Source organism: Priestia filamentosa, assembly GCF_900177535.1.
In the GTDB taxonomy this organism is placed as follows: Bacteria; Bacillota; Bacilli; order Bacillales; family Bacillaceae_H; genus Bacillus_I; species Bacillus_I filamentosa.
This window is the reverse complement of sequence record NZ_FXAJ01000007.1, coordinates 115,344-173,014: the sequence shown is the minus strand read 5'-3', so window position 1 is coordinate 173,014 and position 57,671 is coordinate 115,344. Positions and strand designations below refer to the sequence as shown.

Genomic DNA, 57,671 nt, shown 5'->3' with positions numbered 1-57,671 from the left:
CAATGATTTCTTTACACGGCTTTTCAAGTGAGGAAAGAGTTATATATGTAGGAGGAAGGAATGAGCTATATAAATATGAAATAAAGAAAGCGCTTACCAAATATGGCTTCCGTACTGAAGAACCTAGAGCAGATCTAAGAGGAGAAGAACCTAAAAATATCGTAAATGATACGCTATTAAAACAAGGTGTTCAGCTTGAGATTTCTTCTTCTATCAGACGTTCTTTTTTTGAAAATAACGATTGGTCGAGAGGAAATATTGAAAATAAAAGTACTGTTTATTATAGATTCATTAATGCACTAGAAGAAGCAACTTCTAAATACGGAAATAACCTTTAAAAGGTATATATGTATATTTAAACCATATAAAACGCTTTCTTAAGAGGAAATTTGCGAAAAACTATTGCAACATGTTTAAAAACCTGATACATTAGAGATAATTATTTTTGTTCGCTATATGTATGGATAGAATAAACATTTCGAAAAAGGTTTTTGTCTTGAAGTATTATATGTGGCAAGAATAGTAATATATTTGTACACATATGTTGTGCAGTAGGAGGAAATAACATGTTACAAGGTAAAGTAAAATGGTTTAATGCAGAAAAAGGTTTCGGTTTCATCGAAGTTGAAGGTCAAGACGATGTATTCGTTCACTTCTCTGCTATTCAAGGCGAAGGCTTCAAAACTTTAGAAGAAGGTCAAGAAGTTTCTTTCGAAATCGTTGAAGGTAACCGTGGACCACAAGCAGCTAACGTTCAAAAGTAAGCTGTTTTAATGATATAAAAGCTGTCGAGAAATTTTCTCGGCAGCTTTTTCGCGTTTTAAAGGGGATAAACTTTCTTGGCTGTTCATATAGTAGATAAAAAGCGGACAGGCAGGAGCTGAAGAGCGGTTGGAAACTTTGTTAACACTCGTTGAGATTGTGTTTATAAACCTTATTTTAAGCGGGGATAATGCTCTTATTATTGGAATGGCAAGCCGCCATTTAACAGACGTGCAGCGGCGCAAAGTGTTTATTTACGGAACGTGCGGAATTATCATCATTTACGTTGTTTTAGCAAGCTTAGCAAGCGTACTGCTTCATTTTCCTTTTGTGAAGTTAGTAGGGGGGATTTTACTTATTGTTACAGCGGTGAAATTGTTAACGTCAGCAGAACAGATGGATGATGGAGAAGATAAAAAAAGTAAGACAGTCAGAAAAGCACTTTTTGTGATTTTGCTTTCTAACGTTGTTATTGGGTTAGATAACGTATTGTCTATTACAATGCTTGCAAAAGGTAATTTTCCTCTTATGATTGGTTCTATTATGATTAGCATTGTTTTTCTTGTATGGGGAAGCACTCACATTGCTCAGCTTATGGGAAGCTATCCATTGCTCATTACAGCAGGATCTCTTATTTTAACGTACAGTGCAACAATGATGATGGTAAGTGATCCTTTCTTGATTACCTTTTTTATTCAGCTCCCGTTCTTAAAAACAATGCTTCCGACCGTTTTTACCATTGGTGTGCTTTGTTTTAATATCTTGTATGTGTTAAAGAAGAAGTTTATTTACTTTCGTACATAAAAAAGCTTGTAGCACAGTGCTACAAGCTTTTTTATTTATTGCTGTTGAGCTAATTTCTTTTGTACATCAGGATCCGCTAAATATTCATCATATGTCATTTCTTTATCAACAAGACCGTTTGGCGTTAATTCAATAATGCGATTTGCAATTGTTTGAATAAACTGATGGTCATGTGAAGCAAAAATAAGCGATCCTTTGAAGTTAATAAGTCCGTTATTTAATGATGTAATAGATTCAAGGTCTAAGTGGTTTGTTGGTTCATCAAGCAGTAGAACATTCGCATTGCTTAGCATCATTTTAGAAAGCATACAGCGAACTTTTTCTCCTCCTGAAAGAACGCTAGCTTTCTTCATCGCTTCTTCACCGGAGAAGAGCATACGACCTAAGAATCCGCGTAGGAATGTTTCTGTTTGGTCATCTGGTGAGTATTGACGAAGCCAGTCAACAAGCGTTAAATCATTTCCTTCAAAATAAGGAGCATTGTCTTTTGGGAAGTAAGATTGAGAAGTTGTAATTCCCCATTTGAACGTTCCTTCATCAGCTTCCATTTCACCTGTTAGAATTTTGAAAAGCGTTGTTTTAGCAAGTTCATTATGGCCAACAAGTGCAATTTTATCGTCTTTGTTCATAATAAAGCTTACGTTGTTTAACACTTTCACACCATCAATTGTTTTAGATAGACCTTCTACACGTAAAAGGTCATTTCCGATTTCACGCTCTGGCGTAAATTGAACGTAAGGATAGCGGCGAGAAGATGGCTGAATATCATCAAGCGTAATTTTCTCAAGCATTTTCTTACGAGATGTTGCTTGTTTCGATTTCGATGCATTAGCGCTAAAACGAGCAACGAAATTTTGAAGCTCTTTAATTTTTTCTTCTTTTTTCTTATTTGCTTCTTGCGTTAATTTTGCTGCAAGCTGACTTGATTCATACCAGAAGTCGTAGTTTCCAACATAGATTTGAATTTTTGCAAAGTCAAGATCTGCGATATGTGTACAAACTTGGTTTAAGAAGTGACGGTCATGGGAAACAACGATAACGGTATTTTCAAAGTTAATAAGAAAGTCTTCAAGCCATTGAATAGCCTTAATGTCAAGATGGTTTGTAGGCTCATCAAGAAGAAGAACGTCAGGTTTGCCAAATAGAGCTTGAGCTAATAATACTTTTACTTTTTCAGCTCCTGTAAGGTCTTCCATTTTCTTTGTATGAAGATCTTCAGAAATGCCAAGTCCTTTTAAAAGGATTGCTGCTTCTGATTCTGCTTCCCAACCGTTAAGTTCAGCAAATTCACCTTCAAGTTCAGCTGCTTTAATGCCGTCTTCATCAGAGAAGTCTTCTTTCATATAAATAGCGTCTTTTTCTTTCATAATTTGATACAGACGCTCATGTCCCATAATAACAACTTGAAGAACTTCATGTTCTTCATATTCAAAGTGGTTCTGCTTAAGAACAGCTAAGCGTTCACCTGGATTCATATGAACATCGCCAGTTTGAGCTTCAAGTTCACCAGATAAAATCTTCAAGAAAGTCGATTTTCCAGCTCCGTTTGCTCCAATTAGCCCGTAGCAGTTTCCTGGCGTAAATTTAATCGTAACATCTTCAAATAACTTGCGATCACCAAAGCGCAAGCCAATATTATTTACTGATAACATAGGATTCCTCCAATTTTAATCTCTACTATGCACAAAGGAAGTATAGCACAAGAAAGGGCATTGAAGCTAGTAGCATTGAACGATAAGAAGGGAATGTATGAAGGAAGAAAAGAAAGGTACCTCATTTTTTTCTCTTTTAAGCATCATTGCACAGCATAAGAAGGAGATGAGGAAACATTTTATAGGATGTTAAATAAGTTGAAAGAACGATTAATCTTTCAAGAGAAAGGGAAAAATCAACGACTTCAATGTCTAATGTTATTGAATAAGTAACAAAAATACATATTTAATTAAACTATGTTCTAAAAGAATAATGTAAAATAAAAATAAAAGCTGGACAAATTGCCCAGCTTTTATTAGCTTGTAACAGAATATTTTGCTATGTTCTCTTCTAAACGTTCACCTTTACGCGCAATTTGGAAAAATGAAAAGAGCGCAATGATAGTAGAAATGAAAATAATCGCTCCCATTGGGATTGCAGTACTTTCATCAAGACCAACGAGCGGAGCAACGCAAGCTCCAATAAATAAAGGCATCATCCCCAGAAGGGCACTAGCACTTCCTGCACGATGTCCTTGTTTATTAATAGCAAGTGAAAAGGACGTTGTTGTAATCATCCCCATTGTAATCATATACACAAAGATAGACCCAACAATCATAAACAATGGACCTTTTACAATGGTCATAATCAGTAGTACGGTTGTTGCGACAGATGCAATAAGCAAAGCAGTGCGAAGAATCGTTTGTTCACGAATCTTTCCGGCACAGCGTCCAACAATAAATGTACCCATAATAATGGCTATACCATTCACGCCAAAAAGTAAGCTAAATGTTTGTGGAGAAACGTTATAAATGCCTTGATATACAAAAGGAGTTCCTGATACATAAGCAAAGCTTCCTCCGTGAGCAAAACCAAGCGTTAGAGCATATCCGATAAACGAACGCTCTCTTGATAAACTGCCAAACGTTTGGAAAGTTTTCTTTAGCGATGTTTTTGTGCGTTTTTCAACAGGTAAACTTTCTTTTAATCTCCAAGATGTGAAGCTTACAATAATTAATCCAAGTAAACTTAAAAAGAAGAAAATAAAATTCCAGTGAGCGTTAGGGAGTAATAAAATAGCTCCACCTGCAACAGGAGCAAGCATTGGCGCCATTGCATTCATTACCATTAAAAGGGCAAAGAATTTTGTTAAATCAGGACCGCTAAATACATCACGAACAACGGCACGAGACGCAACAATTCCACCTGCAGCTGTAAAACCTTGAAGAAAACGTCCAATGATTAACACAACAATGTTTGGAGCGAAGGCGCAAAGAAGAGAAGCTAAAATAAATAAGATAATAGAAACAACCATGGGTCTTTTGCGCCCAAGCGCATCGCTAATTGGTCCAACAACGAGCTGTCCGACTGCAAGCCCGATCAGACAGGTTGTTAGGCTCAATTGAACAAGAGATGCATTTGTATCCAAGTCCTTCACAATGTCAGGAAAGCTTGGAAGATACATATCGATGTTAAGAGGGCCGAGTATTGCTAATAAGCTAAGTAAAGCCGCTAATGCAAAGCGTTCTTTACCTGTAGGGTTTTGTGTCATTGCGTAAACAACCTTTCTAATAGACTATTAATTTGTTTTCCGCTAAAAAACAGATAATCCAATTCTACATGACAGATGCCTCACTGTCTAATGGATATGACCCATTTTGAAAACTAGAAATGATGTTTTGCAGATGATGCGAATAAGTTGATTTTTTGAAATGGATAAGTTACACTAATGGAGTTAAATCGTAATGATTACGCTTTAAGTAGAGTATTTTATTTTTGAAAGGAGAATATTATGGCTAAAAAATCAAAAGTAGTAAAAGAACTAAAGCGTCAAGAAATGGTTGAGAAATACGCAGAGCTTCGCAAAGAACTAAAAGAAAAAGGGGATTATGAGGCTCTTAAGAAGCTTCCTCGTGATTCTTCGCCAACTCGTCTGAACAATCGATGCCAAGTAACAGGAAGACCTCGTGGATACTTGCGCAAATTTAAAATGTCACGCATTGCATTTAGAGAGCTTGCTTATAAAGGTCAGGTTCCTGGTGTTAAGAAATCAAGCTGGTAAAAGAGAGCTATTAAAGCTCTCTTTTATTTTAATTGAAAAATAGATTACGTTAAGATAATAAAGGGAAAGAAAAAGAAAAGAAATACATAGGAGGAATAAAAAGATGAATTTACAAGGAAAAGTAGCGATTATTACAGGCGCAAGCAGTGGTATTGGAGAAGCAATTGCTCTACAGCTTGCTGAACAAGGAGTTCAAGTTGTTTTATCCGCTCGTCGTGTAGAACGGTTAGAGAATTTAGCTCGTAAAATTGAAGAAAAAAGCAATGCTCTTGTTGTGCAAGCTGATGTAACGAAAAAAGAAGAAGTCGAAAATGTGGTGACAAAAGCTCAAGAAGCGTTTGGGCGAATTGACTTTCTCATTAATAACGCAGGGGTTATGTATCGTTCATTCTTAAAAAACGATCAGGTGGAAGAATGGGAGAAAATGATTGATGTTAATATTAAAGGTGTCCTATATGGGATTCATGCTGTGCTTCCGAAGTTGATTGAACAAGGAAGCGGTCATATTGTTAACGTTTCTTCTGTAGCAGGGCATGAAATATCACGTTCAAACGTTGTGTACGGGGCAACAAAATATGCCGTGCGGGCGCTATCAATGGGGATGGAGAAAGAACTAGCAAAAACAGGCGTACGCGTTACAAACGTTTCGCCAGGCATGGTTGAAACGGAACTATCAGGCCATACAACAGATGAAGAAGTATTAGAAATAAGTAGAAACCATCAAAGTGCTGTCAATCCATTAGAACCAGGGGACATTGCAAGAGCCGTTACTTTCGCTTTATCACAGCCAGAAAATGTGAATGTAAACGAAGTAACTGTTCGACCAATGCATCATAAACAATAGTTACCTTCTCCTAGTCCAAGCGACTAGGAGTTTTTTTGTGGTAAACTGATTTCAAGAAAATGAGCAAAGGAGTTAGACAATGATTACAGGCGCAAACTTAGATGAAACAAGAGTGTACCGTTATTCCCTTTGGCGTATTTGGGACGAAACGAAGCCAAGGGTTGTCTTTATTATGCTTAATCCAATTACAGAAGGAGAAACAAAAGATAATCCCACTGTTAGAAGATGTATTGCATTTGCAAAGGAATGGGGATATGGCTCTCTTGAAGTTGTCAACTTATTCTCCTACCGAGCAAGCACACCTGAAATGCTGAAAAAAGCAAAGGAACCTGTTGGGGCAAGTAACGAACAATTTTTGCTGCAAGCTGCTAATCGAGCAGAGCGTATTGTTCTTGCATGGGGAATACATGGGGCTTTTTTGAAGCAAAATGAAAAAGTCCTAACCCTTTTAAAATCTTATCCTCTTTACGCGCTTGGGGTTACAAAAGAGCGCCATCCAAGACATCCGCTTTTCATGAAGAAGTCCGCTAAACCTTTCCTATATAATTCATAGAAAAAAAGCACGAGAAATTCGTGCTTTTTAAGAGAGAAATTCAGCTTCAATTGACTTTGTAAAAGCATCAAATGCTTTTGTGATTAATCCGTCTTTTCGATAAATAAAAATGGTTTGAAAGGAAGAAGCAGAAAGCTCATGATAGTGAAGATATCCATCATTTCGATGATAGTCTGCAAGAGATTTAGTTAATACAGAGAACCCGAGCCCTGCTTTTACACAGCTAATAATTGCTTCTAATGTGTTAAATTCCATCGTTCTTGCAGGTCTAATTCCATTTCCATTTAGCCATTCATGAATACGAGCGTGGTGAACATAGTTTGGGCGAGTTAAAAGAGTTTGATGACTTGGATTTGTTTCATTAAAAGGTTCTTCACTGTTTGTAATGATAACGAGCTTTTCATTTAATACAGGAAGAGTTTCAACTTCAATATGATGCACAGGACCTACAACAAAAGAGCCGTCAAGTTCGTGAGAAAGAACGCTTTCAACTAAGTTTTCGGTTGAATCAACTTGCAGAGAAAGATGAACATCAGGATATTGCATGCTAAACGTTGTCAAAAGTGGGGGAAGGTGCACAAGAGCCGTTGTTTCATTAGCTCCAATTGTTAAATGACCTGCTGGACTGTCTCCTTCTTTTAATAACGTTTCCGTTTCTTCTACAAGCCGCAAAATTTCTTCTCCTTTTTTTAGAAGAAGTCTTCCTTTTGAAGTGAGCGTAATTCCTTTTGAGTGACGATAAAATAGTGTAGCCCCTAGAGACTGTTCTAATTTCTTCATCCGAGTAGTAATATTCGACTGAACGTAACAAAGCTTTTCAGCTGTTTTTGTGACGTTACCTTCTTCAGCAAGCGTTTTAAAAATAAGTAAGTCTTTAAATTCCATTTGTTGTTGGACTCCCATCAAAAAAAATGATGACTTTTTTTAATTTTAATCATTTTATTTTATTACATATTTATAATAAGATAAAGATGTCAAACAAAACAAGCAAAAAAGTCAAATTACAACTCTTTTTTACAATGTAACAAAGCGGTAGCAAGACTTTCCCTTATTTTGTTTAACCCTCTTTACTCTTGTAAAGAATTTCCCCTTATAGAAAAAGGCATTCACGGCGGTGAATGCCTTTTTCTTTATGTTCTTTTATACATTTGACGGAGTTTGTTGATATGTGCTTGATGATAACGATTATGATCTGCCATATGCCAAAGTCCCCATCTAATGGTGGCTTTTTCTCCTTTTTCATATGAAACAACCTTTGTTAAATTTTCATCTTTTAACGTAACACAAACTTCCTTTAATTTTTGGTGAACAGCGTCTAGTTGTTGAAGAAGAAAGGAGAGAGAAGATCCTTCAGCAGAGGGGAGATTCCCTTTTTCATCTAACTCAGGTCCGTACTCTTTCTCTAGCTCTGGAGGAATAGAAGTACATTTCAATCTATACACCCACCTTAAATCAACATATGCAATATGTTTTAAAAGCTCTGCAATACTATTTTCATTATGCTCTTTTCCTTTGAAATGAATTTCAACTTCGCTTGCATCTTCGATACTTTCTTTAAGACGGCAGACATTTTCTGAGACTGTGCTATAGAGGATGCCTGTAATGATATCCATATTAGGTGTTGATAAATCCTTCACTTTGCGTGCTCCTTTCTTTTCGCAGTTCTAGAGAGAATTTTACCCATTCGACAAAAAAAGCAGGACTTTCATTTTTTATTAGAAGATTATTATAATTTAAATTTACAAAGGTGAGAACCTTTATAAAATACAAAATTCTTGTTAAATCCTATTCACCATTATGAGTAAAACCGACTATCGTTTTCAAAAGGGGATAGAGTTTGTTAAAATAATATGTATGCAGTTCTTTATTTAACCGAATAAAGGTGGGGAGAAAATATGTACACCGTTCACTCAACAGTAGTAGTGCCAGAAGATAAAATAGATGAAGTTATTCATATCTATCAAAATCGCTCCAAATTAGTTGATGAGTTTGAGGGGTTTGTTTCCTTCCAACTGTTACAAAATGAACAGCACCCAGCAGAATTAACGGTTGAAATATGTTGGGAATCTAAAGAAGATTACCTTCAATATATAACAAGCAAAGAGTATAAAAAAGTGCATGAACTTGAAAAAAACTATCCAGATCAAAATCTTGCTTCTATCCGCCCAAAAGTAAGCAGATATAGACAGGTAGCAACATGAATAGTGCTATAGCAAACAAGATCGTTACGGAAGTTACAGAAGAGATTTATACTGAGTATCCAGAACTTCTTCAAAAGTTTGGAGAAGCGGGCAAACAGAAATGCCAAGAGGACAATGAACATCATTTGAACCAGCTTCGCGCTGCCATTCATCACGATAACGTGAAAATGTTTATTGACTACGCAGAATGGCTGAACGGTATTTTAACATCTCGAGGGATGAAAACCGATCATTTAATCGATAATTTTGAACGACTTATTAAACAGTTTAAAAAGCAGAAAAATGAAGGGGTACAAAAGCATATTGCCTTTTTGCAAAAGGCAATAGAAAGGCTAGAAAATAAATGAGGTGATGTTTCTTGCCTGAAAAATATATTGAGCTTTCTTCATTGTTGCTATCAGGAAGTCAAGAAGAAGCATGGAAGCTTCTTTCTGAGATAAAGAATTCCGGGCAGGATAGTCTATACATTTATGAAGAGCTTGTGGCAAAAGCGATGGCACACATTGGATACTTGTGGGAAAAAAATGAAGTAACCGTTGCAGATGAGCACCTAGCTACGTCAACGTGTGAATTTATTTTAGCAAGATATCAGTGGGAAAAGCTTAGGGAACAAGAGGTTCCGCCTAAAAACCAAAAAGCCATGTTTTTATGTCTCCAGCATGAACAACATCATCTTGGCTTAAAAATGGCCTGTAATCTCTTTGAAGAAAGTGGCTGGGAAACTCGTTTTATGGGCCCAAATCTTCCGCTTGAGTATGCAACAACAGCAGCAAAAGAATGGAAACCAGATGTGATTTCCCTTTCATTTTCAATTATTTATCATGCAGAACAGCTAAGAGAATATATTGAAGAACTTGAAAGTCTGCCAAATAGTCCAATCGTTATTGTCGGGGGACGGCTTATTTCACAGTATTCTTTTGCTTCACATACGTCTGAGCGAACTGTACTTATCAGTAGTCTAGCAGAAACTCAGAATTGGATAAATCACTATCCACAAGGAGTGGAAACAAGTGTCAGTTAGTCAATATTTACCGCATCCGTATTTCCATGTGAAGCATGATTTCACAATTTTATCTCAATCAGCACAAAGCAACGATGTTTTTCCACATGCAGATAACTTTTTGGAACTTGTGGACTCGGGAAGTAAAAGTAAGGCATTGTCTATTCTAAGCGAGTTTAATAGAATGGCAACATGTGAGCTTACAATGCGCACGCTTTATTCACCATACGCTCTCATGGATGTATCCATTCATTGGCACGCTGGAGAAGGGCATGTGCTTTGTATTGAAAAAGATACACGCCTTACTGAATTAGAACGTTTAGTCTCACAGCACAGAGCTCGACTTGCTGAAACAAATATGGAGCTTTTAGATAAAAAAGAAGAACTTGAGCAAGCTCTAACAAAAGTGAAAAAGCTAAGCTCCCCGCTCATTGAAATTACGAAAAAAGAAGCGCTTGTGCCTCTTTTTGGTGATTTGGATAACGAGCTTATCGAACATAATGAAACACCACTACTTGCTAAGATTTTTGAGAAAGAGTATGATGTTATTTACTTTGATTTTAGCGGCGTTGGAGGGATTACAGACGACGGTGTGTCCAAGTTTGTTGACCTCCTTCACGAACTAGATTTGATGGGTGTTGTACCTAGCGTCGTAGCTATTAAGCCTAAGCATGCCATGCATTTAAACAAAACATCCATTAATATGAAAATTGAATTCCAAAACAGTTTAAGTAAAGTGTTAAAAAAGTCGAACTGTGCCACATAAACCAAAAAGCAGGAAGCATATTTAAAGCTTCCTGCTTTTTGGTTTATGTGAATTTTTCTTGGCTTTCTTTATCATTAAACCACCCATGATGGTGAACAGAAGGGAAACAATCACACCGTTTTTACTCTGCTGTGCTATAAGGAAGTAAAGGGCGGAGATTGCCATAATAATGGTAAAAAGAATTGACATAATAAGTTCGTTTTTCGAAGGCTTGTTTTTCATTATAAATCCGTCCTTTTTTTGTATGATCATTTGTCCTTACATTAGTCTTTTCCCTATTTTATAGGGGGATGAAACATTAGCAAGAAAAGAACGTTAAAAGGTGACTGGAAATAATGGTTATTATTGTATGGAAAGAAGGGAAAAGTTTGTTATCGTAGAATAAAGAAGGAGATATACATGAAAGAACCTTTCAACGATGTTGAAGATCATTTGGATAAAGTGACAGGAAATCCATACAAAGGAAGTCATAAAAACACTCCAAAAAGCATTAAAATGATTGGGTACGTTATAATTGCCTTTTTTGTTGTGTTATTTATTACAACGATTATTGGCATCTTTTTAAATTAGTAAGAAAGCTAGGGAGAACTCCTTACTGCTAGGGAAAATGGAAAAGGTTTGAAACCTTTTTAGAAGTTGTTCGTATAAAAAAGTAAAGGAGGGATAAAGGAAAAGTTAGATTGCATGTTATTAAAAAATAGTAAACTAAAAACATGTTAATTAAAAAAGAGAGGTGCAAATATGACGTTAGTAGTTGAAGGATTAAGCAAACGCTTTGGGTCTAATCAGGCAGTAAACAATCTTTCCTTTACATTACCACGCGGTGAGATTCTTGGTTTGCTTGGTCGTAATGGAGCAGGAAAAACAACGACATTAAAAATGATGCTTGATCTTATTCCAAAAAACGGAGGAAGCGTACATTGGGAAGGGAAAACCTTTTCTAAACGGAACGTAACCTTTGGATATCTTCCAGAAGAACGAGGACTGTATCCAAAAGCAAAAGTGAGCGAGCAGCTACTATATTTTGCAGAGCTTGAAGGGATGAAACGAAAGCAGGCAAAAGAAAAGATTAAAGAATGGCTTGAACGCTTTGAAATTTCTCACTATCACAACAGTACAGCAGGGGAGCTTTCAAAAGGAAATCAGCAAAAAGTTCAGATTATCGCAACCGTCCTACATAATCCAGATATTATCATTTTAGACGAACCATTTAGCGGTCTTGATCCTGTAAACGCTGATTTACTATCACGCATCATTCAAGAAGAGGTACATAAAGGTAAAACATTTATTTTGTCTTCTCACCGGATGGATAAGGTTGAACAGTTTTGTCAGCATATTATTATGATGAAAGCTGGAAATCCAGTTGTACAAGGAACAGTAAAAGAAATTAAAGAAAGTTATGGCTATCGTTATCTTCGTGTCTTGCCAGAGATTGATCAACCTCTTTCTAGTGAGTGGGAGAAAAATGGCTTGTATTATGAGCAAAAAGTAAAAAGTGATGAAGAAGGATTAGCACTACTGCAAGAGGTAAAAGCAAGTGGGACCGCTATTCGAGAATTTACACTTCTTGAGCCAACCCTTCATGAAGTGTTTGTGGAGAAGGTGAGATAATGGGGAATTTCGGGAAAGTACTTGGCTTTCATTTAAAAGAGCAGTTTGGGAAAAAAGGGTTTTGGATTGGAATTATTATTCCTTTTATAGCGATAATTGGTTTTTTTGGGTTTACACATTTTAAAAGTGATGGAGAGAAAGACACAATTGCCATCGTAAATAAAGGTACAAACTATCAAGTATCAGATAATGCAATGTTAGGTAGCTTAAAAGAAGATTACAAGTTTAAATTTTTAGAAGGTAATCAAGTTAGTAAAGCAGAGCAAGGTGTAAAAGATGGAGATTATGAAGCTCTTTATATTATTGAAGAACAATCAGGAAAGCCCGTTCTTGAACAGCGCTACGAATTCACACCACCAGCTTCAGTTACAACGGTGTTACAAGGCACTCTTCAACAGCAGTACAGTGCAAAGGTTTCAACTGAACAAGGCATTTCTGGCGATGTGTTAAAAGAGCTGCAGACGCCAATTACTATTAAAGACACGGTATTAGATTCAGATACAGATGATAAACCAACAGGGGTTGTCTGGGTATTTGTTTTCACAATGTATATGTTTATCCTTTTGTATGGAATAGGTATTGCGAATGGAATTGTTGGTGAAAAAAGCAGCCGCGTAATGGAAATTATGATTACAAAAGTAAAACCTATTACAATGATGTACGGAAAAATTATCTCCAATATGCTTATAGGTCTGGCGAATATTCTCGTTATCCTAGGTTCGTTCCTAATTGTTAAGTCACTGGGATGGGCAGATACTTTAGCCTTAGATTTTATTGATGTAAGCGGCTTTACTGTTTCGATTACTCTTCTGTTTATCTTGTTCTTCTTAATTGGATTTATGTTAAATGGAATGATTTATGCAGCATTAGGGTCACTTGCATCACGTTCAGAAGACATTGGAAACTTCACTTCTCCCCTAATGATGATTTCATTTGCAAACTTCTTTTTAGGAATGATGACAATGGGAGATCCGACGGCTAGTTATATTACAATTTGTTCATACATTCCTGTTCTTACACCAACCCTTATGTTTAGTCGTTATTTAATGGGAAGTGCAGCTGGATGGGAACTTGCTTTAGGAATTGTCATTATTATCGTCACAACACTTCTTATAAGTATTGTTGCGAATCGTTTATACAAACGAGGCGTTATGAAATATAGTGAGAAGATGTCTTGGAAGCAAGTATTTGGGATGATGAAAAAAGAAAGTGTTAAAGGATAAAAGGTTTTAAAAAAAGCCGGAAGATAGCTTAGCTATCTTCCGGCTTTTTTATATTTAGCATGTTGTATTTGTGCTCTCTGTTTCGGCCTTTTGTTTAATATCCTTTACAACATCTTCAATGGTTACATTTTCGAGCGATTTTTCAAGTGCTAACTGTGCAGCTGTGAAGATCGGCATCACTGTTTCTTGAATATTTTTTCCAACAGGGCATTCTGGATTTGGATTGCCATGTATGCTAAATAGCTCATTTTCTTGCACAACGTTTACCGCCTTATACACATCAAGAAGCGTAATAGCAGATAGCTCTTTGGCAAGCTCTGCTCCAGCAACTCCAGGGCGAACATTCACTAATCCTGCATTTTTTAACATCCCCATAATCTTACGAATAACAACTGAGTTTGTATTGACACTTTTGGCAATCCATTCAGAGGAATTAACGTTTTCTTTGTTTAGTTCTAAAAGAGATAATATATGAATTCCGACAGAGAATCGGCTGCTTATAGACATGTCAGTCACCTTCCTTGCACATATTCTAGCCATTTGATAGAAGTTACAAGCATTATTATACACGAAAAGAAAGAAAGGATAGAAGGGAGTGACTTTTCTATTGACAAAAACCCCACTTGTAATTATTATTGTTACATGTAATTTAAATAGTTACAAGTTTATTTTTTTAGGAGGAATAAAGATGAGAATTGGTATTATTGGAGCAAGCGGTAAAGCAGGGAACTTAATTTTGAAAGAAGCGGTAGATCGAGATCATGAAGTAACAGCGATTGTAAGAAATGCAGGAAAGATAGAAAATAAAGAAGTAGACGTTCTAGAAAAAAATATTTTCGACTTAAAGAAAGAAGATCTTCAAAAATTTAATGTTGTAGTAAATGCTTTCAACGCACCACATGGAGAAGAACAGCAGCATATTGAAGCAGGCCGAGTATTAATAGAAGCCCTAAAAGGAACAGATACAAGAGTACTTGTGGTTGGGGGAGCAGGCAGTCTTTATGTTGATAAGGAAGAAAAAACGCGCTTATTTGACACTCCTGATTTTCCTGAAGCATATCTTCCAACAGCTACAAATATGGGGAAAAGCTTAGAGGAATTTAAAAAGACTGAAGATGTAAAATGGACACACCTTAGTCCAGCTGCTTTTTTTGATCCAGCAGGAAAGAGAACTGGTGAGTACAAAACAGGTGGAGAGCAGCTTATCCTAAACAATAAAGGAGAAAGCTATATCAGCTATGAGGACTATGCCATTGCAGTTGTTGATGAAATTGAAAATCCAAAACATATAAAGCAACGCTTCTCTGTTGTAGGAGAAGCTCAATAAAAAAAGAAAAAGCACCCTTTGTTAGCAAGGGTGCTTTTTCATAAATCTCTAGCTAAAGTATCTTTCTTGCGCCATTTTGATTAAAAAGCAACAGGAAGGGAGGATAATCCTTGTGAACTTAAAGTGAACTCCCAGTTAACGTTTCCTCGAGGAACGCTGAGTCGTAGATTAGGCATACGTTTTAAAAGAGTAGAAAATGCAACGTCTCCTTCTATACGAGCTAATGGTGCACCTAAGCATGAATGAATGCCATGTCCAAAAGCAAGATGTTGTTTAATTTCACGTGTAATATCGAGGTCTTCTGAATCTGCAAATTTGAGTTCATCCCGGTTTGCTGATTTTAATATCGGAATAACCATGTCTCCTTTAGACATCTGCTGGCCAGCAAATTCAATATCTTCAGTAGCAAAGCGAGGTCCTGCTATTGTGGCAGGTCCGTTAAAACGAAGCAATTCCTCTACAGCTGAGGGAACTAAATCAGCATTCTCTTTAAGTTTTTCAAGCTGCTCTGGACGATCTAATAATATTAACGTCCCGTTTGCGATTAGGTTTGAAGTTGTTTCATGTCCAGCAAAAATTAATAGAGAAATCATTGAAAGAAGTTCTTCTATGCTAAGTTTATCTCCCTCTTCTTCAATTGCAATCAGCTGGCTAATGAGATCATCGCTAGGATGGTGACGCTTGTCTTCCACAAGCTTTGCGATGTATTCACCAAAAGCTTTTATTTGTTCTGCAACTCCTGGTTCTTTTCTTCCTAGTCCTAAACCATGCGCAATGGCTGAAGACCATTTGTGAATTTTTCCTTGATCTGATTGAGGTACGCCAAGCATGTCAGAAATCACGTTAATTGGTAACGGATAAGCATAGTCTTTCACAATATCCATTTCACCCTTATTTATAACTTGATCAAGCAACTCATCAGCAATTTTCTGAACGCGGGGACGCAAACTTTCCATATAACGTGGTGTAAAAGCTTTTGATACAAGTCTACGCAATCGTTTATGATCAGGGTTATCAACGGAAAGCATTGATTTTCCGGTTAAAAAGGTAGGTGGAGCAGAGGCATCACTGTTACCTTTCCGAATATCTACTTGGCCTTCGATTGTACTTTGATCTACAGTGAAGTGAGTGTGATCTTTTAATAGCTGCATAGCTTCTTCCATACGCGTAACCAACCATGCTTGCTGATTTGTGCCAGGCAGTGGAGATGAAATAGAGATAACAGGTCCTATTTCTCGAAGTTGTGCGAATAAAGGAAATGGATCTTCACCATTCTTGCCACTAAGTAAGCCTAATACTTCTTTTTCAGGTAAACGTTGATTTGAATTCTCCATCATAATCTTCCTTTCATAGAGCATCCTCTAGCAGTGCTCCTTGTTTTTCTACATGCTTTTTTGTAATCTCTTTATAATAAAAACTAAAAATTTTTAATTTTAATTATACCATTAGTTCATTTTTGTACTACTGGTATATTTATTGTACTACAAGTATATAATTATTTTTATCCATTCATCAAGAGATAAGAAAAATTCTATAATGTAAAAGCTACATGAGATATATTAAATAGAAGAGCAAGTATGAATAAAGGAGTTATAAGATGAACAAGAAACAACAAGACATTTTAGAAGAAGCGCACAAGCTTTTTATAGAAAAAGGATATCTTGATACTTCCATCCAAGATATTCTAGAACGAAGTGATATTTCAAAAGGAACATTTTATAAATATTTTTCATCTAAAAGTGAACTTTTATTATCATTGCTGTCTACTTTACAAGAAACAATGATTGTACAACGTGAAAAATTAGCGGATGAATATACCGATAGTGATTGTCATATGTTTGAGAAGCAAATGATTTTTATGATGGATTTTATAGCGGAAAATAACATATCTAAGATTATTGAAACAACATTAGTCTTGAACGAAAAAAAGATTTTTCATTATATAGAAGAACTGAAAATCTCAACTTTAAATTGGATATATAAACGATTTCAACAAATCTTCCCCCAAGGAAAACATTCCGAATTATTTGATGGAGCTGTGTTATTTGATGGGATGCTTAACAATGTTCTTAGAACAAATAAAATCTTAAACACTTCTTTAACAATTGAACATGCTGTTCGTTATTGCATGGAACATACTAAAAAAATGATAGAAACAGGAATTGGGAATAGGGAACCCCTGTTTAGTGAAAAGGTAATCACTTCTTTATTTGAAGAGCGAAGGGATGAGCATTCTTCAACTGAATTTATCCGTGTAACATCAGCATTGAAACGTTTTGTGAAGAACAATGTTGGGGATGAAACGAAACAAAAAGAGTGTTTGGAGATTATTACCTTTATTTATGATGAAGTATTGGAGGATAACGCTTCTCCTCGTAAATTTATCATTAGCAGTTCTCTTTCCTCATTGGAACAGATTGAGCCTGTTACAGGTAGTCGTGAGCTGGAAGAATATAAGAGAGGATTAAATCGATTCATCGGAAATTCAGCAACTAAAGAGGAGCATTAGAGAATTGAATGTAGCGTTTTTTTATGAAATTAATATGGCCAAAACTTCTCTAAACAGGAGAAGTTTTTGGCTTCATTTGTATATAGTTTAATTAGAGTCCTTATTAAAGAACGTCCCTAACAATCTAACTCTTTCTTTACATTAGTACGGTTCGATTGAAACAAAAAGTGAGAAAATCCGTATATAACAGATGCTAATAACAAGATACCTGCTACTATATACACGAAACGGATACTAAACATTTCAGAGATTAGACCTGTTCCTATAATAGCTAAGAGAAAAATGAACTGTACGAGTGTTGATCGTGCTGCCATTATTTTTGTTAAAGTATGCCCATCAGCAGCATTTTGAAAAATTGTTTCTTGGCATAAATCTCTGAGAATATAGGAGGGATCCATAGAGAGAACTAGGATAAGGGCGAGAGTGGGGCTAGATACAACCCCGTACGAAAGGGTGAGAAATCCAAATGAACTAGCTCCTAATAGCATGAGAAGCATCAAGTTCTTATTTAGCTTAATAGACATGCGATATATAAGGAATCCACCAATCATACTTCCTAGATAGTACGCTCCATTAATATATCCCCACCATGTTTCTCCTTTATGCAAAGCTTCTTGTACAAATGCTAAGGATATAGCCCCTATCCATATCACCCCTGCCCAAGACTCTATTAAGTCCATAATAATGAGCACTCTTATCTTTTTATCGGTAAAAAGATATTGCCATCCATTAAATAAACTAGAAGTGAATGACTCCTGTTTAAGGGTATAAGGACTTTTATAGACGGTTCCTATACATAAGAGGGAGATCATCGAAATAAGGATTAAAGATAATGTAAACACTAATGTAGATTCTTTTCCTAAAAAGGCTAATAGAAATCCACCAAATGACCAGCCAATGAATTGAAATGTTTGATCAACTGTAGATAATAAGCTATTAGCTTTTATTCTACTTTCAGATGGTACAATAACTCTAATCATCGTTGTTTTCAAGGGGGAGAACCAGCCATTAAAGAATGAAACAACCCCAATGATTGAAAAGGTTAGGAAAATTAGAGCTGGTGAATCCTTTTCAGTCAATAAAAACAATAAAATTAGTAAGAAAGTAAACTGCATAATTTGTGACAGCAAAAGAAGAGGCTGAAAGTGAAGTTTAGTAGAAAATAGAGGAAGCATAGTGCTTCCTAACATACGAGCAAGTATACTCACTAGTGTAACGAGAGATGTGAGAAATGTGGAATCGGTTAGATGATGAAGAAATAAGATAACTGTCATTGTATATAAAGAAAAGCCTAAGTTAGTTGTTACTTGACTAATTAAAACGGAATAATATGATTTGTTCATAACAGGAATCTCCTATTCTAGTATATAACCAATGGTCCCATTCTATTTTACTTCATGTGGTATTATTTTCTATATAATAGCTTGATGAAGGGGGAGTGTTTAATGAAAGAGATAGAACTAAAAGAACATCTTTATATTCTTGAAGAAAAATTGCTACAACCAGACGTGCGCAAATCTGTTGTAGAGTTAGAGGAGTTTTTAGCACATGATTTTGTGGAATTCGGAAGTTCTGGTCGTATTTTTAATAAAGAAATAACGATAGATAGACTTCCTAATGAAGAGACTGTAGGCGAAATGACAATAACAGACTTTGAGATTAAACTATTAGCACCCCACATTGTTTTAACTACCTTTAGATTACTTAAACATAGGTCTATGGAATATTCCCTACGCAGTTCTATTTGGAAGTTAACAGGTGAACAGTGGCAAATGCTCTTTCATCAAGGCACTTCTACAAAGGCACCTTAAGTTTTGATTAGCCATCACTATATAAATTCGTTTTGTATAAATATATTAGGATGCTCGATGATATTGAACTTTTCAATATCGAATGTACTTCAACTTTTCTAAGGGGGAAAAACATATGGTTGGCGCGGCTCGAAATATTGAACCACCTTATTTTGCAGTGATTTTTACTTCACAGCGGACTGAAGGAGATAAAGGATATGAAGTAATGTCTAATAAAATGGTCGAACTGGCTTCTAAGCAGAAAGGCTTCTTAGGGATAGAAAGCGCTAGAGATCGAGAGTTAGGGATTACAATCTCCTATTGGGATTCCCTAGAATCAATAAAATCTTGGAAAGAAAACTCCGCACATAAGGTAGCGCAAGATAAAGGGAAAAGGGAATGGTACAAAAATTTCTCGATTAGAGTTTGTAAAGTTGAAAGACATCGTTTTTTTGAGATGTAATGCTTTCTATATGAATCTATTATATATTTCAAAAATATCTTGCTCAATGGGCTTTGAAAGGGTTAAGTGAGTATTTGCATCCCCAATTTAATTCATAATTGCTCTAGAAGTGGCAACAGAAAGAGAGGAAAGAAAATTACGTATAATAGCTGATGTGTTTAATTATGGTTAAACACATCGGTAGATAAATGCTTATTATATATATCTTATATACCAAATGTTCATTGCATGAATTATAGAAATATAAGCAAGAATTATATTTTTCTAGAAGTATACTTAGAGGGCGTATCTTTTACGTTTATATGCTCTTTTCTCCAAAGAACAAGGGCTGTAGCAGCCATCCATAAATAAACGGATCCATATAGTATTCGCTGTAATAGTCCCCCAGGAAGCTCAGGAAATAAAGGAAGCAAAAGGATTAGAAGAAGTGAAATCGTGGTGACAGACGAACAGAAAAAAGTCCACAGTGCTAATTTCGGTCTTGCTTTCCGAATAGATATACCAATTATTAAGAGGGCGGGGATTTGAACAATCATTCCTGGAAAAGAAGAGAGTGTATGCCAAAGAAAATGAAGATCAGCGGGGACAATTCCGGAAATGCTATAGCTTATTCCAAAGGTGATAAGCAATGCAGTGGCAATCTTAGTTTTTTGCTTATGAGGCCAAAATTGATGTAGCCCAATGCTCCCTGTTAAAATGACAAGACCCGTAATGGTAAATGTCCAATTCATTAGCAAATGATAAGGAGAGCAGATTTCATAAGAAGCAAGAATGTACGTGTTCTTTCCACACGTTGTTACTCCAAGATCACTCATTGGTTGTTGAAAAAAACTGTAGGAAACAGTACTTGCCCTAATAACGATATATTCGGTGAGAAAATAAAAGACGAGAGATATCCAACATATAAACCCTACTTTTTTCAATACAACGTGTTGTTTTCGTGCAAAGAAAATCGTGCAGATTATAAGAATAAAGATTCCGGCCATTAAAAAATACGGTGCATAACTGTTCATTTCCTTCCTCCTTTAATGAAACTATTTACATAAATTGTATGAAGGTCAAGCGGTGTATATTTATTATATGGGGGATGTGTGAGAGAAGTAAGTGGTTTCAGACCGATAAAATAGTAAGACTGGGGTTGTATGTAGAATATAAAAAAAGATAATTTGTCTTCCCTTTATAGACATACTTACAAGCTTGCGTAATAAGAGGTGAAAGTTTCAATTGTAAAAAGGCCAGCCATAACTATATTTATAGCTTGTTTCGTGTTTATGGATGTAAGGATGATTATTCAATCCTCATATGTTTGAGAAGAGTCATGAATTACTGAGTTTTAATATTGTTTAAACGAAATAACACCAATTACTATAAAATGATGTTATATATAGTAATAGGGCTCGTTAATACCAAATAAACTTACAAATCGAAAAGGAGAAGTCCATGATTAAAGGAGAAAATATACATCTACGCCCATTTACCACTGATGATGCTCAATCATTGCTAGATTTGCAAAAAGAGAACCGCAATTTTTTTGAACAGTTTGCCATGACCCGCAGTGGTGACTTCTATACAATTGAAGGTCAAGTGAAAAGAATTAAAGAAGCTGCTGAACATGTAAAACAAGATCAAGACTATTATTTTGGTATCTTTGAAAATGGTGAGGACAAACTAGTAGGGACGATTAATCTTTTTCATATTATCCGAGGGTCATCTCAAAGTGCTGTTATTGGCTATTTTTTAGACGAAAAATATAACGGCAGAGGACTTACGACTGAGGCTACAAAGTTAATTGTAAATTATGCATTTGGCGAATTGAAGTTACATCGAATAGAAGCTGGAGTACAACCTCATAATATTGGTTCTATACGTGTACTAGAAAAAGCAGGCTTTCATAAAGAAGGAATTGCTAGACAAAACCTTAAGGTAAATGGAAAGTGGAGAGATCATCAAGTGTTAGCTATGATTAATCCAAAAGACTGATATCAATACATAAACGTACGCGATTGTTTACTGTTCTTATTTGCCTTTGTCTTATGGTAACTATTTCTTGGTTTTCTATGAATAGAGTTGTTGTTTCCGAGTCAAGATTGGAGACAACAACTTTATTAGTTTAATGGTAACTATTTATAAGACGTCTATTAAAATTCTTAATTATAATAAATAAATGTTAAGGTTATATTACATAAATGAAATTAACAGGCTCTATATAAATTTTTTAGACTATAGCTTATGTACTAAAGAAATCTTGATACCCCTTATTTCTTCGAGTGTACATTCACTTTCTCTTCTCAGTAAAAAATTCTGTAGTAATCAATACCCTATTGTTTATTAACAACAATTGATAATTTGTAGTTAACATGTTTGTTTAATTCGATAAGAAACTGATCTAATGATTCATTGGATGAGAATTTACATTCGAGAAGATAACAACCATCTCCGCTAATCTTATAATTATTAATCACATATTTTTCTTGCTTCTTTACAAAAGAGAGATATGGCTGATGATGAGTATCTTTAGTATAAATATTAATTAATGCATGAACAGAGTATCCCATTTTCACATCATTTACTTTGATGGTATATCCTTCAATCACACCGCTATCTTCTAATTTAGCTACTCTAGAAGCGGCTGCTTGTCCTGTCAAATGAACTTTCTCACCTAACTCTTTCATCTTGATGCGGCTGTTCTTAGATAGTTCTTCTAATATATGCATATCTGTATGATCTAACATGTATTCAAATCCTTTCAAAAATCAAGTGAAACGGCCAAAAGACTTGATTTTATCCCTGTATTCGCTATGTGTTCCTAGTATAAACTATCCGTATATTAAAAAAAAGGAGTTAGTAACCATGAATATTAAACACATTCGAAATGCAACATTAGTTGTAGAATATGCAAATAAAAAATTCTTAATTGATCCAATGTTAGCTGAGAAAGGAACATACCCTCCTTTCCCAAATTCTCCAAGACAAGACGAAAAGAATCCTTTAGTGAGCTTACCCACATCTGTTGACGATATTATAAATGGAATTGATGCCGTTATTTTGACTCACCTTCATTTAGATCACTTTGACGAAGCGGCTAAAGAAGTGCTGCCGAAAGACATTAAAGTGTTTGTGCAAAATGAAGAAGATGAGGAAGAAGTTAAAAATGCCGGTTTTCAAAATATAGAGGTGTTAACAGAGGATACAATTTTTGAAGGTATTGGATTAGTCAAAACAAAAGGCGAGCATGGAAGAGGAGAAATTTTAAAGCTTGCAGGTTTAGTATGTGGAGTTGTTTTCAAACATTCAAGTGAGAAAACATTATATGTAGCAGGAGATACAGTATGGTATGACGGGGTTCAAGAAGAGATTAGTAAGCATAACCCAGAAATCATCGTAGTCAACGGGGGCAATAATCAATTCTTTGAAGGTGGTTCTCTTGTTATGGGAAAAGCGGATATATATGAAGTATACAAAGCAGCATCGAACGCTCAAATTGTTGTCGTTCACATGGAAGCTGTCAACCACTGGGGATTGTCTCGTGAAGATTTACACACCTTTATTCAAGATAAAGATATGTCTTCTCGTATTGAAGTTCCAGAGGATGGAGAAGAATACATCTTTTAAGTAAAAGGGAAGAAGAAATAAAAATGTCAGTCCAAGCAAATGAAGAATTAGTTCGTCGTTTCTATGAAACAATTGAACAAGAAAATTATAGGGCATTGGAAGACTTTTTTCTCAATCCTTTTAAATAACAAGAAGACCCTTAACGTAAGGGTCTTCTTTATAAATTGATTAAAATAGGTTTGTTTCACTTAGGAAAAGAAGATAGACATATAAATTTCATCTACATATTCATTATGAAAATAGGCTTGTTCTTTCATAATACCTTCTTGTTCGAACCCAACTTTTTTATATAATTGATATGCTACCTCATTAGAAGCAAAAACGGTTAAGGATAGCTTATGAAGGTTATTTTCTATACACCAATTTAGTGTATAGTTCATAAATTGCTTGCCAATCCCCATTCCTTGTGCTTTGGAAATCAGCCATGTACGGAAGAGACCTGTATGACGCTTCATTTTAATTTCGCCTCTTAGAACACGAGCAATACCTAGCACTTCTCCTTCTACTTCAGCTACAACGTACATATGATTGTTCTGTTCTACTTCCGCAATGAAATTTTGCTCTTCTTGAATTGTACGTGGTTCATCTTTTTGAATAAATTCCCCAGCTTCAATAATTTCTCTGACTGCCGTTGTAATGTGCTCTGCATCACTTGCTTGCGCAGGACGAATAGTCACCTCACGTCCATCTTTTGCTTTAAATTTCACTATGTTTTTCTCAGCTGTAATCATCTATATCAACTCCTGTATTTCCAACTTTAGTAATGCTATTTCATATTCAGAGTGAGTAATTTCTTTTTCACTTTTTGGTCTAACAATCAAGCGGAATAAACCCTTTTTGAAATGCTTATTTTTACACAGACCTACTAGAAATGCAATTAAATACGCTGAAGAATCATTATTTAGAATTTTCTTTGTGTTTTTTACTTTCATAACTTATTTTTTAATTACTTCAGTCACAATGTAGAAAGAATTCTTAGAAAAAACTTACATACAGTCTAATGATAAAACAGGGTATTAAAAATATAATTTGTTTGAAGAGGTTGAAAATCAAAAGAATAGTGACTAATGCAACAAAAAGGAGAGATATAGATGTTTTTAAAAAAACTCACGAGCAAACATTCACTTACCGTTATTTATTGTAGAAATGGACTCTTACAAACGTGTAAAGGAAAGGTTCATCAGCTAGACTTGTCTCAACAAACCCTTTTTATAAAAGATAAAAATCAGCAAATCTATTCTATTTCTTTATTTGAAATAAAAGAAATTTGTTAATTTTTATCTTTATGAAGCTAATAAAATAAGTAAGCCTAAAGTTATGATTTCATAAGCATTTTCTATAAAACATAAGGAGACTGAGATGATAAATAGACAACTTAAAAATAAAAAGACGTTTAAAGAATTAGTAAAAGAAAACAGGGAGGCATTACTTCAAGATAAGCAAGCTTTGGAAAAGATTGAAAAGCGTATTGAAAAACGTTACGAGCTTTTAAATAAATATTAAGGACGTAATGATCGTGCTTTTCACTTCATTTAGTTATAAAAAATATAGTAATAATGTTAGGTTCCTTTCCTAAGAAGAATACAACTATTAATATCTGTAAAATCAAATATCTAAAAAATGATGTTTTTCTACCCACGAATAAACATACTTGATAAATGTTTTAGTTGCGGGAGAACTGTTGGGCTTAGCAGCGATACCGATAAGCCGAAAACAATCTTTCTCTAACTTAGCAACATGCACATTATCAGGAATATGAGTTAGCGTCATTTCTGGGCGGACACTAATACCTAAATTATTTTGGACCATCGCCATAATGGCTTGATCATCGGAAACTTCAAATTTCACCTTGGGCTTGATGTTATTTTCCCGGAAAATCTGACGTGTCTCATTATCCCAAGATTCTTTAGGCATGATGAGGGGTTCTCTTTCTATTTGCTCAAAAGAGATTTTATCTTGTCTAGAAAGAGGGTGCTCGTTTGACAGGATACAAACCATTTTATCTTTTTTCAATGGTCGAAATTCAAAAGACTTAGATGAAGGTGAAACAAGGAAACTACAATCAATTATGCCTGTTGAAATCCACTTTTCTAATGTAGAATAATCCCCTTCAAGTAATTTTATTTCAATACCCTCATAATCATCTTGAAACTCTTTTATGATATAGGGCAACCATTGAGTGGCAACACTAGTAAATGAGCCTACTCTTACTACTCCAACTTCTAATCCATTTATTGCTGCAGCTTCCTGCTTAATTGTATTATTTAAAATTAGAATATCACGAATATATGGAAGCATATGTTCACCATTATGTGTTAAATGAATACCTGACCGATTTCGAGTAATTAAAGAAAAGCCTAACTCATTTTCAAGACTCGTAATAGCGTGACTTATGCCAGGTTGTGTTAACTTTAATATCTCTGCAGCTTTTGTTAAACTACCGCATTGCACGATCGTGTAAAAGACTTCAAATCTACTTAAGGTCATGATATTCTCCTTTTATATAAGTTATTCTTATGTATTATATTATAAACATTCATTTTACTAATGTGAAATAGTCAAGTTATACTAGAAATAATTCATTGACTCTATAAGGGCTATTAACAATGAATGGATCAATTAAATAAATCAATATGTATTCCTTTTGAATAGAGATATAAAGCTTTATTGTTATTTTAAAATATAAATTGTAAGCGCTTTTAATTAAATTTAAGCTGTATAATTTATATTGATAAGCATCCTGTTTTAATAATGAAATTCTTTTATTTAAAGAGTTAGTGGGGTGTATTTAGAAAGTGTGTTAGAACATATGCCCTCTGTGTTGAATATGTATAGAAATTTATTAATATAATAAATATCTAAATCATATTAAATTCAAAATAGCTATAAAACATTTAGTCGTATGAACATGAAGAATAGTACAAGTTTAAAATTCTAAAAATTCATACAAGTTATACGAACTTATTCTATGTTTTGAGATATTAATCAAGGGGGGATTTCAATGAATTTTGAGGGGAAATTGTCGGTACAGGAAATTTTACAAACTCAACATTTTGAAGATGCAAAAGTAATAGGGGGAGAAGCTGGTATCCATCGACTTATTAGGTGGGTTCATGTTTTAGAAGTAACATCTATTCAAAACCTTTTACATGGTAATGAACTTATCCTTTCTACGGGAGTAGGGTGGAAAGAGGATCATAACTCCTTTTACTCGTTAGTTCAGCAATCTATTAATGCTAATGCTGCTGGACTGTGTATAGAACTAGGAACTTACATATCAAAAATTCCTCAAAAGATTATAGATTTAGCTAATTCCTATGATTTCCCAATCATCGTTTTCTTTAAAAAAGTAAAATTTATTGATATTACCCAAGAGGTTCATAGTTTATTAATCAAAAAACATTATCAAATACTTGAAGATTTAGAGGAGTATTCAAGCAATTTAAATCAATTACTTCTCTCTCCTGATCCCCATAAAAAGATTTTGGAATTTTTACATGGTTATTTAAAAGTAACTGTATTCTACATTTCTAATCAAGGTGAAATCCAAGTCATTCCTAGAAAAACCCCTATGGAACAAGAAAAAATACTTCAAGCTCTTCAAACAGGGGAAGTTACCTCAAATCTACATATTGCTCATCAATCTGTACAAGCTTTAGATCATACTTTTGCGGATTTATTTATTGTTTCAGAAAGAGAGGAAATTACCGAATTTGACTCTCTAATTCTAGATCGTAGTGCTATAGCATTAGCTCAAAGTCTTCTGCGTGAACTCTATATTGAAGAACAAAGAAAAACGGAAGAAGGGGAATGGGTTCGAACCTGGTTGGCGGGCAAAAATAGTGAAGAGCAAATCCATAAATATCTTTTAGAAATCGATCCTAACCTTAGACCGAACGGATGCACTGTCTTACTTTGCAAGGCAGAGAACCTAAATAAAGTAACTTCAGAATTTAATTATTTTAAATTATATACTCGTTCTATTTTCGAACGTAAAGGAATTTTTCTCTTAACACACATTGAGAAGGATACAATTATTTTTATTCTTCTTAACAATCGTAAGGATAACGATTTTAAATATAGAGTACAGGAAGTCATTGACCATTTAAAAGGATCTGAGTTTATCAAAAAACAGAAACTGTCCCACCTTGAGTTTAGCGTAGGAAAATTCGTGAATAATTTAGATTATGTTAAAAGTAGTTATCATACTGCAAAGGAAACAATGAGTCTGCGCGAGAAGATGCCAAACGAATTGCTTAATTACTTTTATGAAGACTTATACATTTTCCGCCTTGTTTTGGCAGCTAATAGTCAAGGGGTTCTGCATGAGTTTATTCATGATTATATAGGACCTGTTCTCCTACATGATCAACAAAATAATGGAGAATTATTAAAAACTTTAAAAGTATATTTGCAATGTAAAGGTGCAAAGAAAGAAACAGCTGAACAACTTCATATTGTTCGTCAAACACTTTACCACCGACTTGATCGGCTGTACGAATTAATTGGAAGAGATTTTATGGAACCTTATAAACGCCAAGCAATTGAAGCTTCTATTTCTGCCTATGAATATGCTTCTGCATCTAAGTTTTCATATGAATATATTTCTAAATTTAAATCTTCATAATTTGTAAAGAAACCCACGAACAGGGTTTCTTTTTTTATATGACAACATGTAAAAAAATTATAAATTATAAAGCTTATATTGCAGAAAAAACCGCCTGAATATTTTACACAGTGTCCAATGATAGAAGAGGTTATGAAAAATATAATAAGTTCAAACAATCTTTTATATTTTGAAAACAGGAGGGTTTTTAATGGAATCAACAAAAACTATTCAAACATTAAAGAACTACATAGGAGGAGAATGGATAGAATCTCAAACTCAACAAATAGAAGAAGTTCCTAATCCAGCTACAGGAGAAATTATAGCTCGTGTCCCTTTCTCGACTCAACAGGAATTAGATCATGCTGTTTCTGTTGCTAAAGAGGCTTTTAAAAAGTGGAAAAAGGTTTCTGTTCCTAAGCGTGCTCGTATTCTGTTTCGTTATCAACAATTATTAGTTGAACATTGGGGTGAGTTAGCAAAGCTTGTTACTTTAGAAAACGGAAAGAGCTACAACGAAGCTTATGGAGAAGTCTTGCGTGGAATTGAATGTGTGGAATTTGCGGCAGGAGCACCAACTTTAATGATGGGTGAGCAACTCCCTGATATTGCTACTGGCGTTGAATCTGGAATGTATCGCTATCCGATTGGTGTAATTGGAGGAATAACGCCATTTAACTTCCCTATGATGGTGCCGTGCTGGATGTTCCCACTTGCTATTGCGTGCGGAAATACGTTTGTATTAAAGCCATCTGAAAGAACACCATTATTGGCGAATCGCTTAGCTGAATTGTTTCAAGAAGCAGGACTTCCGGATGGCGTATTAAATATCGTCCATGGAGCCCACGATGTGGTAAACGGCATCTTAGATAATGAGGATATAAAGGCTGTATCTTTCGTTGGTTCTCAACCTGTAGCTGAATATATCTATAAAAGAGCAGCTGCTAATGGTAAACGTGTACAAGCTCTTGCTGGTGCAAAGAATCATTCCATTGTGATGCCAGATGCTGATCTAGAGATTACGGTAGATAATATTATTGGTGCTGCGTTTGGATCTGCGGGAGAGCGTTGTATGGCAGCTTCGGTTGTCGTCGCTGTGGGAGAAGTAGCAGATCAATTAGTCAATCGATTAAAGGAAGCAGCAGACGAAATCAAGATGGGAAACGGCATAGATGAAGGTGTATTCCTTGGACCAGTCATTCGTGAAGAACATAAGAAACGTACGCTGAAGTATATTGAGTTAGGTGAAAATGAAGGAGCTTCTCTCATTCGTGATGGAAGAACAGACGTGGAAAATGAACAAGGTTATTTTGTAGGACCGACAATCTTTGACAATGTACAGACCCAAATGAAAATTTGGCAAGAGGAAATCTTTGCTCCTGTCTTATCGATTGTTCGGGTAGATACTTTAAAAGAAGCCATTGAGCTCACAAATAAATCTGAATTTGCTAATGGTGCTTGCTTATATAGTGATAGTGCTAAAGCGATTCGTGAATTTCGTGAAGAAATCGATGCAGGTATGCTAGGTGTAAATCTAGGCGTTCCAGCTCCAATGGCATTCTTCCCATTCTCAGGTTATAAGAAATCTTTCTATGGCGATCTTCATGCTAATGGTAAAGATGGCGTAGAATTCTATACTCGTAAAAAAATGCTTACTGCTCGCTATTAAGGTAAGTATATAAAATTATAAAAAGGTAGAATGGAGTTGATTATTGTGCAAGTAACAGAAGGAATGAAAAGCTTACAAGAAACAGATGAAAAGTACCTTTGGCATGCTATGAAAGGGGCAAGTGCAAATCCTTCAAATCTCATTATTAACAAAGCAGAAGGAGCTTGGGTAACGGATATTAATGGAAACCGTTACTTAGATGGGATGTCTGGTCTTTGGTGTGTGAATGTTGGATATGGTCGAAAAGAACTTGCAAAAGCAGCGTATGAACAGCTTGAAGAAATGCCCTATTTCCCTTTAACTCAAAGTCATATTCCGGCGATAAAACTTGCTGAAAAGTTAAATGAATGGCTTGGCGGCGATTATGTTATTTTCTTTTCGAATAGTGGATCAGAAGCAAATGAAACAGCCTTTAAGATTGCTCGTCAGTATCATCAGCAAAAAGGAGATTATGCACGTTATAAATTTATTTCACGATACCGTGCTTACCACGGAAATTCAATGGGGGCACTTGCTGCAACAGGTCAAGCACAACGTAAGTACAAATATGAACCATTAGGACAAGGCTTTTTACACGTAGCACCCCCTGATACGTATCGAAATCCAGAGGATATTAATACACTTTCAAGTGCCAGGGAAATTGATCGTGTGATGACATGGGAATTAAGTCAAACGGTTGCGGGTGTCATTATGGAGCCAATTATTACGGGCGGTGGCATTTTAATGCCTCCAGATTTATACATGGCGAAAGTGAAAGAAATTTGTGAAGACCACGGTGCGTTGCTTATTTGTGATGAGGTTATATGTGGCTTTGGTCGAACGGGTAAACCATTTGGATTTATGAACTATGGAGTTCAACCAGATATCATTACAATGGCAAAGGGGCTTACAAGTGCTTATCTTCCTTTGTCTGCCACAGCAGTCAAAAGAGAAATTTATGAAGCATATATGGGTAGTGAGGATTATGATCGTTTCCGTCACGTTAATACATTTGGAGGAAACCCAGCTGCTTGTGCTCTAGCACTGAAAAACCTAGAAATTATAGAAAATGAAAACCTTATTGAACGCTCTAGAGAATTAGGTGAGCGCTTATTAGTTGAATTAGAGGATGTAAAAGAACATCCAAACGTAGGAGATATTCGTGGCAAGGGACTGCTTTTAGGAATTGAATTCGTAAAAAATAAACAAACGAAAGAACCAATTGAAATAACAAAGATAAATCAAGTTATCAATAGGTGCAAGGAAAAGGGATTGATTGTTGGTAAAAACGGCGACACCGTTGCGGGGTATAATAACATACTACAGCTATCTCCTCCTTTAAGTATTACGGAAGAAGACTTTATGTTTATTGTTAAAACGTTAAAAGAGAGCATAGCTCAATTGTAATAACGTAGAAGTAATCGTAGTTAAAAGATCTTAAAAAGTAGTAGAAATGAAGAGGAAATCAAAACAGATGATGTACATTGTTCTCTCTATCATGCAAACAATGATATGAGTTGTAAGATGAATATAAAATATACTGATACAAAAGGATACCAATCTATTCTTTTGTATCAGCTCTATTGAATTTAATTTTTATTTTAAATAAGTACAACATTTCATACATAAGAGGATACGATGAAAACCAATAAGGTTCTAACATGGAAAAAAATCATTTAATTATATACATTATGGTTGCTTTTCTTTGCTTAAGAGCCATTAATAGGTGCATAGGTAATAGAATGAAGGGATTAGGACCATTCTTTTACCGATCCTTACTACTCTTAAATGTGAATTTTGAAGACGAAACATACGTTTTATCATATTGAATGTCTAAAACGATTTCCTTAATAGAGTAAAATCGTTTTTTTTATCTATTACTTTACTTCATTTTCTATCTCAACCTCACCATTATTTTCTTAACACTATTAATATACCAATTATTTATAAAGACCACGGATAAAATGTTTAGATTTCAAGGTAATTATGATCAATTTACATAATGGGAAAACATCTCAGTGTATGATGGTGGAACCGAAATCCTTAACACACTGTCTAATGTTAAATTTTTGTGAGTGAATTATCTTAATATTATTAATATTTAGTTAAATTTAAAGTGTTTTATTAAGTGATATTGCTAGAAATATGAAAAAAGGTGAGGGGGAATAGGAGAATCTATTGATGAATGGGAATGCCATTACTAAGAAAAAACACTGTATGTAAGTAAATGTGTATCATCTTACTAGAATTGTTAGGAGAAATGAGGTTTCAAAAGATGATTTCCATTGATGAGAGGGGTATTTTTTATGGAGACATTAGTAAATTGGTTAAATAGTTATGTTTGGAGTCCTGTACTGGTTTATACCTTACTTGGATTAGGTTTATTTTACTCAATTGCTACTCGTTTTCTTCAGTTTAGACTTTTTAAGGATATGATAAAACTAGTATTTGAAAGCAAAAGTTCTGAAGCTGGAGTATCTTCTTTTCAGGCTTTAGCATTATCTATATCAAGTCGGGTAGGAGTAGGAACAATCGCAGGGGTAGCTACTGCAATTGCATATGGAGGACCTGGTGCTGTATTTTGGATGTGGTTTATGACCTGTTTAGGAGCATGCACCTCATTTATTGAAACAACGCTTGCGCAAGTATATAAAAGAAAATTAGATGGAGAGTTTCGAGGTGGCACACCTTACTATATTGAAAAAGGTTTAAAGCTAAAGTGGTTAGCAGTATTGTTTGCTGTTATAACGATGATTGTAGCATCCATTTTAATACCAGGTGTTCAAGTAAATACTGTTGCTTCGGCTATGAATACTGCATTTGGTGTAGAGCCAGTATTTACAGGGATCGTATTAGTGGTTGCGCTTTCATTTATTATTTTTGGAGGCGTCAAACGAATTGCAAAAACAGCTGAGGTTATTGTTCCCTTTATGGCTAGTGCTTACATTATCGTTTGTATCATCGTTTTAGTTGCTAATGCCTCTAAAATTCCTGAAATGTTTGTGCTTATTTTTACAAGCGCCTTTGGTACACATGCTGCGTTTGGTGGAATTATTGGATCAGCTATTACATGGGGAGTAAAAAGGGGGACTTTTGCTAATGCAGCTGGGTTTGGTAGTGAAACATTTTATCCTGCTGCTACAGAAGTGTCCCATCCTGCCAAACAAGGATTAGTTCAAGCTTTCTCAGTATATATTGATACATTAATTATTTGTTCAGCAACTGCGTTTATGATCCTTGTCACAGGTATGTATAATGTAACACCAGAAGGAAAACAACCTATTGTAAATAACCTTGGAAATCATGAGCCAGGTCCAATTTATACTCAAAATGCTGTTGAATCAGTAATCCCGGGCTTTGGCGCTCCTTTCATTGCGATTGCTATTCTATTCTTTGCATTTACGACACTTATAACTTACTTTTATATGGCAGATACAAATTTAGCTTTTCTTAATCGAAATCGAAAAGTAAAGTTAGTTTGGCCTAAACATGTTTTAAGGATAGCGTTGTTGATCACTGTTTTTTATTGCAGTATAAATACGTCTGCATTTGCTTGGGCATTAGGTGACTTAGGTTTTGGTATTATGGCTTGGTTAAACCTTTTTAGTATTTTCCTGCTTACCAAAACGGCCCTAAAAGTATTAAAAGATTATGAGAGACAAAAGAAAGAAGGGAAAAATCCTGTATTTGACCCTACAAAGGTAGGAATTTCGGATGCAGAGTTTTGGGAAAAAGAAAGCCTTGAAAAAGAAGATGCTGAACGAAAGGATCGGAAAGTTATTTCATCATGATAAAAATCCGTTTGTAAATTCTTTGCGTTATAACTCAAAAGTAAATGATTGATGTTTTTAAAATCTACCGATAACCAACGCTATCTTGAAATTTAATGAAGATATCGTTGGTTATTTTTATTTCTAAAAAATTAGCCTAATTGTTTAGTTTTGACCAGAGGGATAGTCATATAGAGGGAAATAACAGGATTCATACCTTATCTCATCAATAATTGCTGGAATGTGTACTGAGCATTCTTGATACGTGTCTAATTTACAAGTCTCTACTTCTTACACAGTGTCCAATGTAACGATGAGTAATATATTTTATCTTTAAATTAATCACATATTAGAAATTAGTTATCAAATAATGGAGAAGGGGAGAGAGTAATGAATCTAATCATAAATGAAGTTGAATCAGCCTTAATTAGCAACGATATTACCCAAAAGATGTATATCAATGGTGAATGGACATTAAGTGAAGGAAATCAAACAAGGGAAATTATCAATCCTGCAAATAGTAAAGTAATTGGAACTGTTACTGAAGGAACAGAAGTAGATGCCAAAAAGGCTATCGCAGCTGCTAGGAAGGCATTTTATGAAGATGGATGGATGAATAGTAGAGCTCGAGATCGTGCAGAACTTCTTCTTCAAATCTCAAATAAATTAGAAGAGAGAAAAGAAGAATTTGCTTATTTAGATACATTGAACAATGGAAAAACATTACGAGAATCAATAGCTGATGTTGAGGATGCGGTAAATCAATTGCGTTATTATGCTGGGTTAGCAACGAAGCCTCATGGTCAAACATATGACGTTCCGGACGATATTCAAGCAATGGTCGTTCGTGAAGCGATTGGGGTTGTGGGCATTATTGTTCCATGGAACTATCCATTAGTAATGGCTAATCAGAAAATTGCAGCTGCCCTTGCTGCTGGATGCACAGTAGTAGTCAAGCCAGCTCAGCAAACACCGCTTTCTCTCATTCGTTTATTTGAAATTATTGATGAAGTAGGATTTCCACCAGGTGTTGTAAATCTAGTGTTAGGAGCCGGAAGTAAGGTTGGAGCAGAATTAGTTGCTAATCCGGATGTTGATAAGATTTCCTTTACTGGTGGTACTGATACAGGCATTAGATTAATGAAATCAGCAGCTGATACTGTGAAAAATATCAGTCTAGAGTTAGGAGGTAAATCCCCTAATATCGTTTTTGCTGATGCAGAGTTCGACACAGCCGTTGATTATGCATTATATGCTATATTCGCAAACCAAGGTCAAGTTTGTTCAGCGGGCTCCCGTCTACTATTAGAAGAAAGCTTATATGATCGTTTTGTATCTGAGCTAGTAAAACGTGCCAAGATGATTAAAGTAGGTCCTGGTTGGATGGATGGTATTGAAATGGGTCCACTTGTTTCAGAAGACCATATGAATACCGTTCTTAATTATATCGAGATTGGAAAAAATGAAGGAGCTACCTTACTTTGCGGTGGTAACCGAATTGTTGAAGGAGAGTTTGGTAAAGGGTACTTTGTTGAACCTACAATTTTTGGTGATACGAAACCTGATATGAGAATTGTACAAGAAGAGATTTTTGGACCTGTCTTAGTTATTCAGACCTTTACAACAGAAGAAGAAGCTATTGAACTAGCTAATGGAACAGACTTTGGCTTAGCAGGAGCTGTGTTCTCACAAGATGGAGCGAAAGCGCAACGTGTCATTCGCGGTTTACGTGCAGGGATTACATGGATTAATACGTATCATCCAACGTTTAATGAGGCTCCTTGGGGAGGCTACAAGCAGAGTGGAATTGGAAGAGATTTAGGAACGTATGGCTTTGAGGAGTATCTAGAAACCAAACAAATTAATGTAAATCTTAAAGTAGAACCATCAGGGTTCTTTGAGGGGAAATAAGAGTATTTAAACCATTCTTTTTTAGAGGGGAATGCAAATGGAAAGTTTTGACGTTATTGTCATCGGAGCTGGTGTAATTGGATCTAGCGTAGCCTATCATTTGGCTAAAAAAGGGTTGGATGTTGCATTAATTGAAAAAGGCGGTATTGCATCAGGTACTTCTAGTAGATGTGACGCAGTAGCCTTAATTTGCGATAAAAAACCAGGTATTGACACTGAAATTGGCTATGCAAGTATTCAACTTTTTAAACAATTAGCAAAAGAATTTTCGGTAGATTTTGAATTTGCTTCAAGAGGAAGTCTCTATGTTTGCGAGACAGATAAAGAGCTAGAAATTGCCAGAGGATATGTTTCTGAACAAGCTAAAGATGGTTATGATATGCGCATGGTTGACAAACAAGAATTACAGCAAATTGAGCCCTATTTAGCAGATGATTTAGCTGGTGGGATATGGACAGAGGTAGACTCGTCTATGAACCCTTATAAATTATGCTATGCGTTTGTTGAAGAAGGAAAAAAGTTAGGGTTGAAAGTCTGTGACTATCATTCTGTACAAGATATTACACTAGATAACAAAGGAAGAGTTGAAAGTGTAGTAACAGATCGAGGTACCTTTAAAACCAAAAGAATTGTGAATTGTGCCGGAGTATGGTCACCTAAAATAGCTCAAATGGTAGGAGTTCATATCCCGATTAAGCCAAGAAAAGGCATGGTATTAATATCTGAAAAAACGCCGTTTAAGGTAGCAAGTCAAAAAGTTCATGAATTTGGATATATGTTATCTAAATTTGAAGATATTAATTTTAAAAGAAATGTAAGTGAGTTAGTTGAAAAACATAATGTAGCCTTCACGATTGAGCCCACTGATGCAAATAACTTTTTGATAGGCGGTCATCGGGCCTTTAGAGGATTTGATATTAGCTCAGAAGTTGAAGTAATGCGTGCTATAGCGGAGAGAGCCATTCGCTTTTTGCCAAAACTAAAAGATATTAACTGTATCAGAGCCTATGCAGGCGTAAGACCCTGGGTTGAAGACCATCTTCCAATTGTATCAGAGGTAGAACATGTACCTGGATTTTTTATTGCTAGTGGACATGAAGGGGATGGAATTAGCATGTCTCCTATCACTGGAAGAATGGTAACTCAGCTTATTACAGGTGAGCCAACCGATTTTAACATTGATAAGCTGAATTATTCTAGATACAAAAAAAAACTAGCTGTTAACGTCTAAAACTAAGGAATGTAAATAATAGGAGGAATAAATAATGAGTATCACACCAAAAGGAATTTTTGTACCGTTAATTACACCATTCAATGATGATGAAACAATTGATTTTCAGTCTTATAAGAAAGTAATTGATTTCCAAGTTGAAAGTGGAGTCCACGGTCTTCTAGTTGGAGGCACAACAGGAGAGTACCATGTTATGTCATTAGACGAACGTAAAAGTTTAATTAAGGCTGGTTGTGAGTATGCTGCGGGAAGAGTCCCTATTATGGCAGGTGTTGGCTGCTCAACTGCTGAGGAAACGATTGAACTTGCCAATTATGCGGCAGAATGTGGTGCTAAATGGGGATTAGTTTTACCTCCTTATTATCATAAGACAAGTGAAGAAGGAATTCGTGAATTTTTCAAGGAAGTAGCTGCAAAATCAAATGTCGGAATCGTTATTTACAATTATCCAGGAGCAACTAGCGTTACCATTTCGCCTGAAACCATTTATGAATTGAGTCAGGAAGAAAACATTGTAAGCGTCAAGGAGTCAGCAGATTTTGGTCACTTATGTGAGGTTGTAGCTTTGACGAAGGATGTTGAAAACTTTACGGTATTTACGGGTGAAGAACACTTTATCCTTCCTACTTTCTCCGTTGGAGGACAAGGGGCTTTTGGAATCCTTGTTAATCTGCTTCCTAAGGAACTTGTAGAAATGTACGAACTGGCAGTTGAGAAAAGTGATATAAATGCTGCACGTGATTTGAATCGGAAATTATCTGGTATTTATGGCTTAATGGAGGCGGAAGGCAATCCATATCCAGGGCCAGTAAAAGCAGGCATGGACTTGATCGGAATGAAAGGTGGAAAAGTGAGAAAGCCTTTAACCCAACCTACTGATGAGATCAAAATGAAGCTTAAAGAGGAACTGATAAAGTTAGGATACAAAGTTAAATTAATGGATAAAGAGGTTACTTCCGGAGTGTAAACCGAAGATGACAGAAGATAAGTGCGAATAGAATGAGATTAGTAGTTGTAGAGAATACATATGTATTCTCTACAACTATAAGGAGGGGCCATCATTGACTATCAAAGCAGTGAACGAGGAACGTGAATACGGTTATTTAGGGAAGGAAAAAGAAAGCACGATTATTACGATGAAAAAGGGGCAGTATGTAGCAGGATATTCAGTTGGGATTCTCTACTTAGATGAGTGCTGGTACCCTATTTTACCGGGAAACGTCGCTAATCTATCTACTTATGACTTTCCAGTAAGGTTAAAGGTTGTTCCAAACTGTAATCAGGAAAGAATTCATGCGGGTGACCCTACTTTACTTGGAGACATTATAAAAGCAGCAAAAGAGTTCGAGGCTGAAGGAGCAAGGGCGATTTGTGCTGCGTGTGGATTTTTTGGTAACTTTCAAGAGAAAGTAGCAGCTGCTGTTGATATTCCAGTCTACCTTTCAAGTGTTGTACAAGTCCCTTGGATTAAAACGGGATTAAAACTTAACCAGAAGATAGGGATGTTGACAGCAGATGCACATGGAATCACGGGAAATTTATTTAAGAGCTGCGGTATAGATGACCCAAGTATTTGTGTCGTTAAGGATTTAGGAAGATTACCAGAGTTTTCGGCTATTATTGAAAGCCGAGGATCTTTTGATAATGAAAAAGTAAAACAAGAAGTGATAAAAGCAGCTATAGATATGATAAATGAAAACCCTGACATTGGAGCAATTTTGCTTGAATGTAGTGATTTACCACCATATGCAGCTGATATCCAAAGAGCAGTAAAAATGCCTGTGTTTGACTTTATCACAATGATTAGATGGGTTCATTATGCTACTAGTCAAAAACCATATTACGGTTTTATCTAAAAACACCAAGGAGTTAGTAAATAATTAACGTAAACGTAGCATGTACATGCAATTAATTAATTGTTTTAACCATATTTTTTAATGTGTGAATGGATGAGACATGTAACGTTCTCTTTTGGAAAAGATAGATGACCGTACATCTATTTTAGAAAGAATGAATGTTGATGTCTCTTTATTTATCTAGCTGTAACTTATATGAGAGCTTCTAGATATCTTCTAATCAATGATTGATTGTTCTCAGTCTTTCTCTAAAAATGTAAAGAATGAAGAATTTCGGGTTTATGAGGTTAACTTATAGTAATGGGGGATAAATCCAATGAACGAAAATCAAATCGTAGTATGTAGATGTGAGGAAATTACACTGGGAGAAATTAAAGGAACAGTTGAACGTTTTCAATGCTCTTCACGTGAAGTAAAGCTACGAACAAGGGCGGGAATGGGACCTTGTGGAGGACGTACTTGTCGGGGCACAATTGATAAATTAGTAGAGCAATTAGGCGGTCCGGCTGTTTCCGATGAAGTATCACTTAGTTATCGTCCTCCTGTTAGACCTGTTTCATTTGGGGTGTTAGGAGGGGGAACAAAGTGAAGTCTATGAGAGTTAATGAACATCCAGTGTTAGGTAATGTTGAAGATCAGAAAAAGGTAAATTTCTATTTTAATGGGAAGCACTATATAGCTTATGAAGGGGATACTATTGCCTCTGCTTTGCTTGCATCTGGAGTTCGCACACTACGAAAACAGGAGGATAAGGCTAGCCCGCGTGGTATCTACTGCAATATTGGTCATTGCTTTGAATGTCGAGTAATCATAGACGGAGAAAGAACAGTGAGAGCTTGCCTGACTTCAGTGGAAGAGAACATGAGAATCGATTCAAATGCAACTCTTTCCCCAACTTTCCTTAAAGGAGGATCAGTATGATTGATCTTGTAATTGTTGGCGCGGGACCGGCTGGTTTAGGAGCAGCTATTTCAGCAGCTGAACATGGATTAAAAGTATATATAATTGATGAATTTGTGAAGCCAGGAGGCCGTCTATTAGGACAGTTACATGAAGAGCCTGATGGTAAGTGGGTAAATGGAATTGAAGAAGCAAAAAAACTTTATGATCGTGCCATCAAAGTAGGTGTAAATATCCTGTGTGGAGTATCTGTTTATGATTTAGTTAAATTGGAAACTGGATGGTGTGTATACACTACAGATAAGATAATTGAATCTAAATGTCTCTTACTTGCTACAGGGGCCTCAGAAACCCCTATCCCTATCCCAGGATGGACTCTCCCTGGGGTGATGTCAATTGGAGCGGCACAGGTGATGGGAAATGTTCATCGTGTAAAAGCAGGAGAGAAGGGAGTTATTATTGGTGTTAATGTTCTGTCAGTAGCCATTTCTCGTGAATTGCAACTATGCGGGGTTCGCATTGAGAATATTCTACTTCCACCTCCTAGTCTTATATCTGGGGAGTTATCCAATCCAGAGAAAATGATGGAGTCACTTTTAAGACTTTCACATTTAGCTCCTTCACCTTTAATAAGGTTTGGTGGAAAGTGGGTAAGTCCAAAACTTGGGGCACGTTTATATCCTAAGAATGGGTTCAAAATGTGGGGGATTCCTATTCAATTACGCAAAACAGCCCTTGAAATTGTTGGAGAGGAACAAGTAGAAGGTGTACGTATTGCTAATATTTCGGCTACTGGAACGGTTATATCTGGAACGGAGAAAGTGATAGAGGCCGACTTTGTGTGTATAGCAGGAGGACTTACTCCGATGTCTGAACTCGCTGCAGTTGCAGGATGTTCTTTCTCCTATGTTCCAGAATTAGGGGGACATGTACCTTTGCATAATGAACGCATGCAAACAAACCTTAAAGGATTGTATGTAGCTGGTAATATTACAGGAGTTGAAAGCGCTAAAGTCGCTAAGGCTCAAGGGAATGTAGCTGGGCTTTCCGTTGCGCATGAACTGAATGCTCTAACTGACCGTGCTGATGAAAAGATTAATGAAGCGATCAAGCAAACGATAGAAATAAGACGTAAAGCCCTTATCCAATTTAACCAGGGTATTGAAAAGGCCCGCGAAGCTCTTCATCATAAATTTTACGAATCAACTGATAAAAAAATATCTATTTAACTACAAAGTAGCAGTTTTCTAATGTATTCGTTTTTTACTCAATGATTATCATACATTGCTTATAAGGGGATTTTGCTTCGTTTCTATATTAGAAGTAGTATTCATCCGGATTTTTAAATTTAAAGAACCACTTTTTTCATTGAACATACGAATAGTGAATTTCTAGAGAATATACTGGAGGAGAAAGAATGAGAGTATTAGTCATTGTCACTCATCCGAATATTGAAAACTCAACCGTAAATAAAGCATGGGTGAAAGAATTGAAAAAGCATTCTAATGTAACCATTCATGAACTTTATAAACAATATTCTGATGAAATAATTGATATTGAAAAAGAGCAGAAGTTATGTGAAGAACATGATCGAATTGTTTTACAGTTCCCTTTTTATTGGTATAGTTCCCCTCCATTGCTAAAGAAATGGCAAGATGAAGTGCTTACTTATGGTTGGGCTTATGGGTCTGAAGGGAATAAATTACACAATAAAGATCTTATTTTAGCTGTAACATCTGGAAGTCCTAAAGAGAGATATCAAGCTGGTGGACGTAATCAATATTCTATGAGCGAGCTTTTGAAACCATTTCAAGCAACTAGTAATTTAATAGGAACTACCTTTTTACCGTCGTTTATTTTCCATGGGACTTATCATGCAACTACAGAAGAAATAGAAGAGAATGCTAGGGAATTTGCTCATTACATTTTGTCTAGAGATATCCTTGAGTAAAGTGCGAAGGATACATAAAGTAAGAAAAAAGGTGGACGTCCTCGTTAATGAATGAGGACGTCCACCTTTTTGAAGAGTATATAAACTTCTCTTTCTACAAGATCATAATCCTTTATGTCCTATGAGATCTGTACGGTTTCTTACAGTATGTCTAATGTTGGATAAGGAACCAGTGTTTATACTTGAAATACAATCCTAACTGTAATCAAAAGAAGTGCTAGTTTGGTCAGGTTAGAAACCTATGCTGTATATTAAAAAATGCTTAAATTGGGAGGAAAAGTAGAATGATTATTGGAGTACCAAAAGAGATTAAAAATAATGAAAATCGAGTAGCTCTTACACCAGCTGGAGTCGTTTCTTTTATAAATGCTGGACATGAAGTTTTAATTGAACAAGAAGCTGGGAGTGGAAGTGGTTTTACAGATAAAGATTACACTGTAGCGGGAGCAAAGATTGTCGAAAATGTTGAGGATGTATGGTCTCAAGCTGAAATGATTATGAAAGTAAAAGAACCACTCCTAAGTGAATATCGTTACTTTCGTGAAGGACTAATTTTATTCACTTACCTACACTTAGCTGCTGAGCCGGATCTAGCTCAAGCTCTTAAGGATACAGGAGTTATTGCAATTGCGTATGAAACGGTTGTAGAAAATGGTACGCTTCCTCTTCTTACTCCGATGAGTGAAGTGGCAGGTCGAATGGCTGCTCAAATTGGTTCTCAGTTTTTACAGAAATCAAATGGTGGTAAAGGTATTCTTCTCTCTGGGGTTCCAGGTGTTGATCGCGGTAAAGTAACCATTATTGGTGGGGGGGTCGTAGGTACAAATGCAGCAAAAATTGCAATAGGGTTAGGCGCGGATGTTACCATTCTGGATTTAAGTGCAAGTCGTTTACGTCAGCTAGATGATATCTTTGGTAATGGGATTAAAACATTAATGTCTAATTCATCTAACATAGCAGAAGCCGTAGCAGAAGCTGACCTTTTAATTGGAGCAGTGCTAATCCCAGGTGCAAAAGCTCCTAAACTTGTAACAGAAGAGATGGTAAAAGAAATGAAACCAGGGTCGGTTATCGTAGATGTAGCCATTGATCAAGGCGGAATTGTCGAAACCGTCAATCAGATTACTACACATGATAACCCAATATATGCAAAATACGATGTTGTTCATTATGCAGTAGCAAACATGCCTGGAGCGGTTCCAAGAACATCCACACTTGCTTTAACAAATGTTACTGTTCCTTACGCATTACAGATTGCAAACAAAGGTGTATTCAAAGCAATCTTTGATAACGAATCGTTAAAACTTGGGTTAAACGTAGCAAACGGTGAAATCACATATGAAGCTGTCGCAAAAGATCTTGCCTATAATTTTGTCTCCCCAGAACAGGTTTTCGAAAAAGAATTCACAACTGTTTAAGGGAAGTGAATATAGTAGTCTAACCCTTTTCAAAATTACAGGAGGCTATATATTATCGATCCTAGATTGAGATATGCTTACGTATGAGTAAAAAAAGCTGCATAGTGAGAATAAACCTTCATAAACAGCAGGCTATCCAAAGAAAGCGGGATAGCCTGTTTTTTTATGGGGGATTGCGTAGGCGTATTTTGAAAAAGAGGTAAATATTTAAAAAATGAAGGTATAGATTGGCTCATAAACTCTCTTCACATATTGTTCGTTATGATGTTGGGAAGAAAAACGTATCATCCAGGCAAAAGTGACAGGTGGTAATAATCGGTATTACAGATTTAATTTAACGGAGAAATTTAATAATGTTACATTACAAAGAGTATTAGATATTTCTATTCATTTTATAAAAGGGTACCTGTCCCTACAAAATTTAAATGAACTCGACTCTTTTCACTATCAATAAAACTAGTCTATAGGTAATTATATTCTTTCTTCTACTTGTATTAAGGATAATTACTTAGGGTCATTGTCTGCCTGAAGAGCACTTACATTAACTTATTTACAAAAAACAGGCGATTTTAACTATTGTATCCAAATGTGATTGACGGAATAATGGAGAGGTAAAAAACGAAGGAGTGAGAGGTTTGTCAAAACGATTTTATACATATTTAATTCTAGGCATCTTTTTTCTATTCATTTTCCTCCCCAATTCAGCTTTTGCGAATGAAGAAAAAAGTGTTTCAGAAACAGCTCAAAAGTATTTGGGCGTGTCTTATTTTACAGACGGGCAAGAACCCAATCAAGGATTCAGTACAGGTGGGTTAGTTCAGTATGTTTTTAAAGAAGCTAAAGATCTGGAATTACCTCTGTATCCAAGGGAACAATTCGAGCTTGGTAAAGATGTAGAAAAGAGAAATCTCCAAGCTGGTGATCTTGTCTTTTTTAAAGGAGAAAATACAGAAAACGTCACAAGTGTTGGCATTTATAATGGTAATAATGAAGTCATTATTAGCTCCGTCTCAAAAGGGGTTATAAAAGCTGGGTTAACAGAGGGAAGCTACTATGCTAATAAATATATCGGAGCTAAACGACTTGATCCTAACAATCTTTATGGAATTGAATCCCCGCTCTTAAAAGAAGCGATGAAGTACATCGGAGTTGATTACTCAAGCAACGGGAAGACACCTGAGGAAGGTTTTAATTCGGCAAGATTTGTTCAGTATGTATTTGAACAAGCTCTACATCTCAAAGTTCCGGGTAACTCTAGTGAACAATGGAGTTTAGGGGAAGACATATTAAAGGAAAATCTTCAGCCTGGCGACGTTCTTTTCTTTAAAAATGCTGATACAGGAAATATTACGACAACAGCTTTTTATGTAGGAAAGGGAAGAATGATTTACAGTTCGTCTACAAAAGGCATAACTATAATTGAATTTAAAGATTCTTCTTATTGGAATAGTCGTTTTTATGGAGCTAAACGAATAACAGAAGTTCGGGACATTGATCGTGAAGACCCACTAATCAGTGAGGCCCTAAAATATATAGGAGCACCTTACCTTGAAAGTGGTAAAACACCAAGTGGTTTCGATTGTTCTGGATTCACAAAATATGTGTATGAAAAGGCGCTCGGCATTTACTTGCCCGGAGCACCTGAACAACAGTGGAAGCTAGGTACACCTGTTAAGAAGGAAGATATTGAAGTAGGTGATCTCGTATTCTTCGAAAATACGCATCGTCCAGGCATTTCTCATGTGGGAATATATGCAGGAAATAATCAAATGATTCATGCTTCACGAACAGGTTCAGCAGAAGTGAGAATCAATTATTTATCGTATAATTTCTACACAGAGAAATTTGCTGGTATTAGACGAGTGAAAAATCTAACCATCCCTAAGGATATCCCAGTTGTTAAAGAAGCGATAGATCTGCTAAATGTCCCTTACAAATCAGGAGGTACATCACCAGAAGGATTTGATACTAGTGGATTTGTTCAATATGTTTATAAACAAATAGGCATGGATTTACCTCGTTATGGGAAAAACATGCTTCAAGAAGGAACAGAAGTAAAAGAAGAGGATTTGCAACCAGGAGATATCGTATTCTTTAAATCTAGCAGTATTATTCCCGCTATCTATGTTGGAAATGGACAAATAGCCGTTGTTTCAAGAACGGAAGGAGTTCGAATTACGAATTATAAAGTGAGTTCTTATTGGAATCCTATTTATTATAGTGCTAGACGTCTTAATGTTGAGGGATAACTCCTCGATGTAGCTTTAACTGAAATGGTCCTTATAAAGTAACGGGCTCTATTTCAAAATATCATCTTTAACAAAAAAGGCTCCTTTGCTTCTGATACGCAAAGGAGCCTTTTAAATTCATATTTGTATAGCTCCTTTATTTGTTTTATGGATGATTTATCTTTTCACAGCGTGAAGAAAATAAGTCGTTTCAAAAGATGATAAGTAATCTCCTCGGTTGGAAAAATAAAGCTCATGAATTTGTGATGGAGATAGATGTTCATAAATAAGTAGTCCTGATTTTTCTAACATATGCTCTAATTCCTTGTAAGAAAAACAAGATTTCATAGGTTCTCCACTTGCTTCAGCCATTTTTATCATGTTTTCAACTCTATTGGAGAATCCTTTTTCTTTAAAAAGGTTTTCATCCGCGTAATCAAAGACAATGGAACTTCCTGCTGGGATTTCAGCAAATAAATGATTGATTAAGCTCGAAATTTCTTCTTTGGTTAAATAATAAGAAACCCCTAAAAGACTAAAAAACGTTTTTTTGTTATCAAATCCTTCGTCTATTAGGGATTGATAAGAGAACGTTTGAGTGAAGTCCATAGGAACAAAGTGAAGATTACTCGAAATTTCAAATTTAGCTTGATTTAATCGGGCTTTCTTAAATTGCTGTGTAGAAGGGTGATCAATTTCAAATATCTCTAGACGAGGTTGCAACTCTGGGTGTCTAAAACAAAAAGTATCCAATCCAGCTCCAAGTATGACATATTGTTCTAGTCCTAATCCTATTTCATTTAGTAACACCTTTTCACAATACGCTGCACGCGCCAAGGGCGTTGGAGAAAGTTGAACTTGGGTGATCCACTTTAATATTTCTTCTGCGTTTCCTTTAAGTTCCTGTGCTATATCCCTGTTGAAGAAATGTATTCCTTGAATCATATTCTCTTTAATGTTATTGAACTCTTGTTGCGAAATTAACTCTTTAGCTAGATAGTCGTCAAAGATTTTAGGGGTATCAAATTGACTGTGATAAGCTCTGCTAAAAGTAGATATCAATGAAGTTAAACTGGATTCATCTTTTTTCACGTAAATCCGCTCCTTCAATTTAGAACAAAAAAATAGGATCCTCCTGGCCAGGAGAATCCTATTATATACGTTAATTTATTAGTTGTAAATTATAGCGTAAAATGATTTTTTTGTCAATTATTTTATGCTAAGTACTTTTTTGTTTAGACAAACCGAATATTAATGACTTCACTTAATTTTATTTTCTTTTTTAATTTAGAGCTTTCAGCATTGAATATAAAGATGTCTCTAGAGGAATCAACAAACTGAATGAACCCCGTTTCCGTGATGTATTTTCCATGCTTATAGCAGGTTAGATATACTTTTTGATTAGTATATAAAGCTTCTACCAATACTTGATTCATCTGTTCCATTTGGTCTTCTGTTAATAGGGGCTTAGGTACTTCTAATTGCTTATATATAATTTCCTGTAGGCCTATGTATTGTTCAGGTATGCTTGCAAAAGCTCTCCATTTTTTCATTCCTCTGTCTTTCATCGTATTATCCTCCTATTATCGATAGGTAAGTTTTTGAAGTTATCTCTAACTTTTCCCCCGATCCGCACGGTACGTGCCACTTTCACGGCATACCGCGGTCCACCTATGCTGTAGTTTTCATTCCATCTAATGATGATAAATTCTAAGCAAACAACGCTAGTTGTTCATAATTTAATTCCACTTCAATTTGTGATTCAATACAGATTTCCCCGTTTTTGACTAGCTTTCGCAATTTGTTAAGTCTGTCTAATTGTTCCTCATTAAGTTTTAGTTCATTGAGTAGTTGGTTTATGATTTCTTTTTTTGTTGCGTGTATTAGTCTATGAACACTTGGTTTGATGATGGTAAGGTTTTTGTAGCTGTCATCCATTGTCTCACTCCATAATTGCTTATGGTGACAATGCATTTCCCAGGGCAAGAGTTTCTCGCCTGTTACACTACATTTACCTTTTTGAGCTACGTAAAGAGAAATTCGATTGTCATTATATTCAACAGTTGTTCGTTCATTTATGACTGGATTTTCTCTTAGCCATTTTAGTTCTGTTTCGGTTATGTCTGCCAAGTTTTTATATATCAAGGCTCGACCTTCTAAGGTGTACTTGTTAATGGCTTGCTTTTTCATCAACGGATTTTTGTGTGAAATATAAGAGATTGGTAGGATAGGGTACTGCTTGAGATATCTCATCATTTTAGACTTTAGATATGGTTTGATACCTTTGTCTTTTCCTTCATATTTTCCTATATTCGTGTATCCATTAGTGTTACTTTTTCCTCTTCTTGTTGGCTTAGGGAAACGGTTATACATCATACAGTCGAGTTCTAGAGCCATTTTGTTGAAGTCTAGACTGACATGCGTTGCTATTCGATAATAGTTATGCTTGCCGATGATAATGCTGTTGTATAAGCTGATTCCTTTGATTGCTTTATTAGAGTTCGGGGTTTTTTGTATTTTTTTCACTTGTTTTGCTAAATCTTGTTTCGTCTTTTCCAGTGCTTTTTGTGATACGTGTGTTTCTGCGATATATCGTGTTTTTCCGTTTTTCCGTTTTCCTTTCTTTACAGCTTTGAGAGAGAAGCCTAAGAATTCACTCTCTTGCTTTTTCAAATTGGTAACCTTGGATTTCTCGGTTGAGATATGCAATTTCAAGCGTTCTTCTAGCCACATTTTGCATGCTTTGAATATTTTTTCTGCATGGTTTCGTGTGTTTGTGAAGATTTTGAAATCATCTGCGTACCTTACGATATACATAGGTTTCATATTAGAGCATTTGGATAGGACTCCTGTTACGTGGTCATTACTCCAAATTCCATCTCTGTACCTTGGTTTTACCCTTCGGGCTTTGAATGTTTCCCACTGTTTGCTTATCCACCAGTCAAATTCATTAAGATTGATGTTTGCAAGTAGTGGGCTAAGGATTCCACCTTGTGGAGTTCCTTTTGTTGGAAACATTGTTGTGCCGTCAGGCATTTGCACTGGGGCTTTCAATATTTTTCGGATAATGACGAGTAATTGTTTATCCCGTATACCCAATGTCCATATTTGGCGCATGAGTTTAGCATGATTTACTTCGTCGAAAAATCCTTTAATATCTACGTCTACCACATAAGTGAGGTTTTGTTGGTTTATCTTTTTAGTGCTATCTGCTATGGCATGTTTTGCACTTCGGTTCGGTCGGAATCCGTAACTTCTATTACAAAATTGTGCTTCACAAATAGGTTCTAGGACTTGAAGAATACATTGTTGGATAATCCTATCCCACATACTTGGTATTCCCAAAGGTCTTGTTTTTCCGTTGGTTTTAGGTATTTCTTTCCGTCTCACCTTTTGTGGTTGGTAGTTTTGAAAACGTCTTTTCACTTCATTCAAGAAATAGCTCTGTTCCATTCTCTCAATATCTTTGATATTTACGTTGTCACAGGCGGATGTTTTACTCCCTTTATTTCCTTTTATGTTACGAAAAGCAAGGAGTATATTTTCATCTGATGTGATAGTAGGCATCAGTTTCTTGAAAGAATTTCCTTTGGTTGCTTTTTGGTATAAGGTGTCTAGGACAGGTTGAATACCGTAGTATTCATTGTATCTAAGTTTCTTATCCTTTAGCGTGGGCTTAGATTTGTCATTCATGGTCTATCACCTACTCTTATGTTGATTTTTTTTTGGTGACCTTTTGAGTCTTACCAGAATCCATGCAAGATTAGATGAAAGTTCAGTTCCTACAATATAGGCTTGTGGCTGTTCCTCCAGTTCCATTACAGAACCTTCTCGGGTCGTGCCACTACTCTCACTACTATTAAGAATATTTCCCTCGGTTGCCCGTTTCATATTCAACTATATCCACCGATAGAGATTGCTCTCAACGTTAGTAGCTTGCGACGTTCCGTTCAGACTATCATTGTTTTAAAGGTCATAAGACTTCCGATTTAGGTGCTTGCTATACCCCGTGCCTAGCTCCGTTGCCTATAACAACGTTAGGATTGTTACAACTTAAACTATTCCAATCCATTAGACAAATCTTATTTTCAGATTCCGAATCATTTCTGACCCGTCATAATGTCGAGGCGTACATTCGCAAGTTCGTCAGTGTTTACACATTCTCACCATGTCGGTTGACAGCATACAATACTTTATCAGTTCCATTTGGTTTATTATTCCGAATGGATTTCGGTTGCCCTGTAGGGCACTTCGGATAGTGATTGCATTTTTTACCCTGCTTCCAACATCACGCTATGCCTAACGTATGCTGTCGGGAATCTCACTGGGAGAGTTTCAGGTCGTTACTCCTTCATTCCTCTCACTTGTCTGAACAGTTATCCTGTTCTTGTAACCTTGGCTTGTTTCTTCAAAGAACAGTCATCGTTTGTCGCTTGAAACGTTGTAATACCAACGTTTAGCTTAGTCGATAACGTCTCGCGCTTATGCTTTATGTCCTCCCATTAAGCTATTTCGGTAGCGAACGGTTGAATAATCGAGAGAGCTTGAAGCGCGCAGAAGACTATTCTTCCCATAACGAAGACGAATCTCATCAATCGTTTTGGCTAATGCATACGCTTTTTCGCGCTGATTGCTATCCTCAAACAAGCTCATTTGCTCTTCTTGTTGAATGCTTGTATTTGATAATGAAATGCCAATAGAGCGGATAGGCATTCCGTTGTCATATGTATGTAAGATTGTTAAACAATAGGGGGAAATATCTTGGCTTAAGTTAGAGGCTCTTACCATTTTCTTTTGTCTTGAAAATCCTCTACCCCTTTGTATGCTATAACCAATGTATAAATGAACCGTTTGAGCGACTACTTGATGCATTCGTAAGCGAAAGCATATATTATCTAATAGCTCTAATAGCAATAATTCAATTTCTTTTCGGTTTGTATAATTGCGAAATAAAATTTGACTCTTCCCAAATGAACGAGAACGAGGAATGTATATTTCTGAGATACGACTATAATCAACTCCATTAGCATGCTGATGGAGTTCTTCCCCTAGGACACCGAATTCTTTTTTTAACATTTCTTTAGGAGATAGGGCTAGTTCTTTGATCGTATAAATGCCCAACCTGTTTAAGCGTTTTTCTGTAGCAGATGAAATTCCCCAAAAATTCTTCATTGGATGAATGGACCATAACTTAAAAGGAATATCTTCATATCTCCAATAAGCAACTCCTGCTGAGTTATGCTTTGCTTCATGATCTAAACTAATTTTAGCAAGTAAGAGATTTGGACCAATTCCAATTGTGGCTACAAGCCGCGTCTTTTGATAAATCTCATGTATTATTTTATGAGCTAATTCGTCTGGTGTTCGAGCAAATAGATGCAAAGAAGCTGTGGCATCAATAAATAACTCATCAATACTATATGCATGGAAATCTTCAGGAGCAACATATTGTAAGATTAGACTTGAAATATAATTGGAAGCTTTAACATATCGTTCCATAGAAGGATTTACAACATAAATATCCTTCCTTTTCGGAATATCGAGGTGGCGGCAACCTGTTTGAATTCCTTCTTTTTTTAATAACGGCGTAGAGGCTAACACAATAGATCCTGACCGTTTTGTATCTCCTACAACAGCAAGTTTTGTTTTTAAAGGATCTAACCGTCGTATTACGCAAGAAACAGAAGCAAAAAAGGACTTCATATCAATACACATAATGACTCTGTTTGGAAGCTGCTTGTAATCCATGAAAACAACCCCTTAAAAAGAACGTTTGTTCTATTATATAGGAACAAATGTTCTTTTATCAATATATTAAAAGTGGAGTATATTCCATAATCATTAAAATCAAGTATAAAATAACCATTTTTTAAGCCTTAAGTTAGGAGTCTGTTAGTTTACTAACTTATATACGTTAAAATTATCAGCCTAATAAGAGGTAACATTCAACGCAATATTGACATTTCTTATCTATTACTAGGTTGTTTTATTTATGTTTTCGTCATCTCTCTTTATAGTATGTGAAGAGAGAGAACCAGCTGGGGATTCTAAATATCAACACATCTTAACTTTTTACTAACGGCGATTAAACAAGTTAAACTTATATATTAGGATGCGAGATGTTTAGAAATCCTTATAATGAAGAGGATAAGAACAAATATGAGATGGGAGAATTTATATGACTAGAGATGTTAATAACTTTCCATTCATTGAGACAAATAGGCTACTATTAAGAGAAATTGTAAAAGATGATGCAAACGATATTTTAAAATATCTGTCTGATGAAGAAGTAATGAAATATTACGGTTTAGCACCTTTTAAGACCATCAATGAGGCTTTAAATGAGATTTCCTGGTACCAATCCATACTAAATGAACAAACGGGAATAAGATGGGGAATTACTCTTAAAGGAAAAGATGAAGTTATTGGGAGTTGCGGCTTTCTTAATAGAGTTCCCGAGCATTATCGAACTGAAATTGGTTATGAATTAAGTAGAGATTATTGGGGGCATGGAATTGCGAGTGAGGCATTGGAGGCTGTCATAAGGTATGGATTTAAATATTTAAAGCTTCAAAGAGTAGAAGCTTTAGTAGAGCCTCCTAATATACCTTCACAGAAATTAATAGAAAAAAACGGTTTTATTAGAGAAGGGTTATTGAGGAAATATGAGTTCACATGTGGGAAATTTGATGATTTATATATGTATTCTTTGTTAAAGCAAGATTTTGAGAAATTGCAAGACAGTAAGCTAAATATGTAAATAAATATGAACTCATATAAAAGTTAAATTTTTTCTTCCTATCATACTAGAACTCATAATTTGTGATAGAATTTACCTGGACATTAATTAGGGAATATAGGAACAGTATCCTTAGATTAAACTTGGATTCTATTTCCTTTGCTTGTTGGTTGAGAAATAACAAGAAATTCAACATCTTCACCAGAGCGATTCATCATTTGGTGGGCAACATGAGGAGGAACCTCTACTCCTTCAAGTGGTGTTATATTTTCTAATAGTCCATTTATTTCTAATGTAGCAGTTCCCTTTAATACAAAGAAAAACTGGCGAGATTTTGTATGATAATGGCGTACTTCAGAAGTATTAGGAGGCATACGCTCATGAATAACACTTAAATCCTTTTGATTTACTAAACGCCATCCATCGCATTGATCTCCCCAAATGTAATGTTCTGCATTTTTTTGACTGATTTTCATTTTTACTTCTTTCCCTTCAGTATGATTAGATAATTCTGTGAAATGAATACTACAACTATAACTTTTAAATCCTCACTTTACAATAACTTCCTTCTCGAATACTCTAAATCTTCATCAGTATCTGGTTGGTTTTCTTGAGGTTGTGAATAGAAAAGCTTATACTTGCGAGGTAAACTTTTTTACATATAGGGGGAATAGGTATGATTTTGAAACCTAAAGCAGTATTTTTAGACATGGATGGGACAATTTTAAATCGTTATAATAAGGTGAGTGTGGCAACAAAAGAAATTATTGATGACTTGCGAGCTCAAGGAATATTTGTTTTTATTGCTACAGGAAGAGCCTTTGATGAAATAGAAGAATTAGTGCCAGAAGGATTTAAAGTTGATGGATGTATTACCTCAAACGGTATGGCAGGATATGTAGACGGAGAGGCTGTATTTAAACATTCTCTTTCCCTTGAGTTGGTAGAAAAGATTATTAAAAAAGCGAGACAAAATAAGGTGTACTATGAGCTTTTCCCATATGATGCTCAGCGTATGACATTAAAACAAGATAAGCAATACGTGGAAGAAGAAATTCGAGAGCCAAAGCCAGACAGTGTTGAAATTAATGAGTGGCTTTCACGCAAGAATGCTCTTAAAGAAGAAATTGCTTGGAAAGATCACGTTGAGGGAAGTGAATTTTCGAAGTTCTATTTCTTTGCACGAACAAAAGAACATATTAATAAATGGAAAGATGAGCTTAACGAACTAAAAAAAGAAATAGATTTTACAACTTCTACTTCTTCTAATCACAATGTTGAAGTCATGGTTGCAAATGTAAATAAAGCAACAGGGATCAAGCAGATGTTAAATCATTTTGGAGTGGCTGCGGATGAAATTCTTGCTATTGGGGATAGTAATAATGATTTACCAATGTTTCAGTTTGTTAGCCATGCTGTAGCAATGAAGAATGCTCCGGCTTCTATTCAAGAAATTGTTGATGATGTAACGGAGTTCACATGTGATGAAGATGGAGTATATCACTATCTTTCTCAATTCAGACTGAAAAAGCCAAATCAAGAGATGATCACTTCTAAAAAAGATAATAAATAACCTAATTTATTAGTTCTAAAAAAAGAAGACAAAAGCATAGCTCTGTTAGCTATGCTTTTTGTTGTTAGCTATGCTAGTTTGTCATTCTTAAGGAAAAAACGAGGGGCTTTTATTATAAGCTATCCTCTTATAGTTGGTGAAAATAGTTGAAAACATATATACTTAATACATGTTTAAGGTTTTTAGAAAGAAATAAAATGAGGAGAGTATGTAGAAATGTATGAAAACAATCAACTATATCATTTTTTATTAGAAAGAACACGCCTATTGACTGAACAATGGTATGAAGCTCTAGACAAAGATCATTCATCTGGCGTGTATGCATCTGATGATCCTGAAGTCGTTGAAATGGTAAAGAACCAAAATTATGAGTTTCATTTACGTTTTTGTAGAGTCTTTGATGAATCATGTTCAAAAAAGGAATTTTTATCTGCTTTCGATAAATGGATTTATGAAACTTCTCGGGAAGAAGAACATCAACATACACCAACTCACTTAATATTGCGAGAGTTCTTTAATAATCAAGAACAGTATCTAGATTACATACAAGAATTCGTAAAAACGAGCAAAGAGACCTATTCTCAAGAAACGATTGATGGATGGAACCGTAAGATTATTAAAAATTTTAATCGTGTGATTTTAGCTTTTTCAAAAGAAAGCTATAAATATGCGGAAGAACGTCTAGCTGCTCAAAAAGATATGATTCATGAATTAAGTTCTCCGATTATTTCACTTAGTGAAGAGCTCGCTCTTCTTCCTCTTGTAGGAGATATTGATACTGATCGTGCTCAGAAGGTAATGGAAAATACTTTACAGCAATGTTCAGATCAACAAGTAAATCATCTTTTAATTGATTTATCTGGAGTACTCATTATCGATACGATGGTGGCTCATCAAATCTTTCAATTAATCAAGGCTTTGAAATTAATTGGTGTGACCTGTACACTTTCAGGAATTCGACCTGAAATTGCTCAAACTGCCATCCAAATTGGAATCGATTTTAATGACTTATCTGTGGTTTCTAGTATCCATCAAGCTTTAGCTCAACGAAATTTACTTCAGTAACCTGTTATTTGCATAAAGTCGGGTTATGGATATGAAAAGGGAATTTAGAGAAACGAAAACCTTTAAATAAGCAAGTTTTGTATCTTTCAATAAATGGAACATTAAAAAGACCTTATTAGTAATTAATAAGGTCTTTTTAATGCGAGAAATCACGATTATGTACACTAACGGTTAGATGTAACCTGAATTTGTATAGAGGAGGTATTAAATAATGTCGTTTACACAACCTTTTTTACTTTGTTGTGTCATTATTTTATGTAAGTAGTAAAAAGTTACATTATAACCACTAAAAATGTATAGAACATCCAACCTAAAAAGGGGAAGCTAAATGAGTAATCGTATACTAATCCTTTTAGGGGTATCAAATTTAATTTATTGCACAGAATAATTCTAGTTTAACTTAATAGTAATAAGGTTTTTATCTTTAATAGGAGTTGTTGTGTAGTGAAAGGAAAATCAGCGTTACTTGCTGTGCTTCTATTGCCTTGGTTATCGCTTTTTAAGGTTGATAAGTTGACTTTTAAAAGATATTTACCTGTTTTAACTTTTAGTTCATTAGTGATTGCTCTAATTAGTGAATTATCTAAAAGTTATACATGGTGGAAAGTTAAAACGCCTATTTTTCCAAGGCTTTCAAGTGATATTTCTTTTATTTTTGGGCCATTCTTTATAGCGAACTTTTGGGTTTTTAAATTAACATATGGAAAATTTAAACGTTATATGCTCCTTAATATTTTATTTGATTATATGTTTGCTTATCCTTTAACAAGCATTGCAGAAAAATTAAAAATCTACAAAATGGTAAATATGACTCGTTTTCAGTTATTCATCTTATCGATTGCTACAGCCGTTATTAATTATGCCTATCAGTTTTTTATACAAGATGTTTTAAAGTCAGATAGGGAAATGAAGAAGCAAAACTAGACATGTGCTTATTTCAATAATTTATATCTGGTTATTGCCATTACTTTGATAAAAAGGCAATGCTATATTCATTTTAAAAATAGAGGTCAATTGCTTTTACTATTATGCTTTATAAAAAATGTAATGTGGCCTAGAAATAAATATGTAAAAAAGGATGTATCATTAAACAGAGAAAGCTTACGAAATGTAGGCTCCTAAACTAAAGGCTAAGGAACGTTTTTGTTTGGCCTTCGTTATAATTTAAGGAAGAGCTCAAGCTCGTGGTTGATTAACGACTTTGGGCTTTTTTAATTTCTTAATTTTTGCTATTCTACACTGTCTTTATTCTATTATTTTCTCCTTTTCAAATAGACATTTATCATCAAATTCCAAATTCAGTAATCTATCTGTGCAAAAATCCATTATATTTAATATAATAGATATAAGCTTATTTTAATTAATTGATTAACAAAGGAGCATGGAGAGTGGAAGAAAGAGAATTGCTTGTAAAAGATCTAGTATTAACTTTTAGAACACAAATCAAGAGAAAACGCTCAACTATCCAACCTATAGTAAAACATTATATACCGTTAAATGAATTTTACGTGTTAAAAGTTTTATTTGAACATAATCAAAGGATGACAGTTTCGGAAATTTCGAATAAGCTTCAAGTAGCAACAAGTCATATTACAGGTGTTAGTGACAGGTTAATTAAAAAAGGATTAATCACTCGAGAACGGAGTACAACAGATCGTAGAATTGTATACGTTACCATGACGGATAAGGGAATAGAACTTACTAAGGAAATGAAACAAGTGCTATATGAATGTTTTGATGAGAAATTTGAAGATTTCACAAATGAGGAACTAGAAGACTTTATTTATTTGTTAAAAAAGATAAAACTCGAAAAAACGTGATAATCCATAATATGACTTTAGCTCTGACTTCTACACTTTGTTCTAGAAGGTAGATCTAAAGGAAAGAAAAAGCTCGAACTCGTTGTCAATCAACGGAACTGTGCTTTTTTTCTTTTTGTGACAAGATATAACCCGTTTTGAAAATCATCCTCTCCACAGCTTTTTACGTACGATATTTTACGTTAGATGAACTAGACACTAGAATTACCAAAGTTCCTCTTTCGGAATTATCTATGTAATAATCATAGAACTTTTGTTTAGTGTATTCGTATAAAATAGAGGGGAATAAATAGGTGCTACAATAAAAATCAGTTCGGGAGATTAGTTTACGAATGGAGTATGGTACCTTAGTAAAAGCAAATCTTCTTTATTTTATTAAAATGAAGGGAGGTATAGATAGCAGATTTTTAGGGGAAGTTGGAAGAAACGATGGGAGGCAACATCTGAACTGTTTCCTATTTTATACATAATGCTCTTTCTTGGAATGATGCTTTCTCTCGTTAGTCAAGAATTTGAGCCTAGTTTTAAGAACATAAAACAAAACGATATGATGAAACTAGATCGTGGAGGAGGACAGAGATGTTGAAAGGACTAAGAGTTTTTTTATCTGTAATCGTTGTTATTTTATCTGGATATAGCTTACTCACTCAAAGCTTTAAGGTTATGCCATATTCTATGTTATTATTGAGCGCTCTAATATTAGTAACAGGACTCATTGAGCTACAAAAAAACAAAAAAGAATTTTGGGGTTATTTGTGCATTGTGGTTTCCTTATTTGCCTTATCTGGATCTATACAAGGGTTTTTATTAAATTAGTGATTGGGACGGCTAAATCTTTGTTTGAGAAATTCTTAAAAGAAAAAGGAGTGGTTATCTAGAAGATTCCACTCCTTTATCCTGCTTATAAGCAAGATCCTAGTCACTGCATTTTGTTATCATAAATAGTCGAAATTAAGCTCTTATGATTGTGTTGTTTCAATTGAACTTAACTTTTGTATTACTTCTTCCGTTGTCAAAACTTTAGCAAACTCATTATCTAAAGTTGCTAAAGAAACAGCATGGATTTGTTCAGCGGAATAATAGGTGTTGTCTGCTCCTTTAATGGCAAATGCAGCCGTTGCATCAGATACTAGGTAAGTTTCAAATCCTAAGTTACCACTCATTCGAGTAGTAGTAGATACACAATGAGGAGTTGTTAATCCTACAATGACAACTTTTCTTATGTTATTTTCTTTTAAATGTTCCTCAAGACCAGTTCCTATAAAAGCACTGTTTACTTTCTTTTTAAAAATGGTTTCATCTTTTACTGGAACGACACTATCTTTAAAAGCTGAACTTTGTTTACTAGGATGGAAGATAGATTGAACGTTATCAGATAAATGCTGAATATGTATAATTGGATACTCTCTTTTTCTCCACGTTTTTAATAAGAGTTTAATATTGTCCTCAGCATGCAAGTTGTTTCTTGGACCCCATTTTTCATCTTCAAAAGCTTTTTGGACATCAATGATTATTAAAGCCGTATTAGTAAAATTTTCTCTCATGTGACAATCTCCTTGCGTCTTTTCTACATATTTTAACATTTATTTTAGAGTGATGGATTAAAAGTAAAGATATTATTTAAACTTCCTAAAATATATTTTTAGGTTAAATAATTTAGCGTATGAATAGAATGCTAAAAATAGAAAAAACTCCTAGTATTTAAATAGGAGTTTTTTTGGGGTTTTTAGAAGTTT

The 57,671-nt window shown here is 35.2% G+C and carries 59 protein-coding genes (1 of these 59 only partly in view); 41 read left to right on the top strand and 18 right to left on the bottom strand.

Annotated features, from left to right (window positions below):
• The 3 genes from B9N79_RS21150 to B9N79_RS21140 form a co-directional block, all read left to right on the top strand.
• Positions 1-338, top strand: the final stretch of a protein-coding gene (locus B9N79_RS21150; RefSeq protein WP_040058094.1) for a poly-gamma-glutamate hydrolase family protein. Its footprint begins 370 nt before the window's first position; 338 of the gene's 708 nt are visible here — the last part of the coding sequence; its start codon lies off the left edge, out of view; its stop codon occupies positions 336-338.
• Between the two features lie 228 nt (positions 339-566).
• Positions 567-764, top strand: a complete 198-nt coding sequence (gene cspD, locus B9N79_RS21145) for a cold-shock protein CspD (protein ID WP_019393414.1) — start codon at positions 567-569, stop codon at positions 762-764.
• A gap of 127 nt (positions 765-891) precedes the next feature.
• Positions 892-1,566, top strand: a complete 675-nt coding sequence (locus tag B9N79_RS21140; RefSeq protein ID WP_048896746.1) for a YjbE family putative metal transport protein — start codon at positions 892-894, stop codon at positions 1,564-1,566.
• 35 nt (positions 1,567-1,601) lie between these two features.
• On the opposite strand, the gene B9N79_RS21135 is transcribed toward B9N79_RS21140, so the two are convergent.
• The gene (locus tag B9N79_RS21135; protein ID WP_019393416.1) at positions 1,602-3,218 is read right to left on the bottom strand and encodes an ABC-F family ATP-binding cassette domain-containing protein; all 1,617 of its coding nucleotides are present in this window, start codon (positions 3,216-3,218) and stop codon (positions 1,602-1,604) included.
• Positions 3,219-3,574: 356 nt separating this feature from the next.
• Positions 3,575-4,810 carry a Bcr/CflA family efflux MFS transporter gene (locus B9N79_RS21130; RefSeq protein ID WP_019393418.1) on the bottom strand — a complete coding sequence of 412 codons (1,236 nt, stop codon included), beginning with the start codon at positions 4,808-4,810 and terminating at the stop codon, positions 3,575-3,577.
• A gap of 240 nt (positions 4,811-5,050) precedes the next feature.
• On the opposite strand from B9N79_RS21130, the gene rpsN reads away from it, so the two are divergent.
• From rpsN to B9N79_RS21115, 3 genes are all read left to right on the top strand, one after another.
• On the top strand, positions 5,051-5,320 hold the full coding sequence (gene rpsN, locus B9N79_RS21125) for a 30S ribosomal protein S14 (RefSeq protein ID WP_040058093.1): 270 nt from the start codon (positions 5,051-5,053) through the stop codon (positions 5,318-5,320).
• 103 nt (positions 5,321-5,423) lie between these two features.
• On the top strand, positions 5,424-6,164 hold the full coding sequence (locus B9N79_RS21120) for an SDR family oxidoreductase (RefSeq protein WP_040058092.1): 741 nt from the start codon (positions 5,424-5,426) through the stop codon (positions 6,162-6,164).
• A 79-nt stretch (positions 6,165-6,243) separates the two neighbouring features.
• Positions 6,244-6,717, top strand: coding sequence for a DUF1643 domain-containing protein (locus tag B9N79_RS21115; protein WP_048896747.1), 474 nt, complete (start codon positions 6,244-6,246; stop codon positions 6,715-6,717).
• Positions 6,718-6,744: 27 nt separating this feature from the next.
• Here B9N79_RS21115 and B9N79_RS21110 read toward each other — a convergent pair whose 3' ends face one another.
• Positions 6,745-7,602, bottom strand: coding sequence for a LysR family transcriptional regulator (locus tag B9N79_RS21110; protein ID WP_019393422.1), 858 nt, complete (start codon positions 7,600-7,602; stop codon positions 6,745-6,747).
• 245 nt (positions 7,603-7,847) lie between these two features.
• Positions 7,848-8,354 carry a DinB family protein gene (locus tag B9N79_RS21105; RefSeq protein WP_040058090.1) on the bottom strand — a complete coding sequence of 169 codons (507 nt, stop codon included), beginning with the start codon at positions 8,352-8,354 and terminating at the stop codon, positions 7,848-7,850.
• Between the two features lie 258 nt (positions 8,355-8,612).
• On the opposite strand from B9N79_RS21105, the gene B9N79_RS21100 reads away from it, so the two are divergent.
• The 4 genes from B9N79_RS21100 to B9N79_RS21085 are packed head-to-tail and all read left to right on the top strand — an operon-like array spanning position 8,613 to position 10,684.
• Positions 8,613-8,918: an antibiotic biosynthesis monooxygenase family protein gene (locus tag B9N79_RS21100; protein ID WP_040058089.1), complete on the top strand. Its 306-nt coding sequence runs from the start codon at positions 8,613-8,615 to the stop codon at positions 8,916-8,918.
• Positions 8,915-9,265 (top strand): hypothetical protein, encoded by a 351-nt coding sequence (locus B9N79_RS21095; protein ID WP_040058088.1) that lies wholly within the window; start codon positions 8,915-8,917, stop codon positions 9,263-9,265. The genes B9N79_RS21100 and B9N79_RS21095 overlap by 4 nt, the downstream gene beginning before the upstream one ends.
• An 11-nt stretch (positions 9,266-9,276) precedes the next feature.
• A complete protein-coding gene (locus B9N79_RS21090; RefSeq protein WP_046217012.1) occupies positions 9,277-9,939 on the top strand; it encodes a cobalamin B12-binding domain-containing protein in 663 nt (220 codons plus the stop codon).
• The gene (locus B9N79_RS21085; RefSeq protein ID WP_040058086.1) at positions 9,929-10,684 is read left to right on the top strand and encodes an STAS domain-containing protein; all 756 of its coding nucleotides are present in this window, start codon (positions 9,929-9,931) and stop codon (positions 10,682-10,684) included. Before B9N79_RS21090 ends, B9N79_RS21085 begins: the two co-directional genes overlap by 11 nt.
• Before the next feature lie 21 nt (positions 10,685-10,705).
• On the opposite strand, the gene B9N79_RS21080 is transcribed toward B9N79_RS21085, so the two are convergent.
• Positions 10,706-10,906 carry a hypothetical protein gene (locus B9N79_RS21080; protein ID WP_019393428.1) on the bottom strand — a complete coding sequence of 67 codons (201 nt, stop codon included), beginning with the start codon at positions 10,904-10,906 and terminating at the stop codon, positions 10,706-10,708.
• Between the two features lie 177 nt (positions 10,907-11,083).
• Here B9N79_RS21080 and B9N79_RS26255 point away from each other — a divergent pair, with 177 nt between their 5' ends.
• The 3 genes from B9N79_RS26255 (at position 11,084) to B9N79_RS21070 (ending at position 13,518) form a co-directional block, all read left to right on the top strand.
• A complete protein-coding gene (locus tag B9N79_RS26255; RefSeq protein WP_019393429.1) occupies positions 11,084-11,254 on the top strand; it encodes a hypothetical protein in 171 nt (56 codons plus the stop codon).
• A 171-nt stretch (positions 11,255-11,425) separates the two neighbouring features.
• Positions 11,426-12,295: an ABC transporter ATP-binding protein gene (locus tag B9N79_RS21075; protein ID WP_040058085.1), complete on the top strand. Its 870-nt coding sequence runs from the start codon at positions 11,426-11,428 to the stop codon at positions 12,293-12,295.
• The gene (locus B9N79_RS21070; protein WP_040058084.1) at positions 12,295-13,518 is read left to right on the top strand and encodes an ABC transporter permease; all 1,224 of its coding nucleotides are present in this window, start codon (positions 12,295-12,297) and stop codon (positions 13,516-13,518) included. Before B9N79_RS21075 ends, B9N79_RS21070 begins: the two co-directional genes overlap by 1 nt.
• A 54-nt stretch (positions 13,519-13,572) precedes the next feature.
• Here the strand turns inward: B9N79_RS21070 and B9N79_RS21065 are convergent, their stop codons facing one another.
• A complete protein-coding gene (locus B9N79_RS21065) occupies positions 13,573-14,025 on the bottom strand; it encodes an Rrf2 family transcriptional regulator (RefSeq protein WP_019393432.1) in 453 nt (150 codons plus the stop codon).
• 181 nt (positions 14,026-14,206) lie between these two features.
• Between B9N79_RS21065 and B9N79_RS21060 the strand changes: the two genes are divergently transcribed.
• Positions 14,207-14,845, top strand: coding sequence for an NAD(P)-dependent oxidoreductase (locus B9N79_RS21060; RefSeq protein ID WP_040058083.1), 639 nt, complete (start codon positions 14,207-14,209; stop codon positions 14,843-14,845).
• A gap of 80 nt (positions 14,846-14,925) precedes the next feature.
• Here the strand turns inward: B9N79_RS21060 and B9N79_RS21055 are convergent, their stop codons facing one another.
• A complete protein-coding gene (locus tag B9N79_RS21055; RefSeq protein ID WP_040058467.1) occupies positions 14,926-16,179 on the bottom strand; it encodes a cytochrome P450 family protein in 1,254 nt (417 codons plus the stop codon).
• Between the two features lie 263 nt (positions 16,180-16,442).
• Between B9N79_RS21055 and B9N79_RS21050 the strand changes: the two genes are divergently transcribed.
• The gene (locus tag B9N79_RS21050) at positions 16,443-17,354 is read left to right on the top strand and encodes a TetR/AcrR family transcriptional regulator (RefSeq protein ID WP_040058082.1); all 912 of its coding nucleotides are present in this window, start codon (positions 16,443-16,445) and stop codon (positions 17,352-17,354) included.
• 116 nt (positions 17,355-17,470) lie between these two features.
• Here the strand turns inward: B9N79_RS21050 and B9N79_RS21045 are convergent, their stop codons facing one another.
• On the bottom strand, positions 17,471-18,697 hold the full coding sequence (locus B9N79_RS21045) for an MFS transporter (protein WP_040058081.1): 1,227 nt from the start codon (positions 18,695-18,697) through the stop codon (positions 17,471-17,473).
• A 102-nt stretch (positions 18,698-18,799) separates the two neighbouring features.
• Here B9N79_RS21045 and B9N79_RS21040 point away from each other — a divergent pair, with 102 nt between their 5' ends.
• Both B9N79_RS21040 and B9N79_RS21035 read left to right on the top strand, forming a co-directional pair.
• Positions 18,800-19,165, top strand: coding sequence for a nuclear transport factor 2 family protein (locus tag B9N79_RS21040; RefSeq protein WP_040058080.1), 366 nt, complete (start codon positions 18,800-18,802; stop codon positions 19,163-19,165).
• A gap of 115 nt (positions 19,166-19,280) precedes the next feature.
• Positions 19,281-19,607 carry an antibiotic biosynthesis monooxygenase family protein gene (locus tag B9N79_RS21035; protein WP_040058079.1) on the top strand — a complete coding sequence of 109 codons (327 nt, stop codon included), beginning with the start codon at positions 19,281-19,283 and terminating at the stop codon, positions 19,605-19,607.
• A 254-nt stretch (positions 19,608-19,861) separates the two neighbouring features.
• On the opposite strand, the gene B9N79_RS21030 is transcribed toward B9N79_RS21035, so the two are convergent.
• Positions 19,862-20,620 carry a DUF998 domain-containing protein gene (locus B9N79_RS21030; RefSeq protein ID WP_040058078.1) on the bottom strand — a complete coding sequence of 253 codons (759 nt, stop codon included), beginning with the start codon at positions 20,618-20,620 and terminating at the stop codon, positions 19,862-19,864.
• Between the two features lie 427 nt (positions 20,621-21,047).
• Here B9N79_RS21030 and B9N79_RS21025 point away from each other — a divergent pair, with 427 nt between their 5' ends.
• Positions 21,048-21,587: a GNAT family N-acetyltransferase gene (locus B9N79_RS21025; protein ID WP_040058077.1), complete on the top strand. Its 540-nt coding sequence runs from the start codon at positions 21,048-21,050 to the stop codon at positions 21,585-21,587.
• Positions 21,588-21,925: 338 nt separating this feature from the next.
• Here B9N79_RS21025 and B9N79_RS21020 read toward each other — a convergent pair whose 3' ends face one another.
• Positions 21,926-22,339 carry an Lrp/AsnC family transcriptional regulator gene (locus tag B9N79_RS21020; RefSeq protein WP_040058076.1) on the bottom strand — a complete coding sequence of 138 codons (414 nt, stop codon included), beginning with the start codon at positions 22,337-22,339 and terminating at the stop codon, positions 21,926-21,928.
• Positions 22,340-22,457: 118 nt separating this feature from the next.
• On the opposite strand from B9N79_RS21020, the gene B9N79_RS21015 reads away from it, so the two are divergent.
• Positions 22,458-23,219 (top strand): MBL fold metallo-hydrolase, encoded by a 762-nt coding sequence (locus tag B9N79_RS21015; RefSeq protein ID WP_040058075.1) that lies wholly within the window; start codon positions 22,458-22,460, stop codon positions 23,217-23,219.
• Between the two features lie 188 nt (positions 23,220-23,407).
• On the opposite strand, the gene B9N79_RS21010 is transcribed toward B9N79_RS21015, so the two are convergent.
• Positions 23,408-23,950: a GNAT family N-acetyltransferase gene (locus B9N79_RS21010; protein WP_040058074.1), complete on the bottom strand. Its 543-nt coding sequence runs from the start codon at positions 23,948-23,950 to the stop codon at positions 23,408-23,410.
• A 360-nt stretch (positions 23,951-24,310) separates the two neighbouring features.
• Between B9N79_RS21010 and B9N79_RS21000 the strand changes: the two genes are divergently transcribed.
• Together B9N79_RS21000 and B9N79_RS20995 are read left to right on the top strand one after the other, a co-directional pair.
• Entirely contained in the window at positions 24,311-24,493 is a 183-nt protein-coding gene (locus tag B9N79_RS21000) for a YolD-like family protein (protein WP_019393446.1), read from the top strand.
• 85 nt (positions 24,494-24,578) lie between these two features.
• Positions 24,579-24,722, top strand: coding sequence for an FbpB family small basic protein (locus B9N79_RS20995; RefSeq protein ID WP_019393447.1), 144 nt, complete (start codon positions 24,579-24,581; stop codon positions 24,720-24,722).
• A gap of 102 nt (positions 24,723-24,824) precedes the next feature.
• On the opposite strand, the gene B9N79_RS20990 is transcribed toward B9N79_RS20995, so the two are convergent.
• Positions 24,825-25,706, bottom strand: coding sequence for a LysR family transcriptional regulator (locus tag B9N79_RS20990; protein WP_019393448.1), 882 nt, complete (start codon positions 25,704-25,706; stop codon positions 24,825-24,827).
• 514 nt (positions 25,707-26,220) lie between these two features.
• Between B9N79_RS20990 and B9N79_RS20985 the strand changes: the two genes are divergently transcribed.
• The 14 genes from B9N79_RS20985 (at position 26,221) to B9N79_RS20920 (ending at position 44,759) form a co-directional block, all read left to right on the top strand.
• Positions 26,221-27,846 carry a PucR family transcriptional regulator gene (locus B9N79_RS20985; protein WP_040058073.1) on the top strand — a complete coding sequence of 542 codons (1,626 nt, stop codon included), beginning with the start codon at positions 26,221-26,223 and terminating at the stop codon, positions 27,844-27,846.
• A gap of 190 nt (positions 27,847-28,036) precedes the next feature.
• A complete protein-coding gene (locus B9N79_RS20980; protein WP_040058072.1) occupies positions 28,037-29,494 on the top strand; it encodes a CoA-acylating methylmalonate-semialdehyde dehydrogenase in 1,458 nt (485 codons plus the stop codon).
• Positions 29,495-29,539: 45 nt separating this feature from the next.
• Complete coding sequence (locus B9N79_RS20975; protein WP_040058071.1) at positions 29,540-30,880, top strand: aspartate aminotransferase family protein; 1,341 nt, start codon at positions 29,540-29,542, stop codon at positions 30,878-30,880.
• An 899-nt stretch (positions 30,881-31,779) separates the two neighbouring features.
• Entirely contained in the window at positions 31,780-33,264 is a 1,485-nt protein-coding gene (locus B9N79_RS20970) for an alanine/glycine:cation symporter family protein (protein WP_019393452.1), read from the top strand.
• Between the two features lie 369 nt (positions 33,265-33,633).
• Positions 33,634-35,154, top strand: a complete 1,521-nt coding sequence (locus B9N79_RS20965; protein ID WP_019393453.1) for an aldehyde dehydrogenase family protein — start codon at positions 33,634-33,636, stop codon at positions 35,152-35,154.
• 37 nt (positions 35,155-35,191) lie between these two features.
• Positions 35,192-36,385, top strand: coding sequence for an NAD(P)/FAD-dependent oxidoreductase (locus B9N79_RS20960; protein WP_040058070.1), 1,194 nt, complete (start codon positions 35,192-35,194; stop codon positions 36,383-36,385).
• A 34-nt stretch (positions 36,386-36,419) separates the two neighbouring features.
• Positions 36,420-37,352: a 4-hydroxy-tetrahydrodipicolinate synthase gene (dapA, locus tag B9N79_RS20955; RefSeq protein WP_040058069.1), complete on the top strand. Its 933-nt coding sequence runs from the start codon at positions 36,420-36,422 to the stop codon at positions 37,350-37,352.
• Positions 37,353-37,446: 94 nt separating this feature from the next.
• Complete coding sequence (locus tag B9N79_RS20950) at positions 37,447-38,241, top strand: aspartate/glutamate racemase family protein (protein ID WP_040058068.1); 795 nt, start codon at positions 37,447-37,449, stop codon at positions 38,239-38,241.
• A gap of 316 nt (positions 38,242-38,557) precedes the next feature.
• Positions 38,558-38,830 (top strand): (2Fe-2S)-binding protein, encoded by a 273-nt coding sequence (locus tag B9N79_RS20945; RefSeq protein ID WP_040058067.1) that lies wholly within the window; start codon positions 38,558-38,560, stop codon positions 38,828-38,830.
• 5 nt (positions 38,831-38,835) lie between these two features.
• Positions 38,836-39,162: a (2Fe-2S)-binding protein gene (locus tag B9N79_RS20940; protein ID WP_040058466.1), complete on the top strand. Its 327-nt coding sequence runs from the start codon at positions 38,836-38,838 to the stop codon at positions 39,160-39,162.
• Positions 39,159-40,370: an NAD(P)/FAD-dependent oxidoreductase gene (locus tag B9N79_RS20935; protein WP_040058066.1), complete on the top strand. Its 1,212-nt coding sequence runs from the start codon at positions 39,159-39,161 to the stop codon at positions 40,368-40,370. The genes B9N79_RS20940 and B9N79_RS20935 overlap by 4 nt, the downstream gene beginning before the upstream one ends.
• A gap of 188 nt (positions 40,371-40,558) precedes the next feature.
• Positions 40,559-41,092: an NAD(P)H-dependent oxidoreductase gene (locus B9N79_RS20930; protein ID WP_019393460.1), complete on the top strand. Its 534-nt coding sequence runs from the start codon at positions 40,559-40,561 to the stop codon at positions 41,090-41,092.
• A gap of 284 nt (positions 41,093-41,376) precedes the next feature.
• Positions 41,377-42,510, top strand: a complete 1,134-nt coding sequence (ald, locus tag B9N79_RS20925; RefSeq protein WP_040058064.1) for an alanine dehydrogenase — start codon at positions 41,377-41,379, stop codon at positions 42,508-42,510.
• A 635-nt stretch (positions 42,511-43,145) separates the two neighbouring features.
• A complete protein-coding gene (locus B9N79_RS20920) occupies positions 43,146-44,759 on the top strand; it encodes a C40 family peptidase (RefSeq protein ID WP_048896748.1) in 1,614 nt (537 codons plus the stop codon).
• Between the two features lie 156 nt (positions 44,760-44,915).
• On the opposite strand, the gene B9N79_RS20915 is transcribed toward B9N79_RS20920, so the two are convergent.
• From B9N79_RS20915 to B9N79_RS20895, 4 genes are all read right to left on the bottom strand, one after another.
• On the bottom strand, positions 44,916-45,830 hold the full coding sequence (locus B9N79_RS20915; RefSeq protein WP_040058063.1) for a class I SAM-dependent methyltransferase: 915 nt from the start codon (positions 45,828-45,830) through the stop codon (positions 44,916-44,918).
• Between the two features lie 143 nt (positions 45,831-45,973).
• The gene (locus tag B9N79_RS20910) at positions 45,974-46,306 is read right to left on the bottom strand and encodes a YolD-like family protein (protein WP_040058062.1); all 333 of its coding nucleotides are present in this window, start codon (positions 46,304-46,306) and stop codon (positions 45,974-45,976) included.
• A 142-nt stretch (positions 46,307-46,448) separates the two neighbouring features.
• Complete coding sequence (gene ltrA / locus B9N79_RS20905; RefSeq protein ID WP_085118912.1) at positions 46,449-48,431, bottom strand: group II intron reverse transcriptase/maturase; 1,983 nt, start codon at positions 48,429-48,431, stop codon at positions 46,449-46,451.
• Positions 48,432-49,220: 789 nt separating this feature from the next.
• The gene (locus tag B9N79_RS20895) at positions 49,221-50,486 is read right to left on the bottom strand and encodes a Y-family DNA polymerase (protein ID WP_085118909.1); all 1,266 of its coding nucleotides are present in this window, start codon (positions 50,484-50,486) and stop codon (positions 49,221-49,223) included.
• A gap of 430 nt (positions 50,487-50,916) precedes the next feature.
• On the opposite strand from B9N79_RS20895, the gene B9N79_RS20890 reads away from it, so the two are divergent.
• Positions 50,917-51,498, top strand: a complete 582-nt coding sequence (locus B9N79_RS20890; RefSeq protein WP_046217022.1) for a GNAT family N-acetyltransferase — start codon at positions 50,917-50,919, stop codon at positions 51,496-51,498.
• A 116-nt stretch (positions 51,499-51,614) separates the two neighbouring features.
• Here B9N79_RS20890 and B9N79_RS20885 read toward each other — a convergent pair whose 3' ends face one another.
• Positions 51,615-51,953, bottom strand: a complete 339-nt coding sequence (locus B9N79_RS20885) for a cupin domain-containing protein (RefSeq protein WP_046217023.1) — start codon at positions 51,951-51,953, stop codon at positions 51,615-51,617.
• A 200-nt stretch (positions 51,954-52,153) separates the two neighbouring features.
• Here B9N79_RS20885 and B9N79_RS20880 point away from each other — a divergent pair, with 200 nt between their 5' ends.
• From B9N79_RS20880 to B9N79_RS20860, 5 genes are all read left to right on the top strand, one after another.
• Positions 52,154-53,050: an HAD family hydrolase gene (locus tag B9N79_RS20880; RefSeq protein WP_040058058.1), complete on the top strand. Its 897-nt coding sequence runs from the start codon at positions 52,154-52,156 to the stop codon at positions 53,048-53,050.
• A 216-nt stretch (positions 53,051-53,266) separates the two neighbouring features.
• Positions 53,267-54,115 carry an STAS domain-containing protein gene (locus B9N79_RS20875; protein WP_019393469.1) on the top strand — a complete coding sequence of 283 codons (849 nt, stop codon included), beginning with the start codon at positions 53,267-53,269 and terminating at the stop codon, positions 54,113-54,115.
• 444 nt (positions 54,116-54,559) lie between these two features.
• Positions 54,560-55,039: a hypothetical protein gene (locus B9N79_RS20870; RefSeq protein ID WP_019393470.1), complete on the top strand. Its 480-nt coding sequence runs from the start codon at positions 54,560-54,562 to the stop codon at positions 55,037-55,039.
• Between the two features lie 464 nt (positions 55,040-55,503).
• Positions 55,504-55,935: a MarR family winged helix-turn-helix transcriptional regulator gene (locus B9N79_RS20865; protein WP_019393471.1), complete on the top strand. Its 432-nt coding sequence runs from the start codon at positions 55,504-55,506 to the stop codon at positions 55,933-55,935.
• A 579-nt stretch (positions 55,936-56,514) separates the two neighbouring features.
• Positions 56,515-56,751: a DUF3953 domain-containing protein gene (locus tag B9N79_RS20860; RefSeq protein ID WP_019390739.1), complete on the top strand. Its 237-nt coding sequence runs from the start codon at positions 56,515-56,517 to the stop codon at positions 56,749-56,751.
• A gap of 143 nt (positions 56,752-56,894) precedes the next feature.
• Here B9N79_RS20860 and B9N79_RS20855 read toward each other — a convergent pair whose 3' ends face one another.
• Positions 56,895-57,479: a cysteine hydrolase family protein gene (locus B9N79_RS20855; RefSeq protein ID WP_019390738.1), complete on the bottom strand. Its 585-nt coding sequence runs from the start codon at positions 57,477-57,479 to the stop codon at positions 56,895-56,897.
• Positions 57,480-57,671: the final 192 nt, after the last annotated feature.

Excerpts from the sequence above, each read along its gene's own strand:
- cspD (WP_019393414.1), top strand. The coding sequence starts at position 567 with ATGTTACAAGGTAAAGTAAAATGGTTTAATGCAGAAAAAGGTTTCGGT.
- B9N79_RS21135 (WP_019393416.1), bottom strand. The coding sequence starts at position 3,218 with ATGTTATCAGTAAATAATATTGGCTTGCGCTTTGGTGATCGCAAGTTA.
- B9N79_RS21130 (WP_019393418.1), bottom strand. The coding sequence starts at position 4,810 with ATGACACAAAACCCTACAGGTAAAGAACGCTTTGCATTAGCGGCTTTA.
- rpsN (WP_040058093.1), top strand. The coding sequence starts at position 5,051 with ATGGCTAAAAAATCAAAAGTAGTAAAAGAACTAAAGCGTCAAGAAATG.
- B9N79_RS21120 (WP_040058092.1), top strand. The coding sequence starts at position 5,424 with ATGAATTTACAAGGAAAAGTAGCGATTATTACAGGCGCAAGCAGTGGT.
- B9N79_RS21115 (WP_048896747.1), top strand. The coding sequence starts at position 6,244 with ATGATTACAGGCGCAAACTTAGATGAAACAAGAGTGTACCGTTATTCC.
- B9N79_RS21110 (WP_019393422.1), bottom strand. The coding sequence starts at position 7,602 with ATGGAATTTAAAGACTTACTTATTTTTAAAACGCTTGCTGAAGAAGGT.
- B9N79_RS21100 (WP_040058089.1), top strand. The coding sequence starts at position 8,613 with ATGTACACCGTTCACTCAACAGTAGTAGTGCCAGAAGATAAAATAGAT.
- B9N79_RS21095 (WP_040058088.1), top strand. The coding sequence starts at position 8,915 with ATGAATAGTGCTATAGCAAACAAGATCGTTACGGAAGTTACAGAAGAG.
- B9N79_RS21080 (WP_019393428.1), bottom strand. The coding sequence starts at position 10,906 with ATGAAAAACAAGCCTTCGAAAAACGAACTTATTATGTCAATTCTTTTT.
- B9N79_RS26255 (WP_019393429.1), top strand. The coding sequence starts at position 11,084 with ATGAAAGAACCTTTCAACGATGTTGAAGATCATTTGGATAAAGTGACA.
- B9N79_RS21075 (WP_040058085.1), top strand. The coding sequence starts at position 11,426 with ATGACGTTAGTAGTTGAAGGATTAAGCAAACGCTTTGGGTCTAATCAG.
- B9N79_RS21070 (WP_040058084.1), top strand. The coding sequence starts at position 12,295 with ATGGGGAATTTCGGGAAAGTACTTGGCTTTCATTTAAAAGAGCAGTTT.
- B9N79_RS21065 (WP_019393432.1), bottom strand. The coding sequence starts at position 14,025 with ATGTCTATAAGCAGCCGATTCTCTGTCGGAATTCATATATTATCTCTT.
- B9N79_RS21060 (WP_040058083.1), top strand. The coding sequence starts at position 14,207 with ATGAGAATTGGTATTATTGGAGCAAGCGGTAAAGCAGGGAACTTAATT.
- B9N79_RS21055 (WP_040058467.1), bottom strand. The coding sequence starts at position 16,179 with ATGGAGAATTCAAATCAACGTTTACCTGAAAAAGAAGTATTAGGCTTA.
- B9N79_RS21050 (WP_040058082.1), top strand. The coding sequence starts at position 16,443 with ATGAACAAGAAACAACAAGACATTTTAGAAGAAGCGCACAAGCTTTTT.
- B9N79_RS21045 (WP_040058081.1), bottom strand. The coding sequence starts at position 18,697 with ATGAACAAATCATATTATTCCGTTTTAATTAGTCAAGTAACAACTAAC.
- B9N79_RS21040 (WP_040058080.1), top strand. The coding sequence starts at position 18,800 with ATGAAAGAGATAGAACTAAAAGAACATCTTTATATTCTTGAAGAAAAA.
- B9N79_RS21035 (WP_040058079.1), top strand. The coding sequence starts at position 19,281 with ATGGTTGGCGCGGCTCGAAATATTGAACCACCTTATTTTGCAGTGATT.
- B9N79_RS21030 (WP_040058078.1), bottom strand. The coding sequence starts at position 20,620 with ATGAACAGTTATGCACCGTATTTTTTAATGGCCGGAATCTTTATTCTT.
- B9N79_RS21025 (WP_040058077.1), top strand. The coding sequence starts at position 21,048 with ATGATTAAAGGAGAAAATATACATCTACGCCCATTTACCACTGATGAT.
- B9N79_RS21020 (WP_040058076.1), bottom strand. The coding sequence starts at position 22,339 with ATGTTAGATCATACAGATATGCATATATTAGAAGAACTATCTAAGAAC.
- B9N79_RS21015 (WP_040058075.1), top strand. The coding sequence starts at position 22,458 with ATGAATATTAAACACATTCGAAATGCAACATTAGTTGTAGAATATGCA.
- B9N79_RS21010 (WP_040058074.1), bottom strand. The coding sequence starts at position 23,950 with ATGATTACAGCTGAGAAAAACATAGTGAAATTTAAAGCAAAAGATGGA.
- B9N79_RS21000 (WP_019393446.1), top strand. The coding sequence starts at position 24,311 with ATGTTTTTAAAAAAACTCACGAGCAAACATTCACTTACCGTTATTTAT.
- B9N79_RS20995 (WP_019393447.1), top strand. The coding sequence starts at position 24,579 with ATGATAAATAGACAACTTAAAAATAAAAAGACGTTTAAAGAATTAGTA.
- B9N79_RS20990 (WP_019393448.1), bottom strand. The coding sequence starts at position 25,706 with ATGACCTTAAGTAGATTTGAAGTCTTTTACACGATCGTGCAATGCGGT.
- B9N79_RS20985 (WP_040058073.1), top strand. The coding sequence starts at position 26,221 with ATGAATTTTGAGGGGAAATTGTCGGTACAGGAAATTTTACAAACTCAA.
- B9N79_RS20980 (WP_040058072.1), top strand. The coding sequence starts at position 28,037 with ATGGAATCAACAAAAACTATTCAAACATTAAAGAACTACATAGGAGGA.
- B9N79_RS20970 (WP_019393452.1), top strand. The coding sequence starts at position 31,780 with ATGGAGACATTAGTAAATTGGTTAAATAGTTATGTTTGGAGTCCTGTA.
- B9N79_RS20965 (WP_019393453.1), top strand. The coding sequence starts at position 33,634 with ATGAATCTAATCATAAATGAAGTTGAATCAGCCTTAATTAGCAACGAT.
- B9N79_RS20960 (WP_040058070.1), top strand. The coding sequence starts at position 35,192 with ATGGAAAGTTTTGACGTTATTGTCATCGGAGCTGGTGTAATTGGATCT.
- dapA (WP_040058069.1), top strand. The coding sequence starts at position 36,420 with ATGAGTATCACACCAAAAGGAATTTTTGTACCGTTAATTACACCATTC.
- B9N79_RS20945 (WP_040058067.1), top strand. The coding sequence starts at position 38,558 with ATGAACGAAAATCAAATCGTAGTATGTAGATGTGAGGAAATTACACTG.
- B9N79_RS20940 (WP_040058466.1), top strand. The coding sequence starts at position 38,836 with ATGAGAGTTAATGAACATCCAGTGTTAGGTAATGTTGAAGATCAGAAA.
- B9N79_RS20935 (WP_040058066.1), top strand. The coding sequence starts at position 39,159 with ATGATTGATCTTGTAATTGTTGGCGCGGGACCGGCTGGTTTAGGAGCA.
- B9N79_RS20930 (WP_019393460.1), top strand. The coding sequence starts at position 40,559 with ATGAGAGTATTAGTCATTGTCACTCATCCGAATATTGAAAACTCAACC.
- ald (WP_040058064.1), top strand. The coding sequence starts at position 41,377 with ATGATTATTGGAGTACCAAAAGAGATTAAAAATAATGAAAATCGAGTA.
- B9N79_RS20910 (WP_040058062.1), bottom strand. The coding sequence starts at position 46,306 with ATGAAAGACAGAGGAATGAAAAAATGGAGAGCTTTTGCAAGCATACCT.
- ltrA (WP_085118912.1), bottom strand. The coding sequence starts at position 48,431 with ATGAATGACAAATCTAAGCCCACGCTAAAGGATAAGAAACTTAGATAC.
- B9N79_RS20895 (WP_085118909.1), bottom strand. The coding sequence starts at position 50,486 with ATGGATTACAAGCAGCTTCCAAACAGAGTCATTATGTGTATTGATATG.
- B9N79_RS20890 (WP_046217022.1), top strand. The coding sequence starts at position 50,917 with ATGACTAGAGATGTTAATAACTTTCCATTCATTGAGACAAATAGGCTA.
- B9N79_RS20885 (WP_046217023.1), bottom strand. The coding sequence starts at position 51,953 with ATGAAAATCAGTCAAAAAAATGCAGAACATTACATTTGGGGAGATCAA.
- B9N79_RS20880 (WP_040058058.1), top strand. The coding sequence starts at position 52,154 with ATGATTTTGAAACCTAAAGCAGTATTTTTAGACATGGATGGGACAATT.
- B9N79_RS20875 (WP_019393469.1), top strand. The coding sequence starts at position 53,267 with ATGTATGAAAACAATCAACTATATCATTTTTTATTAGAAAGAACACGC.
- B9N79_RS20860 (WP_019390739.1), top strand. The coding sequence starts at position 56,515 with ATGTTGAAAGGACTAAGAGTTTTTTTATCTGTAATCGTTGTTATTTTA.
- B9N79_RS20855 (WP_019390738.1), bottom strand. The coding sequence starts at position 57,479 with ATGAGAGAAAATTTTACTAATACGGCTTTAATAATCATTGATGTCCAA.